At 56.9% G+C, this 48294-nt stretch carries 43 protein-coding genes and 2 pseudogenes; 26 read left to right on the top strand and 19 right to left on the bottom strand.

The genetic code is table 11. The features are described 5' to 3' along the window. Positions 1 to 43 precede the first annotated feature (43 nt). On the top strand, positions 44 to 259 hold the full coding sequence (locus ACZRMH_RS21485; RefSeq protein ID WP_464015181.1) for a DUF4225 domain-containing protein: 216 nt from the start codon (positions 44 to 46) through the stop codon (positions 257 to 259). A gap of 731 nt (positions 260 to 990) precedes the next feature. On the opposite strand, the gene ACZRMH_RS21480 is transcribed toward ACZRMH_RS21485, so the two are convergent. Further along, positions 991 to 2412, bottom strand: coding sequence for an aminotransferase-like domain-containing protein (locus ACZRMH_RS21480; RefSeq protein WP_464015180.1), 1422 nt, complete (start codon positions 2410 to 2412; stop codon positions 991 to 993). A gap of 147 nt (positions 2413 to 2559) precedes the next feature. Here ACZRMH_RS21480 and ACZRMH_RS21475 point away from each other — a divergent pair, with 147 nt between their 5' ends. Next, entirely contained in the window at positions 2560 to 3192 is a 633-nt protein-coding gene (locus tag ACZRMH_RS21475; protein WP_464015179.1) for a LysE family translocator, read from the top strand. A 42-nt stretch (positions 3193 to 3234) separates the two neighbouring features. Here the strand turns inward: ACZRMH_RS21475 and ACZRMH_RS21470 are convergent, their stop codons facing one another. After that, a complete protein-coding gene (locus ACZRMH_RS21470; RefSeq protein ID WP_464015178.1) occupies positions 3235 to 3708 on the bottom strand; it encodes a hemerythrin domain-containing protein in 474 nt (157 codons plus the stop codon). A 359-nt stretch (positions 3709 to 4067) separates the two neighbouring features. On the opposite strand from ACZRMH_RS21470, the gene ACZRMH_RS21465 reads away from it, so the two are divergent. Next, the gene (locus ACZRMH_RS21465) at positions 4068 to 4979 is read left to right on the top strand and encodes a site-specific integrase (protein WP_464015183.1); all 912 of its coding nucleotides are present in this window, start codon (positions 4068 to 4070) and stop codon (positions 4977 to 4979) included. 122 nt (positions 4980 to 5101) lie between these two features. Here ACZRMH_RS21465 and ACZRMH_RS21460 read toward each other — a convergent pair whose 3' ends face one another. Together ACZRMH_RS21460 and ACZRMH_RS21455 are read right to left on the bottom strand one after the other, a co-directional pair. After that, on the bottom strand, positions 5102 to 6190 hold the full coding sequence (locus tag ACZRMH_RS21460) for a polyamine ABC transporter substrate-binding protein (RefSeq protein WP_464015177.1): 1089 nt from the start codon (positions 6188 to 6190) through the stop codon (positions 5102 to 5104). Positions 6191 to 6240: 50 nt separating this feature from the next. Further along, entirely contained in the window at positions 6241 to 7542 is a 1302-nt protein-coding gene (locus ACZRMH_RS21455) for an NAD(P)/FAD-dependent oxidoreductase (protein ID WP_464015176.1), read from the bottom strand. A 139-nt stretch (positions 7543 to 7681) separates the two neighbouring features. Between ACZRMH_RS21455 and ACZRMH_RS21450 the strand changes: the two genes are divergently transcribed. Further along, a complete protein-coding gene (locus tag ACZRMH_RS21450) occupies positions 7682 to 8554 on the top strand; it encodes a LysR substrate-binding domain-containing protein (protein ID WP_464015175.1) in 873 nt (290 codons plus the stop codon). Positions 8555 to 8839: 285 nt separating this feature from the next. Further along, positions 8840 to 10399 (top strand): TerC family protein, encoded by a 1560-nt coding sequence (locus tag ACZRMH_RS21445; protein WP_464015174.1) that lies wholly within the window; start codon positions 8840 to 8842, stop codon positions 10397 to 10399. Between the two features lie 103 nt (positions 10400 to 10502). Here ACZRMH_RS21445 and ACZRMH_RS21440 read toward each other — a convergent pair whose 3' ends face one another. The 5 genes from ACZRMH_RS21440 to ACZRMH_RS21420 all read right to left on the bottom strand — a co-directional run bounded on the left by ACZRMH_RS21440 (position 10503) and on the right by ACZRMH_RS21420 (position 16053). Further along, a complete protein-coding gene (locus ACZRMH_RS21440) occupies positions 10503 to 12923 on the bottom strand; it encodes a glucose/quinate/shikimate family membrane-bound PQQ-dependent dehydrogenase (protein ID WP_464015173.1) in 2421 nt (806 codons plus the stop codon). 251 nt (positions 12924 to 13174) lie between these two features. Beyond that, positions 13175 to 13693, bottom strand: coding sequence for a cysteine hydrolase family protein (locus ACZRMH_RS21435; RefSeq protein WP_464015172.1), 519 nt, complete (start codon positions 13691 to 13693; stop codon positions 13175 to 13177). A 321-nt stretch (positions 13694 to 14014) separates the two neighbouring features. Beyond that, complete coding sequence (locus tag ACZRMH_RS21430; RefSeq protein ID WP_464015171.1) at positions 14015 to 14539, bottom strand: MepB family protein; 525 nt, start codon at positions 14537 to 14539, stop codon at positions 14015 to 14017. Further along, positions 14536 to 14961 (bottom strand): N-acetyltransferase, encoded by a 426-nt coding sequence (locus ACZRMH_RS21425; protein ID WP_464015170.1) that lies wholly within the window; start codon positions 14959 to 14961, stop codon positions 14536 to 14538. Before ACZRMH_RS21425 ends, ACZRMH_RS21430 begins: the two co-directional genes overlap by 4 nt. 207 nt (positions 14962 to 15168) lie before the next feature. Continuing rightward, entirely contained in the window at positions 15169 to 16053 is an 885-nt protein-coding gene (locus tag ACZRMH_RS21420; RefSeq protein WP_464015169.1) for a LysR family transcriptional regulator, read from the bottom strand. A gap of 109 nt (positions 16054 to 16162) precedes the next feature. Between ACZRMH_RS21420 and ACZRMH_RS21415 the strand changes: the two genes are divergently transcribed. Continuing rightward, a complete protein-coding gene (locus tag ACZRMH_RS21415) occupies positions 16163 to 16600 on the top strand; it encodes a PACE efflux transporter (protein WP_464015168.1) in 438 nt (145 codons plus the stop codon). A gap of 118 nt (positions 16601 to 16718) precedes the next feature. On the opposite strand, the gene ACZRMH_RS21410 is transcribed toward ACZRMH_RS21415, so the two are convergent. Together ACZRMH_RS21410 and ACZRMH_RS21405 are read right to left on the bottom strand one after the other, a co-directional pair. Continuing rightward, positions 16719 to 17336 carry a dTMP kinase gene (locus ACZRMH_RS21410; RefSeq protein WP_464015167.1) on the bottom strand — a complete coding sequence of 206 codons (618 nt, stop codon included), beginning with the start codon at positions 17334 to 17336 and terminating at the stop codon, positions 16719 to 16721. Between the two features lie 94 nt (positions 17337 to 17430). Further along, the gene (locus ACZRMH_RS21405; RefSeq protein ID WP_464015166.1) at positions 17431 to 18648 is read right to left on the bottom strand and encodes a M24 family metallopeptidase; all 1218 of its coding nucleotides are present in this window, start codon (positions 18646 to 18648) and stop codon (positions 17431 to 17433) included. 160 nt (positions 18649 to 18808) lie between these two features. Here ACZRMH_RS21405 and ACZRMH_RS21400 point away from each other — a divergent pair, with 160 nt between their 5' ends. The 7 genes from ACZRMH_RS21400 (at position 18809) to ACZRMH_RS21370 (ending at position 29616) form a co-directional block, all read left to right on the top strand. After that, entirely contained in the window at positions 18809 to 19375 is a 567-nt protein-coding gene (locus ACZRMH_RS21400) for a helix-turn-helix domain-containing protein (protein ID WP_464015165.1), read from the top strand. A gap of 258 nt (positions 19376 to 19633) precedes the next feature. After that, positions 19634 to 21244, top strand: a complete 1611-nt coding sequence (locus ACZRMH_RS21395) for an efflux transporter outer membrane subunit (RefSeq protein WP_464015164.1) — start codon at positions 19634 to 19636, stop codon at positions 21242 to 21244. An 88-nt stretch (positions 21245 to 21332) separates the two neighbouring features. Then, on the top strand, positions 21333 to 22445 hold the full coding sequence (locus ACZRMH_RS21390; RefSeq protein WP_464015182.1) for an efflux RND transporter periplasmic adaptor subunit: 1113 nt from the start codon (positions 21333 to 21335) through the stop codon (positions 22443 to 22445). 9 nt (positions 22446 to 22454) lie between these two features. Then, positions 22455 to 25505, top strand: a complete 3051-nt coding sequence (locus ACZRMH_RS21385; RefSeq protein WP_464015163.1) for an efflux RND transporter permease subunit — start codon at positions 22455 to 22457, stop codon at positions 25503 to 25505. Between the two features lie 597 nt (positions 25506 to 26102). Further along, positions 26103 to 27488: a GntP family permease gene (locus ACZRMH_RS21380; RefSeq protein WP_464015162.1), complete on the top strand. Its 1386-nt coding sequence runs from the start codon at positions 26103 to 26105 to the stop codon at positions 27486 to 27488. Between the two features lie 29 nt (positions 27489 to 27517). Next, positions 27518 to 29155 (top strand): AMP-binding protein, encoded by a 1638-nt coding sequence (locus tag ACZRMH_RS21375; RefSeq protein ID WP_464015161.1) that lies wholly within the window; start codon positions 27518 to 27520, stop codon positions 29153 to 29155. After that, positions 29152 to 29616, top strand: a complete 465-nt coding sequence (locus ACZRMH_RS21370) for a MaoC family dehydratase (RefSeq protein WP_464015160.1) — start codon at positions 29152 to 29154, stop codon at positions 29614 to 29616. Before ACZRMH_RS21375 ends, ACZRMH_RS21370 begins: the two co-directional genes overlap by 4 nt. A 204-nt stretch (positions 29617 to 29820) precedes the next feature. Here ACZRMH_RS21370 and ACZRMH_RS21365 read toward each other — a convergent pair whose 3' ends face one another. After that, on the bottom strand, positions 29821 to 30186 hold the full coding sequence (locus tag ACZRMH_RS21365) for a hypothetical protein (protein ID WP_464015159.1): 366 nt from the start codon (positions 30184 to 30186) through the stop codon (positions 29821 to 29823). Between the two features lie 173 nt (positions 30187 to 30359). Here ACZRMH_RS21365 and ACZRMH_RS21360 point away from each other — a divergent pair, with 173 nt between their 5' ends. The 4 genes from ACZRMH_RS21360 to ACZRMH_RS21345 all read left to right on the top strand — a co-directional run bounded on the left by ACZRMH_RS21360 (position 30360) and on the right by ACZRMH_RS21345 (position 34322). Beyond that, positions 30360 to 30656: an ArsR/SmtB family transcription factor gene (locus ACZRMH_RS21360; protein ID WP_016780990.1), complete on the top strand. Its 297-nt coding sequence runs from the start codon at positions 30360 to 30362 to the stop codon at positions 30654 to 30656. A gap of 54 nt (positions 30657 to 30710) precedes the next feature. Then, entirely contained in the window at positions 30711 to 31721 is a 1011-nt protein-coding gene (locus ACZRMH_RS21355) for a zinc-dependent alcohol dehydrogenase family protein (RefSeq protein WP_464015158.1), read from the top strand. Between the two features lie 82 nt (positions 31722 to 31803). Beyond that, on the top strand, positions 31804 to 32277 hold the full coding sequence (locus ACZRMH_RS21350) for a YbaK/EbsC family protein (RefSeq protein WP_095000172.1): 474 nt from the start codon (positions 31804 to 31806) through the stop codon (positions 32275 to 32277). A 173-nt stretch (positions 32278 to 32450) separates the two neighbouring features. Further along, positions 32451 to 34322, top strand: a complete 1872-nt coding sequence (locus ACZRMH_RS21345; RefSeq protein WP_464015157.1) for a DUF3857 domain-containing transglutaminase family protein — start codon at positions 32451 to 32453, stop codon at positions 34320 to 34322. 64 nt (positions 34323 to 34386) lie between these two features. Here the strand turns inward: ACZRMH_RS21345 and pgm are convergent, their stop codons facing one another. After that, on the bottom strand, positions 34387 to 36027 hold the full coding sequence (pgm, locus tag ACZRMH_RS21340; RefSeq protein ID WP_464015156.1) for a phosphoglucomutase (alpha-D-glucose-1,6-bisphosphate-dependent): 1641 nt from the start codon (positions 36025 to 36027) through the stop codon (positions 34387 to 34389). A 196-nt stretch (positions 36028 to 36223) separates the two neighbouring features. Here pgm and eco point away from each other — a divergent pair, with 196 nt between their 5' ends. Next, the gene (gene eco / locus ACZRMH_RS21335) at positions 36224 to 36706 is read left to right on the top strand and encodes a serine protease inhibitor ecotin (RefSeq protein WP_464015155.1); all 483 of its coding nucleotides are present in this window, start codon (positions 36224 to 36226) and stop codon (positions 36704 to 36706) included. Between the two features lie 137 nt (positions 36707 to 36843). On the opposite strand, the gene ACZRMH_RS21330 is transcribed toward eco, so the two are convergent. The 6 genes from ACZRMH_RS21330 to ACZRMH_RS21305 all read right to left on the bottom strand — a co-directional run bounded on the left by ACZRMH_RS21330 (position 36844) and on the right by ACZRMH_RS21305 (position 40932). Beyond that, a complete protein-coding gene (locus ACZRMH_RS21330; protein WP_464015154.1) occupies positions 36844 to 37992 on the bottom strand; it encodes a PQQ-dependent sugar dehydrogenase in 1149 nt (382 codons plus the stop codon). Between the two features lie 18 nt (positions 37993 to 38010). Further along, positions 38011 to 38349, bottom strand: a complete 339-nt coding sequence (locus ACZRMH_RS21325) for a hypothetical protein (RefSeq protein WP_464015153.1) — start codon at positions 38347 to 38349, stop codon at positions 38011 to 38013. 31 nt (positions 38350 to 38380) lie between these two features. Then, positions 38381 to 38839 (bottom strand): hypothetical protein, encoded by a 459-nt coding sequence (locus tag ACZRMH_RS21320; RefSeq protein ID WP_464015152.1) that lies wholly within the window; start codon positions 38837 to 38839, stop codon positions 38381 to 38383. A gap of 247 nt (positions 38840 to 39086) precedes the next feature. Then, on the bottom strand, positions 39087 to 39404 hold the full coding sequence (gene hdeA, locus ACZRMH_RS21315) for an acid-activated periplasmic chaperone HdeA (protein WP_464015151.1): 318 nt from the start codon (positions 39402 to 39404) through the stop codon (positions 39087 to 39089). A gap of 78 nt (positions 39405 to 39482) precedes the next feature. Further along, a complete protein-coding gene (locus ACZRMH_RS21310; protein WP_464015150.1) occupies positions 39483 to 40523 on the bottom strand; it encodes a zinc-dependent alcohol dehydrogenase family protein in 1041 nt (346 codons plus the stop codon). 133 nt (positions 40524 to 40656) lie between these two features. After that, positions 40657 to 40932, bottom strand: a complete 276-nt coding sequence (locus tag ACZRMH_RS21305) for a DUF2798 domain-containing protein (RefSeq protein ID WP_464015149.1) — start codon at positions 40930 to 40932, stop codon at positions 40657 to 40659. 130 nt (positions 40933 to 41062) lie between these two features. Here ACZRMH_RS21305 and ACZRMH_RS21300 point away from each other — a divergent pair, with 130 nt between their 5' ends. From ACZRMH_RS21300 to ACZRMH_RS21265, 8 genes and pseudogenes are all read left to right on the top strand, one after another. Next, positions 41063 to 42010 carry a LysR family transcriptional regulator gene (locus ACZRMH_RS21300; RefSeq protein WP_464015148.1) on the top strand — a complete coding sequence of 316 codons (948 nt, stop codon included), beginning with the start codon at positions 41063 to 41065 and terminating at the stop codon, positions 42008 to 42010. Between the two features lie 200 nt (positions 42011 to 42210). Further along, positions 42211 to 42378 (top strand): hypothetical protein, encoded by a 168-nt coding sequence (locus tag ACZRMH_RS21295; RefSeq protein ID WP_464015147.1) that lies wholly within the window; start codon positions 42211 to 42213, stop codon positions 42376 to 42378. A gap of 968 nt (positions 42379 to 43346) precedes the next feature. Continuing rightward, positions 43347 to 43557, top strand: a pseudogene (locus ACZRMH_RS21290) (hypothetical protein). Positions 43558 to 44059: 502 nt separating this feature from the next. After that, complete coding sequence (locus tag ACZRMH_RS21285; protein WP_464015146.1) at positions 44060 to 44983, top strand: fimbrial protein; 924 nt, start codon at positions 44060 to 44062, stop codon at positions 44981 to 44983. Positions 44984 to 45213: 230 nt separating this feature from the next. Beyond that, positions 45214 to 45372: a hypothetical protein gene (locus ACZRMH_RS21280; RefSeq protein ID WP_464015145.1), complete on the top strand. Its 159-nt coding sequence runs from the start codon at positions 45214 to 45216 to the stop codon at positions 45370 to 45372. Next, positions 45369 to 45575, top strand: a complete 207-nt coding sequence (locus tag ACZRMH_RS21275; protein WP_464015144.1) for a hypothetical protein — start codon at positions 45369 to 45371, stop codon at positions 45573 to 45575. The genes ACZRMH_RS21280 and ACZRMH_RS21275 overlap by 4 nt, the downstream gene beginning before the upstream one ends. A 245-nt stretch (positions 45576 to 45820) precedes the next feature. Beyond that, positions 45821 to 46155, top strand: a pseudogene (locus tag ACZRMH_RS21270) (site-specific integrase); the annotation flags it as partial. A 20-nt stretch (positions 46156 to 46175) separates the two neighbouring features. Beyond that, positions 46176 to 47762, top strand: a complete 1587-nt coding sequence (locus ACZRMH_RS21265; protein WP_464015143.1) for an ABC-F family ATPase — start codon at positions 46176 to 46178, stop codon at positions 47760 to 47762. The last annotated feature ends 532 nt before the right edge of the window (positions 47763 to 48294 follow it).

Raw genomic sequence — 48294 nt, 5'->3', positions numbered from 1 at the left:
GAAGTCATGGGAGAGGTGATGCAGGAAGCCTTGGCTATGCGGCATGATGCTCCGGCTTCAATTCAATAACCGTGTTGCACTCAGCTCCTGCAACCGCCTGGTATTAAAGCCCGATGCCTGGCGCTTGTTTAGGTATGTGAATACGGACTATATGAGGGCGTACCGGAAAGCCTCCATTCACGGCTTTGCTTTCGACAGGTTTATGGATATCAATAACGTAAAAAACATGCACAACTCATGCAGCTTGCCTAATGAATAACTATATATTTTATCCGGCTTTCGCACTGCTCACGGCCTTATTTTATTGGCCTGCCTTGTGGTCAAGTTTTGCGTTTTCAGGCAGCCGTTTTTCCATAATTAAATTTTGGGGAGTAATGATTTACACTGTCATGTGCGCCTCTATTCACGGTTTTTTTGTACAAGACAGTACACTACCATTCATAGGATACGTCGATAACTCCGTAATGGGCTGGCTGTCCCTGGTTATGATATTTGTGCATGTGTGTACCTCTCCAGTTAACTGGGAGAGAAAACGCTGGTTTAAACGAAAGTAAACTCACGCCGAACCAATATTCCAACCTGGAAAGGTCTCGCTGCGAGTGGTTGCTGCTGGGGCTGTACTATCAGGAGCCAAGATAGGTAAAACTGGGAAATGGGAGGGAGAGATACTTTGTGAGGGTACAAAATGAGTAGCTTTATTTTTTATATTGGATTCGTACTGATTACGGCTCTTTTGTACTGGCCTTCCTGCTGGGCATACTTTGCGCTTTCAGGTCGTCGCTTCACCCCCTGGGGATTTTGGGCAGTGGGGACCTATAACGTACTATGTGCCTGTATTCATGGTTTTTTTGTACGAGATAGCACGCTACCGTTCATGGGGCACGTCGATAACTCCGTAATGGGCTGGCTGTCCCTTGTTATGATATTTGTGCATGTGTTTACCTTGCCAACTAATTGGGAACAAAAACGCTGGTTTAAACGAAAGTAAATTCACGCCCTATTTTCCGAATCTTTCGCCCCCCTCAATAACACCTCAACTGCAACCATAACGGCAGGCGTATCGGTGTGAGCCACGTTAAAACGCATGTAGTTACGCAATTCAGGGTCAAAGCCAAACAGAATCCCTGGAGCCAGCACCAGGCCACAGGCAAGACCCTGCTGCGCCAATGTTTCGGCATCCAGCCCGGCGGGCAGTCTGGCCCAGATAAACATGCCGCCGGTATAAGGCGCGCTCAATGTAAAACCCAATCCCTGCAGCCAACCGGCCACTCGCGCACCACTGGCTTGCAGGCCTTGCACCACGCGCTTGCGGTGTTTGTGATAGGTGCCGTCGTTAAGCATTGAACAGGCAATCTGTTCGAGCATTTCCGAGGTGATCCCGCCACACATCAGCTTCATCTGGGTCAGCTCAGCCGCTATCTGCGGCGTGGCCACGACAAAGCTCACCCGCAGATTGGCACTGAGGGTCTTGGAGAAACCACTGAGGTAGGTGACTTGCTCAGTACCCGCCAGCGCCACCAGTCGCGGCGGCGGGTCAGGGTGCAAGTCACCGTAGAGATCGTCTTCGATAATTGCGCAGCCATAACGTTTGGCCAGCTCCAGCAAGCCATAGGCCTGCCCCGGGGTAAAAGAATGGCCGGTCGGGTTATGCAGCAAACCGGTAGTCAGGTAGAGCACCGGCCGGTGCTGGGCAAACAGGCTTTCCAGAGCGTGCAGGTCCAGCCCTTGGGCCGTACGCTCCAGCGTCACCACGCTGACGCCGTGCAGGGCCAGATTGGCGTGAAAATTGAAATAACAGGGCGTATCCAGCAGCACCGTATCACCGGGGCGTAAACGCAGGCGCAGCAGCATGTCCAGAGCCAGTACCGTATTGGCCGTGGTAATGATCTGTTCGATACCTACGTCCAGGCCCTGGGCAAACAGCTTTTGTTGCAAGGCCTGACGCAGTGGCAAATACCCCGCAGGATCGCCATAGCCGGTCAGGCGCAAAGCAGGGGAACGACTGAGCTGGCGCACATTGGCGCGAATGGCGCTGGGCTCCAGCCAGTTTTCCGGTAAATGCCCGCTCCCCGGGCGCAGGGCACCGCTGGCGCCGGTGAGGGAACGGCGCAGCACGCTGTGCAAATCCTGCGGCAACAGGTCAAGGCTGGTGCCGCGTGCTGGCGGAACCGTTTTCGACGCCACAAAGTAACCCAGGCCCTGACTGGAGGTGATCCGGTCTTGCCCGCGCAATCGATCCAGCGCTTCAATCAAGGTGAATTTGCTGACGCCCCAGTGTTCGGTCATCACCCGTGCAGAGGGCAATTTGCTCCCGGGGCTGAGCTGGCCCTTATCGATAGCCAGGTTCAGGGCATCGACAATCTGCTGGACCTTGGAGGTGCCAGCTTGAAACAAAACCGTAGGTAGATACATGCAGGGCCTCGTACTTTGCCGGTCATGCTACCAGTAAAGGTCGGTGAAGTTTGCCTGTGCCTGATCTGCCCATCCAGGTGATGCCCGCCTAGACTGCGGCGTTGCTCGCACAGGGTCGAGCATTGATTCCGGGATGTAACTATCGCAATGGCTACTGAGCTGACACTTGTTTCGTTTTCATATTTTCTGATTTTCTGCGCCACCATGACCTTCAGCCCCGGGCCAATGACCCTGCTACTTATGGGCTTTGGCATGCAGCAAGGCTTGAAACGTTCGATCCCGGTGCAATTGGGAGCCAGTGCGGCGTATCTGCTGTCGATTCTGATTTTTGCCGTGGGTTTTGCCGAGATAGTGAAGGGCAATTCACTTATCAGTCGCGGGATTCAATATATCGGCGTGGCCTACCTGCTGTATCTGGCATACCGGCAATGGACCAGCAGCGGACTCAAGCTGGAACGTTCCGATACTCTGGAAGAAGGCTTCAAGGGACGTTTCGGCAAAGGGCTGTTGACGGGTTTTTCCAACCCGAAAACCATTGTGATGTTCAGTGCCGTATTTCCGCAGTTTGCCGGGCAGGGCAGTGCAACCCGAGCGCAGGATCTGTTGGTGCTGGGGCTGGCATTTTTACTCTTGCAGTTCGCCAGCGGCTGCCTGTATTGCTACTTCGGCCAGCGCATTCGCCGGGTACTGCAAAGCCCGGCGCGCCAGGTGCTGCTGCAGCGCGCCACAGCGATCATGTTGCTGGGGGTCGCACTGCTGCTGGCGCGCGGCTTTGCATAGCGCCACTGCCGGGCTGTCAAGCAGCCCGGCAGTGGGTTGAAATCATGCAGCCAGAGGCTTGTTGAGGGACTTTTTATAGGCCGCTTTCATGGCTTCCATTTGTTCCCCGAGCTCTTCAAGCACCGCTTTGCCCAACAACTTGCGGGCCTGGGGGAACATTTCAGTCTCTTCCTCCTCAATGTGGTGCTCAAGCAACTCCTTGACCACTTTAACCCGGCCGGAAAATTCCAGCGTAGAAGGTGAGGTCGCTTTCAAATCAGGCAGCACCAGCGAGTCAACGGCCCGGTGCTCCTCCTTGGCTTCGTGATACATGATGGCCTGCTCTTTACCGCCGGCTTTTTTAAACGCCGGGTACAAAATCTCTTCTTCCAGGCGGGTATGAATGACGATTTCCATTTCCAGCTTGTTAAGCAACTCACTGCGTTTTTTAACCGCGCGCTCGGTGGAATCACTCAGTTGGCCCAGGATAGCTTTGACACGCTTGTGATCTTCTTTCAACAGGTCAATGGCATTCATGTTCACACACCTCTGTATTCACGGGAGTCAAGTGAGCCTCTTATGCGGTGGCCCTCCCTGGTAGCTAAAGCATCAGTTGTACCAAGTTGATTTAAATACTAAAAACCTTATAAATCAGTTGGTTATATTGATAGCCTGAAATGTCATTCCGGGCAATTTGCATGTTTGAAGCTGTTTGACCATGCAATACGCGAGGATTGAATTATTTTTCAGCGTTTACTATGACTCCCCGAAATATCAGGCGTTATAAGAGGCGGAAATAACGGACTAATGGGTTATATTGAGCCCTGTTTCTGCCCGTAACGAGATTGGTTTTGTCCACTATTGACCCTGCCGTAACGCTGGTTTCAGCCATTCAATTGAATCAGGTGCAAACCCCTGTGGCGCTGTACCTACAGCGTCTTGCGCCGTCCAGCCGGCAGACCATGCGCTATGTGCTGCAAGAGGCGGCTGACCGGCTGGGCGCCGAAGACGTGGCGATTGACGAGTTCCCCTGGCATCAACTGCAACCCGGGCATATCACCGCGCTGGTAGCGGCGTTGCGCGAGGATGGGTACGCGCCCAATACCTCATCGTTGTATGTGAATGCCATTCGCGGGGTGATGAATCAGGCGTGGCAGCAAAGCCTGATTACCCAGGACCATTTGCTTAAGATCCGTGCAGTCAAGGCCGGCGGTGGTTCGCGGCTGGTCAAGGGGCGCAATCTGCGCCGCAACCTGATCCGCGAGTTGATGGACGTATGTGCTGCAGACCCGCGCCCGCAAGGGCTCAGGGATGCGGCGATCATTGCGATCCTGTATGGCTCGGGGATGCGCAAGTCCGAGTCGGTGAATATGGACTTGTGGCAGGTCGATGTAGAACAGCGCAGCCTGCAGGTGTTGGGCAAGGGCAACAAGGAACTGATCAAGTTCGCCCCGGCCTGGGCCTTTGAAAAGCTTGAAGAGTGGCTGGCGTTTCGCCGGGCGAATCTGCCGGATGGGGTCAGTGATGATGCCTTTCTGTTCAACCGCATCCGTCGCGGCAATCACATCACCCGCGACCGCCTGACCAAACATGCGATTTACTACATTGCCAAGCAACGGGGCAGACAGGTAGGGGTCGATATCATGCCCCACGACTTTCGCCGTTCGTTTATCACCCGTGTCATCGAAGAATACGACGTCTCGATCGCCCAGAAACTGGCGCATCACGCCAACATTGCCACCACCGTCAGCTATGACGTGCGTGATGACAACGAGCGGCGCAATGTAACGGACCGGTTCCTGTTGTAAGGCCCCTTCGGGTAGCACAAACCCCCTGTGGGAGCGTGGCTTGCCCGCGATGGCAGCACTGAGGTGCACCTGATACACCGAGTGTGTCCATATCGCGAGCAAGCCCGCTCCCACATAGGCAATCAAGTATTGGTTTTCAGCTTGGTCCACAAGCGAGTACTCAGGCGGGCGATCTTGGCGGGCAGGTCTTCCACGGTGAAGAGCGTGTCCACCACTTCCCGAGACGGATACATCGCCGGATCCTGCTTCACCTCTGGCGACAAGTAGGCATCCGCCGCCTGGTTGGGGTTGGCATAGCGGATATGGTTGCTGATATTGGCGATCACTTCAGGCGTCAGCAGGTAGTTCATATAGCTGTAGGCGCTCTTCTCATGAGGCGCGCCCTTGGGCATCACCACCATATCGAGCCACAGCGTCGAGCCTTCCTTGGGGATCGAATAGGCGATATTAATTCCGTTGTTCGCCTCCCTGGCGCTGGCGGCGGCCTGCACCACATCACCGTTAAAGCCGATCACCGCGCAGATATTGCCGTTGGCCAGATCGCTGATGTATTTGGAGGCGTGAAAGTACTGCACATAGGGGCGGATTTTCAGCAGCGCCTGCTCGGCCTTCTTGTAGTGCGCAGGGTCGTGGCTATGGTGCGGCAAGCCCAGGTAGTTGAGGGTGATCGGCAGCACCTGGGTTGGGTTATCGATAATGGCAACACCACACTGGCTGAGTTTCTTGATGTTGTTTTCATCAAAAAACAGGCTCCAGGACCGGGTCACATCAGTGGTGCCGAAGATGGCCTTGATCTTCTCGACGTTGTAACCGATCCCCGCCGTGCCCCACATATAGGGGTACCCATACTGGTTGCCGGGATCGTTGACTTCCAGCTTTTTCAGCAGCACCGGGTCCAGATTTTTCCAGTTGGGCAACTGGCTACGGTCGAGTTTCTGGATGGCACCGGCCTTGATCAGCCGGGACATAAAGTGGTTCGAAGGGCTGACCACGTCATAACCGGTATTGCCGGTCATCAATTTGGACTCCAGCACTTCGTTGCTGTCGTGAATATCGTAAGTCGCCTTGATCCTGGTTTGTTTAGTGAAACCGGTCAGGGTGTCATCGGCAATATAGCCGTTCCAATTGGAAATATTGACGCTCTCGTCCGCATGGCTGAGGGTCGAGAACGCGGTCAGCAAGACCGCCAGGGAAACTGTAGGGGTGTGCATGTTCATTCACCTTTTCAAGGAGCTTTTATTCTTGTGGGATGCAAGGGCGTTCAGATTTCTGTTTTGGCCCTGACGGCTTCCATGCGCATTCGCAGTACGGCGCCGATATCGAAAAACGGACGGGGAGGGAGCCAACCCGGTCTGGCCCGGGCCATCACTGACTGCAACAGGGGTGAGCTGGCGCCGGATGCCAGTTCAGCAAGCAAGCGGCCCCACAGCGTGCCGCGGGCTACCCCCGAGCCATTGCAGCCAGCCACGGCATAAATACCGTCCTCGACCTTCGCAAAGTAAGGCTGGCCGCTGCGGCTGGCGCTCAGATGGCCGGTCCAGGTGTAGTGGATATCCTGCTCGCCAAGCCCGGGAAAGCGCCGCTGCAAGCCCAGCACATGATGTTTGCGCCGTTGCAGCAGGTCACTGCCGGTTAGATCCCTGGTGCGGTACTCCGCCGTGTTGCGGATCATCACCCGGCGATCCGGGGTCAGGCGCACCGTGGCGCCCAATGGGCGGGTCGACAGCACGCCCCAAGGCTCGACACTGCCAATGGCCGCGTATTCCTTGTCGGTCAGCGGGCGGGTCAAGCTGGCGCTGAGCTCCATCGGGAAGGTCGCGCTGTTGTCGATACCGGCACGCGGGATAAAGGCATTCAGGCACACCAGTACTTGAGCGGCATCGATGCTGCCCTGGGTGCCATTGGCGCGGATGCGTCCACCGGCCAGGCGCTCCAGCCCGGTAATCTCGGTATTTTCAAACAGGCTGACACTGGCCGGCAGTGCATCCAGCAAACCTTCCACATACTTCGCGGGTTGCAGCAGGGCGTTGCCATTGCCACACCAGATCGCGGCCTGGTAGTGGCTGGTGCCGAGTGTCTGTGCCAATTGCGCACCTTGCACAAACTTCGCCGACGCACCCACGGTGCTGAGGGTTTTGAGCCGGGCCTCAACATGGCTCAGCTTGCGCGGATCATTGACTGCAAAGTAGTAGCCCGAGTCGCGGTACTCACAGTCGATGCCGTGGCGGGCAATACGCATGCGTACCTCTTCACCGGCGGCCTGGCCAATCGATGAATCCAGTGCAAAGCCGGCAAAGCCACTGTGACCGATCAGCTCGCTATCGCCCGGATTCTCATGGGCCACGGCATAGCCTGAGTTACGCGCAGATGCACCTTGCGCCGCACGCTGGCGGTCGACGATGACGATACGTGCCTGCGGATGCAACTCAGCCAGCGAATGGGCGGCACTTAACCCGGTGATGCCCGCGCCTATTATCAGCCAGTCGGCCTTTTGCGAACCTTTGAGGTGGTCACGGCTGGTGGAGCTTCCTGCCAGGGCAATCCAGCCACATTCATTTTTCACGTTGCACCTCTTTCGAGCGTTACTGATACATGCATCACTTGCATGGTTGCCATCGGGCGGTAATCTCTATAGCTGGAATTTATGCCGTGCAGAGTGATATAACCAACGCTATAAACTCATTGATTGATGCTTAAAATGCATGGATAAGATTCGCCACGTACCTTCGCTGCAAGGCTTGCAGGCCCTGGTTGAGGTTGCAGGTTCAGGCAGCTTTACCCAGGCTGCGCAAACCCTGTGCCTGACCCAAAGCGCCGTCAGCCGCAAAATTCAGCAACTGGAAGCGCATTTCGGCGTATCGCTGCTGGCCAGAACCAGCCGCAGCGTGCGCCTCACTGCTGAAGGCGAGCAGGTAGTGGCCAGCGCTCGCAGCATTCTTGAGCAATTGCAGGGGCTTGAAGATCGGCTATCGCCGCAAAAGCGCCCGTTTCGTATCCGCATGCATGTGTCACTGGCTGTACGCTGGTTGTTGCCAAAATTGAGCGACTTTTACCTGCAACACCCGGACATCGCCCTGTCTATCGAGACAGTTGCCACCGAAGTGGTCGAACCGGCCAGCGACAGTGACGCCTATATCCTCTATCTACCCGAGCCTGCCAGTGACCCGGCTTGTCTGGCGCTGTTTGAAGAGGCGCTGGTGCCGGTATGCGCACCGGCTATGGGGCCGCTGACGTCGATGGATGATCTTGGGCGCTATGCGCTGCTGCATCGTTCGGCCGACCGCCAGGCCTGGATTTACTGGCTGGCGGCCAATGGGGGCAAACCGCTGGAGGCCTATCGGCATATCCCATTCAACCTCGATGAACTGGCCCTTGATGCGGCGGCACGCGGCCTGGGTGTTGCCGTGACTGACATAACCCTGGCTGCGGAGTCCATACAGCGTGGCGTGCTGATCATCCCGTTCGGCGAGCCGTCGAAAACCGGCGGCAATTACTCACTGTGCCTGCAACCGGGTGCCGCGGCGCATCCAGCATGCTCCCAGGTGCTGCAATGGTTCGCGCTTCAGGCTGAATAGCGCTGGGGGGAGGGGACTTGTTAAATCTTGTAATAAGTCTACTTGCAAGAATTTTGATTAATCACTGTAGGATTACCTCCCCAATTCACCACAGGTTTGTATGAGCGCCCTACAGGAACCACCCAGTCGCAGCTTCGAAACTGCGCTCCTTCCTCGCTTGATCATCGCTATCAAGCCTGCTTCACCCTTTTCCAGCACCCCATTGTTTGCCAGCACCTCTGTTGCTGCGCATGTCTGTGGGCGTTTTTCGTCAACCCTGAACCTGCGTGAGATCAACTGATACCTATGGAATGGATTGCAGATCCCACGGCCTGGCTTGGCCTGTTGACCCTGATTGTGCTGGAACTGGTGCTGGGTATTGATAACCTGGTGTTTATCGCCATCCTCGCAGACAAACTTCCTCCGGAGCAGCGTGACCGCGCCCGGGTGATTGGCCTGACACTGGCATTGGTCATGCGCCTGGGCCTGCTGGCCAGCATCTCGTGGATGGTGACGCTGACTCAGCCCCTGTTTGAAGTCTTCGACAAATCCTTCTCCGGCCGCGACCTGATCATGCTGTTCGGTGGTCTGTTCCTGCTGTTCAAGGCCACCATGGAGTTGCATGAACGGCTAGAGGGCCATGTTGCGGAGCGCTCATCGGCGCTGGGTTACGCGATGTTCTGGCCGATCGTGGCGCAGATTGTGGTGCTCGACGCAGTGTTTTCCCTGGACGCGGTGATTACTGCCGTGGGCATGGTTGAACACCTGTCGGTGATGATGATCGCGGTGGTGTTCTCCATTGGCCTGATGATCATTGCCAGCAAACCGCTGACCCACTTCGTCAATAGCCGTCCGACGGTGATCATGCTCTGCCTGGGCTTCCTGATGATGATCGGTTTCAGCCTGACTGCCGAAGGCCTGGGCTTCCATATCCCTAAAGGCTATCTGTACGCGGCTATCGGCTTCTCGATCCTGATCGAAGTGCTCAACCAGATTGCCCGTGCACGCCGCAAGAAAAGCGTGCAGGGCATGCGCCCGATGCGCGAACGTACCGCCCATGCGGTGCTGCGTTTGCTCGGCGGTCGTGCCTTGGGTGCGGATGAAGTGGGCGAGGAAATTGCCGACATGCTTGAAGGCGGCAATGACCAGGAAGTCTTCCACCGACGTGAGCGCGTAATGATCAGCGGCGTACTGCAACTGGCAGAGCGCCCGATTCGTACAGTGATGACGCCGCGCGCCGAGATCGACCATATCGATCTGGCCGATTCAGCAGAGACCATTCGCACAAAGATGATGCATTCGTCGTACTCGCGCTTGCCGCTGATTCGCGATGGGCGAGTGGATGAGCCGTTGGGCTTTGTCCATAAAAAGGAGCTGCTCAAGGAGTTGCTGGCCGGTCATGAACCTGATCTGGAGGCCATGGCGCGCAAGGCCATCAACCTGCTGGACAGTTTCACGATCCTCAATGCCCTGGAGCAGATGCGTAAGGAGTCGACGCATATTGCGTTTGTGATCAACGAGTTCGGTGATTTTATCGGTCTGTTGACCATGACTGACATTCTGGAATCCATCGCCGGAGAGTTGCCGGACGCCAGCGAGATCGAAGGTCCGAATATCGTTGCCCGGGACGACGGCTATCTGGTCAGTGGTGCCTTGAACCTGAGTCAAATCCGCCAGCACACAGGCTTTGCGGCCAAGGCTACGGATGACTATCAGACATTGGCGGGGATGGTGATGAGTTTACTGGATCGCTTGCCGATGATTGGCGACACGCTGGAGTGGGAAGGCTGGAAGCTGACCGTAGTCGAAGTAGAAGAGCGGCGGGTGACGCGGGTGTTGATCAGTAAAGTCCAAATGGCTGCATAAATCCTTGTTGGAGCGGGCTTGCTCGCGATGCTATCGACCCGGTATGACTGAAACCCCGGGTCGCTTGCATCGCTGGCAGGCCAGCTCCTGCAAGAACTAACGCTTACTGGCTGTCAGGCAGCGCATAAGCGATCACATAATCACCGCGATCAGGCGACTGGCGAGCACCGCCAGCGGTAATAACGATGTACTGCTTACCTGTTTTAGGCGATACAAATGTCATCGGCCCGCCCTGGCTGCCAACTGGCAAACGGGCTTTCCAGGCTTCTTCTCCATTGGCCGAGTTAAAGGCGCGCAGGTAGTAGTCCTGGGTGCCAGCAATAAACACCAGCCCCCCTTGGGTAGACAGCGTACCGCCCAGGGTCGGCATGCCGATTGGCAGTTGCAGGCCCATCTTGATACCCAGCGGACCGGTGTCCTGCACGGTACCGACCGGTACCTGCCAGGCGATTTTCTGAGTCTTCATGTCAATGGCCGTCAGCGTACCGAAAGGTGGCGCCTGGCAAGGAATCCCTGCAATCGACAGGAAGCGGTTTTTATTCACCGCATAAGGCGTGCCTTTAAGCGGTACTGCGCCCATGCCAGTGTTCAGTGCCTCACCACCGGAAGAAGCCTTGGCGTCTTTTTGCTGCGGCACCATCTGCACCCACAGGCCCAGACGCATATCATTGACGAAGATAAAACCGTGTACCGGGTCGGTCGACAGACTGCCCCAGTTCATCCCGCCCAGCGAGCCCGGAAAACTCAACGACACATCAGTGCCCGGCGCGGTGTACAGACCTTCGTAGCGCATTTTCTTGAATGAAATACGGCACAGCATCTGATCAAACGGGGTTGCGCCCCACATATCCGATTCAGTCAGGGTCTGGGCGCCAATCTGCGGCATGCCCACAGATTTTGGCTGAGTCAGCGAGTAAGGTTCATCCGGGATATTCGACGCTTTTACCGGGACCTCTTCAACTTTGGTCAGCGGCTTGCCGGTATGGCGATCCAGGACAAATATCTGCCCGGCCTTGGTGCCAATCACCAGCGCCGACACCTTGCTGCCGTCCGCGATGGTGAAGTCCATCAGGGTTGGCTGCATCGGCAGGTCGAAGTCCCACAGGTCATTGTGGACGGTCTGGTAAACCCATTTTTCTTCGCCGGTAGTGGCATTCAGTGCCAGCACTGATGCGCCGTACTTGTGATTCAGGGCGGTACGTTCTACACCGTAAATGTCGGTAGAGGAGCTGCCCATCGGCAAGAACACGGTGTTCATCAGCGGGTCATAAGACATTGGCGCCCAACTGTTGGGCGTGCTGCGAACATAGGTCTTGCCGTCAGCCGGAGCTTGCTTGTCCTGCGGGTTGCCCGGGTCAAAAGCCCAGCGTATGGCACCTGTGACCACGTCAAAGCCACGGATCACACCACCCGGCATATCGGTTTGCACGTTATCGGCAACCCGGCCGCCAACCACGACGGTAGTGCCTGCCATCAACGGCGCCGACGACAGCTGGTAGTAGGAATCTGGCACATTGCCCAGCCCGGCTTTGAGATCAACCTGGCCATTTTTGCCGAAGTCCTGGCAGAACTTGCCGGTGTCCGCATCGACTGCGATCAGGCGGGCATCGATGGTATTGGTCAGCAAACGACGCTGGCACGCAGCGCCGGGAGCAACGGTTGCTGCTACGGCAGGGGTGCTGCCATCAGTCGGCTGGGCTACGGTATTGGTCGCGTCGAAATAAGCCAGGCCACGGCATCGCTGCCAGACGGCTGCCTGAGCATTGATTGTGTTTTTCCACAGTTCTTTACCGGTGTCGGCATCCAGAGCGATCAGGTTGTTGTGCGGCGTGCAGATAAACACCTTGTCGCCGATTTGCAGCGGGGTCATCTGGTCTTCGGCACCGTTGCCATTGCTGATGGCCACGTCACCGGTCTGGTAGGTCCAGGCCGGAACCAGTTTGGACACGTTGCTGCGATTGATCTGGTCCAGCACAGCGAAGCGGCTGCCACCTTCGTCATTACCGTAGTGCGCCCAGTCTTTCTGGGCCTTGGCCGGGTCAACCCTGGTCAGACCCGGGCCGTTACCGGCGGGCGAGACCGAAGCGTGGGGCTGGAACATTGCCCAGGCGCCACCAGCGATGGCCACAGCCAGTACTGCACTCAGTGCGTAACCAGCGTTACCGCTCAGGCCATTGGCCTTGCGCAGAGTCGGGTAAGCCAGTGCCACCACCAGGCTCAGCACGGCCAGGGCGAACAGGCGTGAAACCAGCGGCCAGAACACCAGCCCGGCATCGACCAGCGCCCAGACAATACTGGCCACCATCACTGCAGCGAATAGCCAGGCACCCGCCAGACGCCGTTTGAACAGCAGCACCGAGGAGACCAGCATCCCGAGCCCTGCAAGCAGAAAGTACAGACTGCCACCCAGAGTGGCGAGATAGCCGCCACCGGCTATAAAAAGCAATCCGAAAACCAGCACGCCGAGCGCGGCGACCCAGATGGGCCAACGGCTTACGGCTGCCGAAGGTTGAGGCTTATTCATGATGCATGACCCTATTGATGGGGGGGAGGGCGTTGCCTTTGACTGTAGCTGCTGGCAGTGCAGACATAGGCGCGGCCGGAGTTTCTGCACTTCGTCCAGACCACATGCAGGCCTGGTCGACAGAGCGGTAAACGTCCGAAAAAGGAATGTACTAAACGGTTAGTTTTATAACTTTAACAAAAACCCCGCCCTGCGACAAATTGTCAGTGCAGGGGAGGCTAATGCCAGTCAGGGATAACTGCGGGGGAGAGCTAAAAGTTCCAGTCCTGTGCCTGAATCAAATGGCAGAAGGGCCCGGCAAGGGTCGCATTATGATGAGCAATAATCTGCTCGGCCTTGAGTTCGGCGTTATCCGAACAGGTATGACCATCGGCGATCAACACGGCATCGAAGCCAAGATCACGGGCCGCCCGGCAAGTACTGTCGACGCAATACTGAGTTTTCATCCCGGCAACCACCACGCCGGTAGCGCCGCAAGCGCGCAACTGATCGGCCAGACTGGTCAGGGTAAAGGCGTTGGGCCGGTGCTTTTCAAACACCACTTCACCGCCCAGCAACTTGAGTTCCGGGGCAAGCAGCGTCAACGGGCTGCCTGGCTCGATAGGGGAGCCAACCGGGCCAATATGGCGAGCCAGAAAGATCCCTGCACCGGCGCTGCGAGCCTTTTCCATCAAGGCGTTCACGGTATCCAGCAACTGCGGGCAGCGCCAGGGCTTGTCTGGCCCGTGAACAAGTCCAACCTGCATATCAAGAACCAATAGGGCATACATGGGTGCATCTCCTTGCGTTAAACCAGCGACACAAGGGCATAAAAAAAGGCCCTGTCCATCGCTGGCGGGCCTTTGAAGTTCGTTTGCTATCGGCTCACGACACCTCGCACGCTCCGCTTTCAGCGGTCGTGGTGGTGGTAGTAGTCGAGGTGAGGCGATAAGCAGTCATGGCTCGACACTAGCAATATCGCAGCAGGCAGGCAAGCAAGTCAGAATGGGGAGGGCGTAGCTATTGTTGAGTTCTACTGTTGAGTTTACGGTCTAAAAAGCAGTTATTTATAACTATACTAAATAGTTCTTTAGTTTAGTTATTCCTTGGAGCTATATAAAACCATGACTTATACCGTGGAAAAGGTCACGAACACACCGGGCAGAGTTCTCATCAGATCCAGCAAAATCAACAAAATACTCGACTTGCCACCGCTGAGTCTGCAAGGCCTGCCTGGCAGAAGGCGTGCTCCAGGGTGGATAGACACGCAGAGCGCGCTTGCCACCGACACCATTACTGGACATTACTCCCCGGGAGATCAAGGTTTCACGATCAAAAACAAACAGGCCAGCATGATCTTCGCTGGCCGCATGGATCACCACAAAATCGATGGCGTCGGCACAGTCCAGGGGTGCAATAACACCGTCTACGCGGGGTCGATACCATAGGGTGACAAATTGACCGACCTTCGTTGGCGTGATTTTGGCTACCCGAAAGACGACCTGACGCCCCTCAAGCGTAAAGCGAAATCCGCCATATTCCCGAGCTTCCACATCCTCTGAAAAATCACCCGTGCATTGCAACCCGGCGAGCTGCAGGGCATTGATTGCGTCCAGCAAAGCCAGCGGGAGGATCAACTGCTGTACGCCATCAGATACTCGCCGCGGCCAGTTTGCTCGTCAACTTGCTCCCTGGTTACCTTAAAACCTTGCGCCAGGTAAAAAGCCAAACTGGAGGTGTTTTCTGTGTAAACCGCCAGGGTCAACTCATCACGAATGCTTTTCGCATACCCGAGCAACCGCTTGCCCAGGCCTTGGCCTTGATAATCGGGATCGACAAACAGAGCCGCCAACTGGTTATCCAGCAACGAACAAAAGCCCAGGACTTTAGAGTCATCTGCAATAACATAAGTCTCTGATGCCGGAATATAAACCTCACGCATCGTCGCCACATGGGCTTGCCAATATGCAGCGTCGATAAAGTCATGGGCCTTGATCGATGCGCGCAGCCAGATGTCGAGTACGGGGTCCATGTCCTGTTGTTCAAATGTTCTTATCATCAGTCATTCCATTGAGCGTGTGCAGGTCAGTAAGCAAAGCCTGCAAGTATGCCGCAAAGCAGTGAATGATCGAAATGAGGAGGATTGGCGCGCAACAGGATTTCCATCCTTGAAATCTGGCCTCCACCGGCCCTGACATGCGTATGCATAATTACGCATAATGTATATTATGTTAAATCGTGTATGTCGTGGTCGACACTCACACATTTACTGTGCCGCTTCAGCAAGCCGCGTCACCAATGCAGAAGCTCCCTTATGCAACGGCTGATTCTTCAACCACACTGCATTCACCACCATCGCCAGCCCGTTCTCAATATTCCTGAACTGCAAGCGCCGCAACCGCCCCTGCGCAAGCAACGGCGCCACCACCGACTGCGGGAAGTTGCCCCAGCCCAACCCGGCTTCCACCATCTCCAGCGCCATGCCCAAGGTGTCGGTGCGCCAACAGGACTGTCCCACCAGGGGCCGCCGATCACTGAGGGGGACATCCCTACCGGCCACCAGAATCTGCCGCACTTGCATCAGGTCTTCTAGAAACGGTTCGCCACCCGCCTGAAACTGCAGATGATGCGGGCTGATACATGCGATCAATCGCTCGCTGCCAACAAACTGAAACCGCTCCAGCACATTCACACTCAACCCTGCATAGGCCAGGCACACCTGCACGCGTTTGCTGTGCAACAACTGCAGCACGTCATCCTGCGGGGCGGTCAGCACTTCGATGTCGAGCAACGGGAATTGCACGCAAATGTCGCCAATGGCGGCCAGCAAGCGGTGCGTATTGATCTCGGCGCCCACGCCAATCGACAGTTTGCTTTCCAGGCCTTGGGACAACTGCAACGCATGCACCTGCAACTGTTTGAGTTGTTCGGCCATCAATCGCGCATGGGGAATCAACGCCAGCGCCAGGTCGGTGGGCACTGGCTCGCGGTGGCTGCGATCAAACAACAGGTAACCCAACTCGGCCTCAAGGTTGCCGATGCCCATGCTCACTGCAGAAGGCACCCTGCCCAGGGTACGCGCCGCTGCGGAAAAGGAGCCACGCTCCACCACCGCAAGGAACAATTGGACACTGTCGCTGGTAAAACTCATTGCACCACCTGTCAATTAAGTTGAAAGCTCCTGACTTTTTATGTCAGCCAGCCTGACGCTATCTTCTGCGCCTTCTGACGCTCCTGTCACGTAAAAAAGAGGAAGTGGTATGCAAGGCGTGAAACGCAAACTGGTGTATGTGTCGCTCTATGAGCTGATCGGCATGACCTTCTCGGCCCTCGGCCTGGCGCTGCTATCAGGTACGCATCCGTCCAGTACCGGCCCCTTGGCCGTGGTGATCACCACCATCGCAGTCACCTGGAACTTCATCTACACCTCGCTGTTCGAGCGATGGGAAAGCCGCCAGGCCGACCGCACACGCACGCTCAAACGGCGGATTGCCCACGCGGTCGGGTTTCAGCTGACGTTGATTGTGTTCCTGATTCCGATGATCGCCTGGTGGATGAATATCACCCTGGCGCAGGCACTCCTGCTGGACCTGGCGCTGATCCTATTTATCCCTTGCTACACCTTTGCCTTCAACTGGCTGTTTGACCGCACCTTCGGCTTGCCCGCCTCGGCGCTCAGTGTTGCACCCGAAATCTGACGCGCAAGCTGGCGAACGCCTGCTTTATAACTGTCGAGGTGAGGCTGATCACAACCGTCTGCCCAGGGCGGCTGTGGCTCATTATTACCCTGCGAAGGGTTGCCCGATCCCAGCAAGGCTAATGGCTCCCAAGAAGCCTATCAATCTCAGCCACCACCCGCATCGTCGCATCTTCAAGCGTTCCTTCATTACGGCATAAAAACCAGCCGTGATCAGCAATCGCTTGCTCGAACGTCCGGGTACAGGCGACTTGTTCTTCCAGCCTATGGATCACCGTACTACTCAGCCCGCGCCGGCGTGCCGCTGCCCTCGCCCATGAAATATCCGCGCTGGTGACCACGCCGACATGCAGGTCTGGCACTCGCACGTTTCGATCAATGTTGAGCTGCAGAATCTCTGCAAATGGGACCTTCTGGCGAAATGCAGCATCCGACGGATACCAGCGATCCATCAGGATGATGCTGTCAGCGGGCTGTTTAGCCAGCACCTGCCGGGACATCCAGGCTCGGCTATCAGCAAAGCGTTCACATACTTCCCACTCCAGATCCCGACCGGGATTTCTGGCGAGCTGGTTAACCAGGGCCATTGTCTGCGCCCTGTTGGGATCACTTTTTTTCTCGCTAAGGCGGATAACCTTTTTGTTGTTTGCCCTCAGCGCTAGCGTTACGGCTTCCAACAGTGTGGTTTTACCGGTGCCCTTGGGCCCATCCAGTGATACAAACAGCGGAAGATTCATTTTTCACATAACAATGACAGACATTGATGAACACTCTAACCGGGTTTCTGGTTAACAGGTCTCACTATCGAGTGCATATGGCTAACGCCTTCCCTCAGACCTCCAACCCGAACGGGTCATCTACGGAGTGACTCGGCTGGGTAAACCAGCGCGGGCCCGTGGCGGTCATGTAGAAGTGATCCTCCAGGCGAATGCCAAACTCACCCGGCACGCAAATCATCGGCTCATTGGAGAAGCACATGCCCTCGGCCAGTGGCGTCTGGTCACCACGTACCAGGTAGGGCCCTTCGTGAATGTCCAGGCCGATGCCGTGCCCGGTGCGGTGCGGCAAGCCGGGCAATTGGTAGTCCGGGCCGAGACCGGCGGCTTCCAGGCTAAGCCGCGCGGCGGCATCCACCACCGCACAGGGTTCGCCCAGCCGCGCTGCATCGAAGGCGGCCTGCTGGGCGGTCTTTTCCAGGTTCCACAGGGCGCGCTGGCGCTCGCTCGGGGTGCCGAACACGTAACTGCGTGTGATATCCGACTGGTAGCCGTGAAGCAGGCAGCCCGTGTCGATCAGTACCATGTCGCCGTCTTTGAGCACTTGTGCGTGCTTCACCCCATGGGGGAAGGCGCTGGCCTCGCCGAACAGCACGATGCAGAAAGTCGAACCCGGCGCGCCCACCTTGCGGTGCGCCTCACGGATAAACTCGGCAACCTCGGTGGTGCTGATGCCTGCGCGCAGGATGCTGGCGGCCGCCTTTTGCACTTCGATGGTCATGTCTTTGGCGCGCTGCATCAGCGCCAATTCGGTAGCGGATTTGTGATAGCGGCACGGGTTAGTCACGCAGGAAGCGTCTACAAACTCGAAGCCCGATTCGAAGCGGCGGATTGCGTCGAACATAAAGAACGCCAGGGACGGGCACAGGCCTACGACAGCGTCGGCGGCGATGCCCATGCCAGCGAGTATGTCGAGCAGCAGGCGGTAGGGACTCTCGTGCTCCTGCCAACCATGGATAACCCCGTCTACCTCGCGGAAGTCGCGAATCGTGCCCTCTTCGAATGCCGGGGCGATATAGGCCAGCGGGCCAGCGGCAGGCAGCACGGCACCCACCATGCGTTCGCTCAGGTTCCACTTCACTCCGGTGAAATAGCGAAGGTTGCTGCCAGCATTCAGGTAGAGGGCGGCGATGCCCTGCTCGCGCATCAAGCCCTGGGCCTTGGCAATGCGTGACTGGTATTCGTCGAGGCCGATGGGCTTCATGCCTGCGGTCATATTCGCCAGGCGGGCAAGCGCCTGCTGCGGAGTTTTGCCACCTACACCTACTGTCATTGCGCTCTCCCGAATGATATTGCAGTGCTCGGAATTTAAGTATGACTTAAATAATCGTCAACGCATATTTTCAGTACCACTTAATTTCAGTCATGCAAAAAGCCTTTTCTGCAATCTACCGCCCGCTATACTGGCGCCTTCCAGAGCATGAGTCAGGCCAATGACCGTAGAGCAGATCGGGGAACGGCTGCGCCGCTACCGCCGCGCCTCCCACAAGACCCTGAACCAGGTCGCAGCTGAATCAGGCCTCACCGCCAGCTTCTTGTCCCAAGCTGAGCGCAACCTCACTGGCGTGTCCATTTCTTCGCTGGCGAGAATCGCAAAATCCCTGGGCATTCCACTCAATACCCTGTTCGACCAGCCTGCCCAGCCACAGCCCGACTCTCATCAGGGCCAGCGTGTGCGCTATAGCGTTGGCAGCCAGCCGCTGGTTTATGAGCGCCTGTCCAGCAACTTCCCCGGCAACCTGGTGAATGCGATGAAGATGACCATGGCAGTGGGCTATCAGTCGGAACTTATCTCCCACGAAGGCGCTGAGTTTACCTATGTGCTCTGCGGGCAAATCGTCTACGTCATTGAAGGCCATAACTACCCGCTCGGCCCCGGGGGCTCGGTACATTTCGACTCCACCAAGCCACATTCCATCGCCAACGTTGGCGACGATGTTGCCGAAGTGCTGGTGGTCACCACCATGGGCGGGCTACTCGACGATCACCCCGCAGCCTGATCAGGTGCCCCTCAAAAAGTAAGCCGGACTTAATTTACGATATAAAGCACCTGGCACGATTTTCCCGTTATTCAGGATAGCCCAGACCTCCAGCCAGACAGGTCGCTAAAGGTTTTCTCTATTGGCGCTCTCCTCACTCTTGAATTAATGTGCAATCCGCTTGTTCAACGTCTGATCAATCCTGCCGCCGTGCCTTTTCAGCGCACCGGCTTGATGCTCCAGCGCTCACTGCTCAATAACAACGTTAATCGAGTGAATATGAAAGAGCTGCCTCGCCAGCGAGCACCGGGACCGCAACGGGTGACGCTCATCTGCGGCCTTTTACGTCCTTCACTGGGGCTGCTGTGCCTGGCCCTCGCGGCCTGCACGGTGGGGCCCGACTTTGTGCGCCCCGATGTACCCGTCAATGCTGGCTACACACAAGATCAACTGTCCAGCACCGCCCAGGCCGATATTGCCAGCGGCGGCGCGGCACAGCGGTTGATTAACGGGATGGATATCCCCGGGCAATGGTGGACGCTGTTTCGCTCTGCGGCACTCAACGCGCTGGTCGAAGAAGCCTTGCGCGCCAACCCGAATGTCAGCGCCGCCCAGGCCGCCTTGCGTCAGGCCAATGAGCTGGTCTATGCCGATCAGGCGTCGCTGTTTCCCTCGGTGGGGGCCAATCTGTCGAAAAGCCGTGAAAAAGTATCAGGGGCTACGACCGGGGCTTCGTCTTCGCCGATTTTGACCCTGAGTTCGGCATCACTCAGTGTGTCCTACGCACCTGACGTGTTCGGCGGCACCCGACGGCAGATCGAATCGTCCACGGCGCAAGCCGAGTACCAGCGCTTTCAGCTGGAGGCTACCTATCTCACCTTGACCGCCAATGTGGTCAATAGCGCGATAAGTCTGGCGTCGATACGCGATCAAGTCGCCGCCACAGAAGAGATTATCCGCCTGCAGAGCGGCCAGCTTGATCTTTTGCACGCTCAGCGACGCCTGGGTGCCATCGCGGATACGGATGTGCTGGCGCAGCAGACCGCACTGGCGCAAACCCGTGCCACTCTGGCGCCCTTGCAAAAGCAACTGGCGCAAACCGGAAACCAGCTGATGGTCTATCTGGGCCGTTTCCCCAATCAGGATCGGGATGAGCGTTTCAATCTGGCTTCACTGCATCTGCCAGAGCAACTGCCGGTCAGCCTGCCTTCGGCCATCGTCGGCCAGCGCCCCGATGTTCGCGCAGCTCAGGCGCAACTGCATCAGGCCAGCGCCGATATTGGCGTGGCGGTTGCCAATCAGTTGCCTCAATTCAGTATTACCGGGGCCTTGGGCTCCACGGCGGCCAGCGGCACCCGGTTGTTCTCCGCGGGCACGGGTATCTGGAGCCTCGCTGGATCAATCGCCCAACCGATTTTCGATGCCGGCGCACTCGAACACCGCAAGCGCGCCGCCGTGGCCGCCTATGACGAGTCCGCGGGCCTGTATCGTGGCACGCTGTTGATCGCCTTCCAGGATGTGGCCAATGCATTGCGGGCGCTTGAGTTCGACGCCGAGGCACTCAATCAGCAAGTTATCGCTGAACGCTCGGCGCAAACCAGCCTGGACCTGGTGCAAGCGCAGTTCCGCCTTGGCGCCGTGGCTTATATCAATCTGCTGACGGCACAACAAAGCTACCAGGACACCGTGCTGGCTCGGGTCAAGGCGCAGGCCGCGCGATACAGCGACACCACCGCCCTGTTCCAGGCACTGGGTGGCGGCTGGTGGAATCGCCAGGATGTAGATCCCGCCACAACGGGAAAGCCTGACCGCTTCGGTTTGCCGTCGTGGCAAGAGGTGATGCCGACCCACCCAGAAACTGCCCCCGGCTCGACTCAATTGCAGGAATGAAATAGCGAGAACACCCATGGCTGACATCAACCCGGCATCTCCCCTTTCACCCGCCCCCGGCCCGCGCAAACGCAGGCTGTGGCGGCCGATGCTGATTATGCTCGGGGTGGTGCTGGTGATTGTGGCGATTATTGCCGGGGTCAAGTTTGCGCAGATTTCAGCGCTGATCGCCCAGTCGAAGGCGCCCTTGCCCGCTTCCGTGGTCACGGCCCTGCAAGTACCGTTCGATGACTGGCAACCCAGCGTTACTGCCGTAGGCTCGATCAAGGCCGTCAGAGGGGTTGATGTGACCACGGAAGTGGGCGGCATTGTGCGCAGTATCGGTTTCAAACCCGGGCAAGAAGTGGCGGACCAAGCCCTGCTGGTGCAGTTGAATGCTGACGCGGATATCGCCCTGCTCCACTCGCTGGAAGCCACCGCCGACCTGGCGGTTATCGTACTCAAGCGTGACAAGGCGCAACTGGCGGTGAACGCCGTGTCGCAAGCCCTGGTTGACGCCGATACTGCGGATCTGAAGGCCAAGCTCGCCGCCGCCGAACAACAGCGGGCGCTGGTGGCGAAAAAAACCATCCGCGCAGCGTTTGCCGGGCGCATCGGGATTACCGCCGTCAACCCCGGTCAATACCTCAACCCCGGTGACAAAATCGCCACATTGCAAACCTTCGATCCCATCTATATCGACTTCACGGTGCCACAAACCCAGCTGGGGGCCATCGCCATCGGGCAAAAGGTCGTGGTCACGGCTGACGGGCTTGCCAATCAAAGCTTCACGGGCAGGGTCAGCACCATCGACACAGGGTTTGACCCGAGCACACGCAACATTACGGTGGAAGCAACGGTTGAAAACCCGAAAAAAAGCCTGGTGCCCGGCATGTTTGCCCGCGCTCTGGTCGACTCTGGTACGCCGCAACGCTACCTCACCGTTCCACAGACGGCAGTCACCTATAACCCTTACGGGACCACAGTGTTTATTGCGACAGCGCAAAAGAATGACAAGGGCGAAGAGGTACTGACTGCGCAACAGACTTTTATCCAGACCGGGCCAAGCCGGGGTGATCAGGTCGCTGTCCTGTCCGGTGTGAAGGAAGGCGATCTGTTGATCACCAGTGGCCAGATGAAGCTGAAAAACGGCTCGCCCGTACAGGTCAATAACAGCGCCGCGCCGCTGAACGACCCGGCTCCGACTCCCCAAGAACACTAAGGGTGGCCCATGAAACTCACCGATACCTTTATCCAGCGACCGGTCTGGGCCGTGGTGGTCTCGCTGTTTATCCTGATCCTGGGGCTGCGTTCGATCTTTGAATTGCCGGTCAACCAGTGGCCACGCACTGAAAATACCGTGGTCACCATCAGCACCGCCTACTACGGTGCGGATGCGGCCACGGTGGCCGGTTTTATTACCCAGCCACTTGAGGCCGCCATCGCCCAGGCCCAGGGCATTGACTATTTGTCTTCATCGAGCATCACCGGGGTCTCGACCATCACCGCAACCCTGCGCCTGAACTACGACGCCAGCAAGGCACTTACCGAGATCAACACCCAGGTCAACTCGGTGAAGAACCAGCTGCCGGCGCAAGCCCAGGAGCCGGTGCTGTCAGTCGCCGTCGGGCAGACCACGGATGCCATGTACCTGGGTTTCTACAGCGACACACTGCCCACCAATAACATCACCGATTATCTGGTGCGGGTGGTCAAGCCCAAGCTGGATTCGATCCAGGGCGTGCAAACCGCCGAGATTCTTGGCGGGCGCCAGTTCGCCCTGCGCGCCTGGCTGGACCCGGACAAACTGGCGGCGCATAACGTCACCGCCCAGGATGTATCCAGCGCCCTGGCCAACAACAACTACCTGTCTGCCATCGGCTCGACCCGCGGGCAAACGGTGACGGTCGACCTGACTGCCGGGACCGATCTGCATAGCGTGGATGAGTTCAAGCGCCTGGTGATCAAGCAAAATGGCGATGCGCTGGTGTACCTGGAGGATGTCGCAACCGTCACCCTGGGTGCCGAAAGCTACGACAGCAGCGTGGCGTTTTCCGGCAAGCGCTCGGTGTTTATCGGCATCAAGGCGGCGCCCACGGCGAATATCCTGACCGTGGCCAAACTGGTGCGCGAGGCCTTCCCCGAGCTGCAATCGCAACTGCCCGCTGGGGTGCGCGGCGAGATCGTGTATGACTCCACCGAGTTCATCAATACCTCGATTGTCGAGGTGGTCAAGACCTTGGCCGAAGCCATGGTGATTGTCTCGGTGGTGATCTACCTGTTCCTCGGTTCGTTCCGCGCGGTGATTGTGCCGCTGGTGGCGATACCGCTGTCGCTGGTGGGCACATTCTTTGTCATGTACCTGCTGGGCTACTCCATCAACCTGCTCACCCTTCTCGCCCTGGTACTGGCGATTGGTCTGGTGGTTGACGATGCGATTATCGTGGTCGAGAACGTCGACCGGCATATCAAGGAGGAAGGTAAACCGGTGCTGGGGGCCGCGCTGGTGGCAGCGCGGGAACTGGGAGGGCCGATTATCGCGATGACCGTGGTGCTGATTGCCGCGTATGTGCCCATCGGCTTGCGCAGTGGCCTGACCGGGGCGCTGTTCAAGGAGTTCTGTTTCTCGTTGGCCGGAGCCGTGACTGTGTCGGCTGTGGTGGCGTTGACACTGTCGCCGATGATGACCTCGCGATTGTTCAAGCCCGGGCAGGAAGAGGGTCGCTTTGCCCGCCGCCTCGATCAGTATTTTGACTGGCTGCGGCGTCGTTACCACCGCGTGCTGTCAGGGGGGCTGGATATCTGGCCGGTGCTGGTGACTTTTGGCTTTGTGCTGTTTGTGCTGGTCGCCGCCAGTGGCATGACCGCCAAGAGCGAACTGTCGCCAACCGAGGATCAGGGGCTGGTGTTTATGCAGATCCAGGGCCCGCCCACTGCCTCACCGCAACAGATGGAGCGCATTGCTGACCAGGCCTTCCAGATTGCCAATAAAGAGCCTGAATACGCGCAGATGTTCCAGCTCACCGGGTTGCCCGCCCTCAACCAGGGCCTGGGTGGCGTGCTGCTCAAGTCGTGGGATCAGCGCACGCGCTCGCAGGCCGAAGTGATTCTGGACCTGCAACAGAAATGGAATCAGGTACCGGGGGCAACCATTGCGGCCTTTCCATTACCGTCGCTACCGGGGGCTCAGGGGTTACCGGTGCAATTTGTGATCACCACCACCGACTCGGTGGAAAACCTCAATGAAGTCGCCCAGGCGGTACTGGCCGAGGCCCGCAAGCAACAGCTGTTCTGGTTTGCCGATATGGATCTGAAGCTGGACAAACCCCAGGCCAGGCTGGTGGTGGACCGGGAAAAAATTGCCGCACTGGGCATGACCCAGGCCGATGTCGGTGCCGCGCTGTCAGCCGCGCTGGGGGGCAACTATGTGAACTATTTCTCGACTGCCGGGCGCTCGTACAAGGTCATCCCCCAGGTGCTGCAGGTTGACCGCCTCAACCCGGAGCAAATTCTCGATTACTACATTCGTACACCCGCCGGGGCGATGATCCCGGCGCGTACGGTGGCGCATATCGAAACCTCGACCCAGCCGGAATCGATCAACCACTTCCAGCAACTCAACTCGGCAACTCTGAGCGGCGTTAGTGGCGTGGCCCAGGGTGAATTGCTGAGCAAACTGAACACGATTTTGCAAAGCGTTGCGCCCTCGGGCTACACCTCGGACTTTGCGGGCGAGTCGCGCCAGTTTATGCAGGAGTCCGGCGGGTTTGTCGGGCTGTTGCTGTTCTCGATCCTTATCGTTTACCTGGCCCTGGCCTTTCAGTTCGAGAGCTTTCGCGACCCGGTGGTGATCCTGTTCTCCGTGCCCCCTGCTCTCTTTGGCGCCCTGGCCTTTATCACCATGGGCTTCGCTTCCATCAACGTCTACACCCAGGTGGGTCTGGTGACGTTGCTGGGGTTGATCACCAAGCACGGGATTCTGATCGTGCAGTTTGCCAATCAGTTGCAGCGTGCAGGTCGCAGCAAGCGCGAGGCCATTGAGGAGGCAGCCGCCGTGCGCTTGCGGCCTATCCTGATGACCACGGCGGCGATGGTGCTGGGCGTGGTGCCCTTGGTGTGGGCGTCGGGGGCAGGTGCTGCGGGTCGGCATGATATGGGCCTGGTGATTTTTGCCGGGCTGTCCATAGGGACCCTGCTGACGCTGTTTATGGTGCCTGCGATGTATATGTTTATTGGTAGCGCGCATTATCACAAGGCCGCACAGACGCAACCGGACTTGTAGCTGCTGAGGAGTGTAGCGAGGCTGCGATCTGGCGTGTACTCGGTGGTTCTAACTGGAATTGCGAGTACATATCCAGCGCTCGCGGTTAACTGAAATTAAGGTTTCGCTTTTACAGCGAGGCACTTTTGTCAAACAGCCACAAAAGTACCCAAAAAGGCCTTGCCCCATCGTACGGCCCTCGCTTCGCTCAGGTTCCCTCACTCCGGTCCTGCTCCGTGGGCACGCCGTCACGGGCCATCACGGCTCTCCCGGCATCCATGCCGGTCGACCCACTACGCAGAACCTCCATTCGGCCTCCCGGAGGGCGAGTAGATCAAAATCAAAAACCAGGTCCAAAGCCAGGTCCAAAGCCAGGTCCAAAGCCAGGTCCAAAGCCAGGTCCAAAACTCTCGGGCATTCTGGGCCTTTAAGGTTTACGGCTGTATTCCCGCCGCTAACAAGAAACGAACGCTACGATCCTCGCCGGCTGAGGTTTTACCAAACACTCGCCCATTGCAGTTGACATGCCTCAATACCTGCTCTAGGTTGACGCGAACGTAAACGTAATGAGCGCAAGCAACACCGTATACCAAAACAATAATTATAAGAGAGCCACCCATGAGCACGATGGCGATACTGATATCCCTTCTGTTGTTGATGTTTCTCGCCTATCGGGGCGTGACGGTATTGATACTGGCGCCGCTGATGGCCGCCCTGGCGGTTCTGCTCAGCGGCGCCGCCGCAGATATCATGCCCACCTATACCCAGCTGTTTATGAAGGAGCTGGGGCTCTATGTGATCAAGTTTTTCCCCTTGTTTATCCTGGGTGCGCTGTTCGGCAAGCTGGTCGCGGACTCGGGGGCTGCACATACCATCGCTGACTGGTTTATGCGCAAGCTGGGCCATCGCCATGCCATTCTTACTGTGGTACTGGCCTGTGCGCTGCTAACCTATGGTGGCGTGTCGCTGTTTGTGGTGGCCTTTGCCGTGTACCCGATCGGCGCGGCGATTTTTCGTGAGTCCGGTACGCCAAAGCGCTATATGCCCGCCGCCATCGCACTGGGTGCCTTTACCTTCACCATGACCGCACTCCCCGGCGCACCATCGATTCAGAACTCGATTCCTACGGCCTACCTCGGTACCACCACCTTCGCCGCTCCGGGCCTGGGTATCATCGCCTCGATCGTCATGCTGTGGATGGGCAGCTGGATCCTGCAGTCCCGGGCCCGCAAGGCCATGGCCAACGGTGAAGGCTACGGCCCCCATGACGACGAATTGCCGTCGACTGACGGCGTAAAAAGGCCCGGGCTGCTCGTCGCCCTGCTCCCCATTATCGTGGTGATCGGCCTCAATGCCGCGTTCAGCTACTGGATCCTGCCTGCGCTGGACCTCAGCGTTTTGCGTGAAGAACGCTTTGGCAAGGTTGACCCGCTCAGCGTCATAGGCCTGTGGTCCGTGCTGTTGGCGCTGATGTGCGCGATTGTTTTTGTGATCCTGCTTAACTGGCGTCGCTGGGAGAATCTGACGGCCACCATCAACAAAGGCACCATCGGCGCGCTGTTGCCGATCTTCAACACCGCCTCGGAAGTGGCCTATGGTGCGGTGATCGCCGGCATGGCCGGGTTTGCGGTGATCAAGGACACCATTCTCAATGTCTCGCCGGATCACCCGCTGATCTCGGCGGTGCTTAGCATGAACGTGCTGGCGGGTATTACCGGCTCCTCGTCCGGCGGGCTGAGTATCGCCTTCCGAACCCTAGGCAGTGACTACCTGCGCATGATCGAGGCCGCGGGTATCAGCCCGGACCTGTTCCACCGGGTCGCCACCATTGCTGCCGGAGGCCTGGACACCCTGCCCCACTCCGGCGCGGTGATCACCTTGCTGGCGATCTGTAATCTCACGCACCGCCAGTCCTACCCGCAAATTTTCATGATGACGACCGTTGTGCCCATGACCGCTCTGCTGGTGGTGATGGTGCTGGGTTCAACGTTCGGTAGCTTCTGACCATGGTGCATAACAACAAGGATTCGACCATGAACACAGCGCATACTTCTGCCAGCTACCCGCAATGGGATGCCCCACAGCGTTTCAATATTGCCCAGGCCTGCTGCGACCGCTGGGCCGAGGACCCCGAGCGCATTGCGATCATTCAGAAAAACGCGGATGGCTCGGTGCAGCAGCACAGTTTTTTGACCTTGCAACAACAGGCCAACCGCCTGGCCAACAGCTTGCGTGAGCAAGGTGTGCAGGCCGGCGACCGGGTCGGGATCATGCTGCCACAGGGGCTGGAGGCCGGTACCGCACATATTGCGCTGTACAAGCTGGGGGCCATTGCGGTGCCGTTGTTCAAGCTGTTCGGTAGTGACGCTATCGAACATCGCGCTTCGAACTGCGGCATGCGTGCCTTGATCACCGACGCCAGCGGCCTGCAGAAGATCGACGGGGTGCGCGCCAACCTCCCCGAATTGCAGCTGTGCTATGTCATCGATGCCCCGGCAGAGCGCGCCGATGTGCTGGATTATCATGCTCAGCTCAAGCGCCAAAGCGACCGTTTCGAGACCCTCGACACCGCCGCACAAGACCCGGCCCTGATCATTTATACCTCCGGCACCACGGGCCACCCCAAGGGCGCGCTGCATGCCCACCGGGTATTGCTCGGGCACTTGCCGGGCGTATGCAGCTCCCACGATGACTTTCCCCAGCCCGGCGACCGCATGTGGACTCCGGCGGATTGGGCGTGGATTGGCGGCTTGCTCGACGTACTGTTGCCCGCCTGGTACCACGGGGTGCCAGTGGTGGCCCACCGGGCTGACAAGTTCGTCGCCGAAGAGGTGTTCGCCCTGATCGAGGAGTTGCAGATCAAGAACGTGTTTTTCCCGCCCACCGCGCTCAAGCTGCTGCGCCCCGTGGAAAACCCGCGCCAGCGCTGGCAACTGGCACTGCGCTCAGTGGCCAGCGGTGGCGAGTCACTGGGCGACGAATTGCTGGCCTGGGGCGATCATGCCCTGGGCGTGCGCATCAACGAGTTCTACGGCCAGACCGAATGCAACCTGCTGGTGTCCTCCTGCGCCAGCCAGGGCATCTACCGTGCCCATGCCATAGGTCGGGCGGTCGAGGGATTCAACGTGGCCATTGTCGACGACTATGGCGTGGTAGTGCCCACCGGTGGCTCAGGGCATATTGCCGTAGCCACACCCAACGGCAGTGAGATGCTGGGCTATTGGGAAAACACCCGGGCTACCGAGGAGAAATACCTCAACGGCTGGCTGGTCACCGGTGACAAGGGCTCAATGGATGAAGACGGCTATATCTTCTTCCTTGGGCGCAATGATGACGTCATCACCAGCGCCGGCTATCGCATCGGCCCCACCCCGATCGAAGACTGCCTGATCAAGCATCCTGCGGTAAAACTGGCGGCAGCCATCGGCAAGAAAGACCCGATCCGCACCGAAGTAGTCAAAGCGTTTGTCGTGCTCAACGACGGCTTCGCCGCCAGCGACGACACCGTGCGCCAACTGCAGGCACACGTACGTGCCCAGCTCGCCGCCCATGAATACCCGCGGGAGATTGAATTTCTTGATGAACTGCCGATGACCACCACCGGCAAGATCATCCGCAAGGCCCTGCGAGAGCTTGAAGAACAACGCACAGCAATGGAGCTTGATATATGAATTTTCTAGGCAAGGCATTCGACGAAATCAGCGAAGGCGAGACCTTCGGCCAGACCCTGACCATCGACGCATCCCATATCAGCCGTGCCTGCGGCATGTTTGGCGACTTCAACCCGCTGCACAGCGATGCCGAGTTCTGCGCCAACAGCCGTTTTGGCCGCCCGATCCTGCACGGCCCGATGACCAGCGCCTTTATGTCGGCGTCCATCGGCATGTACTTCTACGGTACCGCTGTGGCCTACCTTGAGCACAATTGCCGGTTTGTCGCACCGGTATTTGCCGGCGACACCCTGAGTGTGCAATGGACCATCACCCAGACCCTCGACAAACCCCGCAGCAATGGCGGCATAGCCGTGCTACGCGGTGAATGCAAAAACCAGCGCGGCGAACAGATCGCCGAGGCCAGCGGCAAGATCCTGCTGAGTAACCGGGCATTGCTCGATGTGGTGCAGGCGGGCTGATAAACCGCATCGCGAGCAAGCCCGCTCCCACAATGAAACCTGCAAGCATCAGATTTGTGAACACCACATAACCTGTGGGAGCTGGCTTGCCTGCGATGGCATCCCTGCGGTTTGCCTGACAAACCGCAGTCTGATTGCAGGCTCTGGCCCTCAGCCGTTAACCGTGACGAGAGATATGACCTGGCGAAAGGCGAGAAACCCGGCTTATGCGCCAAACTCCACATAACTCGATTCACCCCCACCCGTAGCACCCGACAACCAACCCCAGACAAAACTCAGGGTGGTAAGCCCTGCGTCATCCACACCTACGGTGCCACGGGACCAACCAGACAGCAGCTCACCGTCTGTGGTCAAACACTGGAACAGCAGCTCGATGGTATCCGCGCCGGTCACGCGCCCGACCTGATTGCCGGTGCGAATCCGGCCGCCCTGGTAAGTACCCGAGATGGCGTTTTCCTCGACAAGATAATGAAACAGCGTGCCTGTACCCGATAGCCCGTGGGTGTTGCCCGCGACGATAAAGCGACGATTGTGCAAACGTTCGCTGACGTGGGAATTGGGAGTTGGCATTTAAAGTAGCGTCCTGTGGTGATGAGTGCCGTAAACGATAGCCCGTATCTAACGGATGATCGCAATGTTCTTGAGATATTCGCGAGCAGGCTCGCTCCCACCGAGAAGGACTGGCACATGCCTTTCTCTCCCCAAGCCCTTGAACATTTCGTAAAAAAACGTAATATCCTCCCATGATTCTCGAACAGCTCAAAGCCCTGGGCAATGACACTCGCATGCAAATGATGGAGTGGCTCAAAGACCCGCTCAGCAATTTCCCGCCCCAGGACCATGGTGATCCTGCGATAGGGGTATGCGTCACCCATTTGCAGCACAAGGCCGGGCTGTCGCCTTCTACCGCATCGGCACATCTGGCCATCCTGCAACGCGCCGGATTTGTCCTGACCACGCGTATCGGCAAGTGGACCTACTACCGACGCAATGAACAGGCGATAAATGACTTTGCGGCCAGGCTGAAAATCGAGTTGTAATTTTTACTTATTCATTTCGTTATTTCGCGCAATGTAAAAACATGAGGAAGCCCCATGAGCACTAAAGCAATCTTCGTCAAACCCGGTGGCGGTTATCAGAATGTAGTGGTTGGCAACAGCGAAGCACACGCACCCGGTACCGGTGAAATCACTGTACGTTTGCACGCCAACTCACTGAACTATCATGACTTTGCTGTGGTAAGCGGCATGTGGGGCCCGAGCGAAGACCGCATCCCCATGGCCGATGGCGCAGGTGAAGTGATTGCCGTTGGCGCTGATGTCAGTGAATTCAAGGTCGGCGATGCGGTGGTCAGCACCTTCTTTCCGCAATGGATTGACGGCACCCCGCTGGTAGAAGGTTTTGTTACCGTGCCTGGCGACGGCATTGACGGCTATGCCCGTGAGCAAGTCACCGCCATCGCCACTTCGTTCACCCACGCCCCTGCTGGCTGGAGCCATGCCGAGGCATCAACCCTGACCACCGCCGGCCTGACTGCCTGGCGTGCTCTGATGGCCGACGACTCGCTCAAGCCTGGTGACACGGTACTGGTTCAAGGCACCGGCGGCGTGTCGATCTTTGCCCTGCAATTCGCCAAGATGGCCGGGGCCACAGTGATTGCTACCTCCTCCAGCGACGAGAAACTGGAACGCCTCAAGGCCATGGGCGCCGATCATGTGATCAACTACCGCAAAGACCCGCAGTGGGGCGAAACCGCCCTGGCCCTGACCGGCGGGCGCGGTGTCGATCACATCATTGAAGTCGGCGGCCCTGCGACCCTGGAGCAGTCGATGATTGCCATCCGCGTGGGCGGGCATATCTCGATCATCGGCATCCTCAGCGGCGTCACCGGGGCGATGAACTTTGTACCGATGCTGATCAAGCAGGTGCGCCTGCAAGGCGTGCTGGTCGGCAGCCGCAGCCAGCAGCAGGACATGGTTCGCGCCATCAATGCCAACGGCATGCGCCCGGTGATCGACCGTCACTTCCCGCTCAACGATATTGTCGAAGCGTTCAAGTACCAGGAAACTAACCAGCACTTCGGCAAGATCATTCTGGACATCTAAACGCAACATCGCCGATGGCGCATTGACAGTGCGTCATCGGCTTCTCTAGATTCAGGCTTTTGCCCAAAGAGAGCCGAGCCTGATGAGTCTTGAATCCGTACGCGCCTTTTTTCACGCCAACGCACCCGATCTGCACATCATCGAATTGGCCACCAGCACCGCAACGGTCGCTCTGGCCGCCGAAGCCCATGGTGTCGAGCCCGGTCAAATTGCCAAAACCCTGGCCTTTCGAGTCGGCGAGCGCAACGTTTTGCTGGTGGCCCGGGGTGACGCGCGTATCGACAACAAAAAAATCAAGGACGCCCTGGGCAGCAAAGCCAAGATGCTGGATGCCGAAACGGTCGTTGCCTTGACCAGTCACCCGGTGGGGGGTGTTTGCCCATTCGGGTTGGCCACCGATCTTGCGGTTTACTGCGATATTTCCCTGCAAAGCTTTAGCGAAGTCATGCCTGCAGCAGGGGCTACGCATACCGCGGTGAAGATTTGCCCGACGCGTATGGCCGACCTGGTCAACGCGCAATGGGTGGATGTGTGTCAGCCCTTGCCCGCCGCCTGAATCCGCCACAAAGGCTCTAGATCGGGTATCTGCGCGAGATTGATTGTCTGAGAATGTAGAAAATGCAGTTGCGATCGATTATCATCCGCCGTTCGCGCAGCACCCTGCAGCCCTACTTCAAGATAACTAAAACGTCGCAGGGTGCTGTTTAAAGGGAACGACCTGAGGCGCTCATGCACCGCTTTACTTTCAGCAAATCATTGATTTGCGCAACATTGGGGATCGTCAGCCTGCCGTCTTTCGCGGCATTGCAACCAGCGTCAGAGGCTGCTCTGGCTGGCGAAACAGCAAAAACCTGCCATTTCAACAAAGACACCAGCAGCGATTGCACCACCACTTACCGCTACACCATCCTCACCAACAATGGCCGCGAGATGCTGTCGCGTATCGACTTCAGCTTCCCCGAAACGGATCGGCTGGAGATCGTTGACGCCCAATCGACTCAACCTGGCAGCAAACCAGTCGCCCTGGCCCCCTCGCAAATCGACACGCGCATGGCGCCCAATCCAGACCAGGGTTTTCTGCGCGCCAGGCAAACGTCTATCGCCTTCCCCAACCTGCGCATCGGTACCCGCATTACCTACACCGTACGTGAGCATACGGTGGCCAAGCCGCTGCTGGAGCACTTCCACTACCCGATGATGTTTGGCCCTGCCCCGGTTCGTTCGGATAGCTTCAAAAGCACTTTTACCGCCGAGCAACCGATTGTCTGGCGCAGTGAATTGATGGAGGACTTTACCTTCACGCCATCTGCCGACAACAAGACCCTGGTGATCGAGCAGAAAAAGCCACGTTTCGTGAACTACATCAACGAAGCCGGCAACGCCTTTATCCGCCAGATACCACGGGTTGAAATTGCCAGTTCCAGCCAGGTGCAAGACCACTTCGGCAAACTGGCCGTGCGCTATAACCAAATCCTCGCCGCCAGTCTGCCAGCGAGCGCCGCCAAAACCGTTGCCGGGTTGAAGGGCTTGCCGCCCGCCGAGCGAGCGGCTGGCGTGATGCAATATATCCACGATCAATACCGCTATATGGGTGACTGGCGCGCCACGAATCGCGGCTATGTGCCATTTACCCTGAAGGAAATCGAAGAACGCGGTTATGGTGATTGCAAAGACCTGTCGGTACTGCTGACGGCCATGTTGCAGGCCAGCGGCATAGAGGCACAAACGGCCTGGGTGAGCCGCGGCAGCAACCCGCAGGATCTGTTGCTGCCAGGCACCGGCGCGGCCAATCACGCCATCGTCAAGGCGCACGTCAACAGCCAGGTCTGGTGGCTGGACCCGACCAACCCGGTGTTCATGCCCGGGCGGAGCATGCCGGATATCCAGAATCGCTGGGCGCTGGTCATCGATGCCGATGGCAAAGTGCGCCAGGAGCATATCCCGGAAGAACAGCCGAGCCTGAGCATGGGCGTGAAGAAGTTCGAACATTTCAATCGCGATGGCCAGGCACGCACCACTGCTGAAGTGGAAATGGGGCAAATGACCCTGATGCAGCTCAGTTACGCCGACACCGACTCGGGGGTGAGCGCTACGGACCTGAACCTGTGCAACCACTTCGGCAAGGAAATCAGCGACTGCAAGATCAACCGCGACAAAACCGGTTTTGTGGTACCTGAACGTTACAAGGTACAGGCCACCCTGACCAACTTGCGCGCAGTAGAAAACCTGTCCGGGCAGCACGTCTACAAGCCGGCCTTTATCAGCGAGCGCTGGGACAGCCTGATGAACTATCGCCGTACCGGGCAACTGGCTGATTTGTATATGGCCGATCCGGAAACAGTGACCTATGACATCACCCTGTCGGGTGCCAAAGTCGGCAACGAGATCAAAACCTGCAAGGTCAACTCGCCGTGGTTCGATATGGAGCTGAGCAGCAAACGCAACAAGGATGAGTACCGCTACCTGTACTCCATGACGCAAAAACACAGCTGGCTGAGCCATGATGAGATCATGAGCGCACCGTTCGAGGCGATGCTCCAGCAAGCCCGGGCCTGCAACGAAAACATGCAGCAAGTGGTGCAACTCAACGCCAAGGGCTGAGCGCTTTCAGGGCAGCCATAAAAAAGCCCGACCCCATTACAGGGCCGGGCTTTTTTTGTCGGCGTTACGCGATCGCGGTGTCTACCAGCACTTGCGCTTCCTCTACCAGACGGCTGAGGTGCTCATCGCCGATAAAGCTTTCAGCGTAGATTTTGTAGATATCTTCGGTGCCCGAAGGGCGAGCCGCAAACCAGCCGTTTTCAGTCATCACCTTCAACCCGCCAATGGCCTGGTTGTTGCCCGGCGCATGGCTAAGAATCTGGGTGATGGCTTCACCGGCCAGGCTGGTGGACTTGACCTGCTCGGGCGACAGTTTACCCAGCAGGGCTTTTTGCTGCGGGGTGGCCTTGGCATCGACACGAGTGGAGAACGGCAGACCGAGGTCCTCGGTCATTTTCTGGTACAGCTGCGAAGGATCGCGACCGGTACGGGCGGTCATCTCTGCGGCCAGCAGCGACGGGATCAGGCCGTCCTTGTCAGTGGACCAGACACTGCCGTCCAGACGCAGGAATGAGGCTCCGGCGCTTTCTTCGCCGCCAAAACCCAGCGAGCCTTCGAACAGGCCATCGGCAAACCACTTGAAGCCCACTGGCACTTCATACAGGCGACGCTCCAGACGTGCAGCCACACGGTCAATCAGGCCGCTGCTGACCACGGTCTTGCCGACGGCGGCATCGGCGCGCCATTGCGGGCGGTTGCGGAACAGGTAGTCGATGGACACGGCCAGGTAGTTGTTGGGTGCCAGCAGCCCACCTGATGGCGTAACAATGCCGTGGCGGTCGTGGTCCGGGTCACAGGCAAAGGCCACGTCGAAACGCTCTTTAAGGCCGATCAGGCCTTGCATGGCATAGCTGGATGACGGGTCCATGCGAATGCGACCATCCCAGTCCACGCACATAAAGCGGAACGTCGGGTCTACCGAGGTGTTCACCACTTCCAGGTTCAGGCCATAGTGCTCACCGATCGCCGACCAGTAGCGCACACCGGCACCACCCAGCGGATCAACACCCAGACGCAGATTGGCACCGCGCAGGGTGTCCATGTCGATCACGTTCTTCAGGTCGGCAACATAGGTGTTCAGGTAGTCATGACGGTGAGTGGTGCCGGCTTTCAGGGCCTGCTCGTAACCCATGCGCTTGACCCCCGCCAGTTTGGCCGCAAGCAATTCGTTGGCCTTGGCCTCGATCCATTTGGTGACATCGGTATCGGCCGGGCCACCGTTAGGCGGGTTGTACTTGAAACCACCACTTTCAGGAGGATTGTGCGACGGCGTAATTACCACGCCATCCGCCAGCCCGCTGGTACGCCCACGGTTGTAGCAGATGATGGCGTGGGAAATCGCCGGCGTCGGGGTGTACTCGTCGTCAGCGGCAATCATGGTTTCGACGCCGTTGGCGGCAAACACTTCCAGGGCACTGGCGCCAGCGGGCGTCGACAGTGCGTGGGTATCGATGCCCACAAATAGCGGGCCATTGATGCCCTTCATCTGACGGTACAGGCAAATGGCCTGGCTGATGGCCAACACATGCCACTCATTGAAGCTCAGCTCGAACGAACTGCCGCGGTGCCCGGAAGTACCAAAGGCGACACGCTGGGTGGCGATCGCGGCATCGGGTTGACCGGTGTAATAAGCGGTCACCAGTCGCGGAATATCGACCAGCAAGTTAGCCGGAGCCGGTTTGCCCGCAAAAGGACTGAGTGTCATGCAAAAACCTCGGGAAATTAATGATTCGGAGGAAAAAAGGCAGTTTACTGGCAGTTCGACACTGACGCGAAGCAATCTATCCACGCCGAGTGATCTGTTTTGCACTTTAATGCACTATTGCTTGTCTTAGATGGATCCAATCAGGTTGTTCAATTCACCTGAATGCCTATTTTTAGCTCAGATATAAGGAAGTCGCATGAAACCACTGTTGATCAGCGCAGCCGTATTACTCTCCATGAGTACGCTGTGCAGCGTGGCCAACGCTGCCAAGCTGGAAGACGTCGCCCCCTACCCTAAAGCCGAAGCGGGCTTTAGCCGCCAGGTCATTCACTTACCAAAGCAGAAGAATGAAGACGATTACAAAGTACAAATCATTGCGGGCAAGACGCTGCAGGTCGACTGCAATCAGCAGCGCCTTGGCGGTAAGCTGGAAGAAAAAACCCTCAAGGGTTGGGGTTACCCGATGTACCGCCTGAACAAGGTGAGCGGACCTATGAGCACGATGATGGCCTGCCCCGAAGGCAAGGCTCACCCCGAATTTGTCCCGGTAGTCGGTGAAGGCTTTATGCTGCGTTACAACAGCAAATTGCCTATCGTAGTGTACGTGCCCAAGGATATCGAAGTGCGCTACCGGATCTGGTCTGCCTCCAAGCAGGTCAAGCAGGCCGTTAGCGAATAAAAACGTATTTTCCGTAAGCTATCTGTGGGAGCGGGCTTGCTCGCGATACAGGCAACTGGGTACATCAGACACATCGCGCTGATGCCATCGCAGGCAAGCCAGCTCCCACAAAGGCAACAGCAAGATGTGATCTGGACTTACTGCAACCCCACGCGATATAGCACGCCATTGTCCTCATCGGTCAATACATACAAATAACCATCAGGGCCCTGGCGCACATCGCGGATACGGGCCTTGAGATCGCCAAGCAAGCGTTCTTCGTGCACTACCTTGTCGTCGTTCAACTGCAGCCGGATCAAGTCTTTATCCGCCAGGGCACCAATAAACAGGTTGTGCTGCCAGGGCTTGAAGCGATCTGCATCGTAGAAGGCCATGCCGCTGATAGCCGGGGATTTCTCCCAGACATGGTGCGGTACCACAGTGCCTTCAACGGTTTTGCCCTGGGCTTCGGAAATCGGCTTCGAAGAGTAGTCAACACCGTGAGTCGCCATCGGCCAGCCGTAGTTTTTACCACGCTCGATCAGGTTGATTTCGTCCCCACCTTTCGGCCCGTGCTCATGGGTCCACAAAGTACCCGTCCAGGGATTCAGCGCGGCACCCTGCTGATTACGATGGCCGTATGACCAGATTTCCGGCCTTACCCCCTGCTGACCGACAAAAGGGTTGTCCTTGGGCACACGCCCGTCAGGATAGATGCGTGCAATCTTGCCCTGCAGCTTGTCCAGATCCTGTGAGGTTGGACGCTGGTTGTTCTCGCCAAGGGCAATAAACAGGTAGCCGTCGCGGTCGAATACCAGGCGCGAACCAAAGTGATTGCCGGTTGACAGCTTTGGCTCCTGGCGAAAGATCACCTCAAAGTTACTCAGTCGGGTCAAATCATCTGACAGGCGGCCACGGCCAACGGCGGTACCGGCCTTGCCATCATCACCACCTTCGGCGTACGACAGATACACCAGTCGATCCTCGGCAAAACTGGGCGACAACACCACATCGAGCAAACCGCCCTGCCCCTTGGCCCAGACCTGCGGTACGCCAGAAAGTGGCGCCGACAGTTTGCCAGCCGGGCTGACCACCCGCAGATTGCCCGCGCGCTCGGTTATCAGGATGCCCTGTTTATCAGGCAAAAATGCCAGTGCCCAGGGATGATCAAGTCCTTCAACCACAGGTGTGGCCGTGACGGTTCCGGACTCGGAAGCAAAGGTCTTCGGTGTATCAGCATGGGCCGTGAAGGCAATATTGAGCAGCGAAGTGGCACACAAGGTGGCCAGCAGGGTTTTTCTCAACATATGCAGTTCCTTGTTCTATTAGGGTTTGTCTCGCGGCTGTAGCGACGGTGCTGTCGGTTTGAGGGTGGGCGGCGGCGCCGTAGGGCGTGGGTAGCCGTTACCGATTTCGCCATTTTCGATGGAAGGGGTACGCGGCACAGGAGCAGTCGACGGACCTCGTGCGCCCGGTACAGAGGCCCCCGTGCCCTGGCGACTATTGGGATTTATACGACGGATTGGATTGTTGGCAGGCTGGGTATTGGTAATCGGGGTATTTTGAGCCAGCAGCGTGTCGGCTGCGGGCATTTGCGCCTGCGCGTGGGCAGCCAGTGCGCCACCCAACAGCAGAAGTACAAGACTGCAACTGATACTGTTCATCACGCCCTCCGTCAGGGTTATTGAGCAATCATCAACTGTCGATTTCAGGCCCGATCTCGATCACCGTGGACTCCCTTGCCTGAGCCAGAAGCGCTTCACGGCAAACCTGGTAACAGTCTTCGATATGCCCGTTGCCGACCACTTTCATCACGCCAAAGCTGATGGTTGCCGCCACGGCCTGCCCCACAAAAGGAACAAAGCGAATCACTGACTTGGTCGCCACCTTGGCGCCCATTTTGCGCAGCAGCGACATGACCAGGGTTCGGCTGATGAATTTGCCGATCACTTCGCTGCCAATACCCGTGACCGCCACGACAATCAGGCGTTTTGAGCGCGAGTCCATCTGCGCAATCTGCTGTGGGGTCAAGCCGAATTTACTGTTGATGGCCGGCAGCATCTCAACCAGAAGCGCCACATCGGTGCCGATATCCAGCCCCGGGATTGGCAGCGCAGCCGCACCTGCCGAAACGGCCGAGCGTTTGGTGACCATGGATCTGCACTCGTCACGAATACGATCAAGCTCGGCTAATGATCTGATTAACATAGGACTCCCGACACATAGAGATATAACCAGCGTAGTTTACTACGCCCTTGCGAGCAGCAAGGCGGGTCTGTCTTTATGTAGAGGGGTTACAGCGCAGGAAATTCACAAAAGCGAGGGATGTTTTTGCCCACAAGGGGCAACGTTACTCGGAGGGGGTAGCCTGTACTCTTGTGAAGTACAGGCCTGGCGCGGGTTACACGTCTTTTTTGACTTTTTCCCACTCAGCCTTGAGCTTGGAGACGAAGGATTCTTTCGGCGTTTCCTTGCAAGCAGTGACAACTATGGGCGTAATTTTTGCGATACCGTCCACATCCAGCACTGCGTCTTCGACTTTGCCCTTCTTGTTGATCGCTTCACCCAAGCCAACAGCGGTCGGCTGGAAGCTTTCATCAACAGCCAGGAAGTCCGCGCAGGTCCATTTTGCGACGGGCTGCTTGGTGGTTTCCGCCTGTGCCAAGCTGGAAAGTGCCATCAAACCTGCAGCGCCGATTAACAGAATGTGCTTTTTCATATGCCAATATCCCTATTTTCAACGATTAAGTAACATTAGTTCTGCCGCAAACAACATAGTAGTGGATAGGATATCTGTCTATTTTTGCGACAGGATCACCTTCATTGCCTTCTCCTTGGCCGCATTGCCGAACACCTCATAAGCCTTGAGAATATCTGCCAGTGCAAAGCGGTGGGTAATCAACTTGCCAGCGTCGACTTTCCCCGATTGCACGGTTTTCATCAGCAGCGGCGTAGTATTGGTATTGACCAGCCCGGTGGTAATAGTGACGTTCTGGATCCATAACTTTTCCAGATGCAATTCCACGCTTTTACCATGTACGCCGACGTTGGCAATGGTCCCGCCCGGAGCTATCACCGACTGGCAGGTGTCGAAAGAAGCAGGAATGCCTACCGCTTCAATCGCCACATCCACACCGACCCCATCCGTCAACTCGAAAATACGCTCGACTGCATTTTGTGTATTGATATCGATAACATCGGTGGCGCCGAAGCGTTTTGCCACTTCAAGCCGATTGGTATCGCCGTCGACCATGATCAATTGAGCCGGAGAGTAAAACTGTGCCGTCAGCAGCGCCGCCATACCCACAGGTCCGGCACCGACGATCACAACGCTGTCACCCGGCTTGACCTTGCCCGCAAGCACACCGATTTCAAAGCCGGTGGGCAAAATATCGCTGAGCATCACCAGGGCCTCCTCATCCGCTCCGGCAGGCACCGGGTAGAGGCTGTTGTCAGCATGGGGGATACGCACATATTCGGCCTGGGTGCCGTCAATCGTATGGCCCAGGATCCAGCCGCCGTCAGCACAGTGGGAATACATCTGCCGCCGACAGTTGGCACAACTGCCGCATGAGGTAATGCAGGAAATCAGTACATGATCACCCGGCTTGAAGTTACGGATGGCCGAACCAACAGACTCGATCACTCCCACCCCTTCGTGGCCCAGCACAGTACCAGGGGTCACCTCGGGCACATCACCCTTGAGGATATGCAGGTCTGTCCCGCAGATAGTGGTATGCAGGATCCTTACAATCGCATCGGTCGGTTTGTCGATGACCGGATTAGGGATCTCGGCCCAGGCTTTTTCGCCGGGGCCCTGATAGGTGAGCGCTTTCATGATGGCCTTCCTTTACCTGATCAAAAATCATCAGCGGCTGCCACAGAGCTGGCAGCCCCGCAAAATCATTGATGCAGTTAAGCAGCCTTTGGCGATCGCGCTCTTGCCACAGGTCACAAAAGCCCGTTTCGGACTAACGGTGCGGATGCACCGTAACAGCCACCAGCTTCACCACAATGGGCCGCACCACCAGAATGCACAGGAAGGCGACGGGCATTGCCAACTGATAGGCGTGCAGTGCATTGCTCAGGTATTCGCCCTCAATACCGGAATTTGCCGCAGTGATCACCAGCGACATCAGAAAGGCCATGATCGTTGACATGTAAAACGCGAACACATACGGCGTCACACGGGCCGAGAGCTTGAAACGTCGGGCGTTCAGGGCGTTGGCATTGTTTTCTGATGTCATATACAGAACCTTTTTCAGCTTGGATTTCAGGAAAGACGCACCTTAACAAGATCAAAAACAGGCAACTAGACGCCCATCGGCAGTTACTTTATAAATAAAAACTTACGAATAGCTTTGGAGTGGGTTTACAGTGAACCTGTTAGCGGCGATTGCCAGTTTTATCAAAGTGGTCGAAACGGGTTCCATTGTGGGGGCAGCCAGAAATCTGGGGCTCAGTGCCGCAGCTGTCAGCCAGACCATCAATCGCCTGGAGGAACATCTGGGCACCCGGCTGCTGCAACGCACCACCCGCAGCATGGCCATGACCGAAAACGGTGCGCTGTATTACGCAAAAGTACGGCGCATCGCCTCGGACCTCGAAGCGGCACAAATGGCTATCAGCACGGACGATAGCGAACTTCAGGGCAGGTTATGCATTGCTTCGACATCCGCGTTCGGCCGCCATGTACTCGCGCCCTTGATTGCCGGTTTTGCAGCGCGTTACCCGCGCCTGTCACTGGAACTGTGCACCACCGACGGCAAAATCAATCATATCCAGGACAACATTGACCTGAGCCTGCGGATCAAACCGCAACTGGAAGAAGGCATCGTCGCGCGCAAGCTCGCCTCAGTGCCCTTTATCGTCTGCGCTTCACCGGCTTATCTGGAGCGGGCCGGTATCCCCCGCGCCCCCGAAGACCTCCAGCAGCACGCCTGCCTGGGCTTTCGCTATCCGCTGGACGGACGCCTGTTGCGCTGGGGGTTTATTCGCAGGGGCCAACACTCTTACGCAACCCTGAATTTCAATGCCATCAGCGATGACATTGATGCACTGACCCAGATGGCCGTCCACGGCGCCGGGATCGCGCGCCTGGCGGAGTTCGTGGCAGCTCCCTATATAGAGTCGGGCCAGCTTATTGCCCTGCTCAAGCACAGCCATGAATCGAGCGAGTCCTGCGCAGAACCACTGGATATTTATGCGTGTGTCCAGGACCGCTCGGCCATGACCCTTAAGGTCAAAGCCTTTATCGATTATTTGTCCGAACATTTGGAAAAGCGCTGGCCAAAAGACAATATTGTGACAATGCACGACAATTAAGCTTTTATCTTAAGTGCGCACTCAATTAGTGCAATATCCTTTTGGATTACATCTATAATTTTAAGTACTCAAAACAATCCATATAGATGAAGTAGTACGTACTTATACTTTTCCGCTATTAAAAAAAAACACCTCAGATGAGTTCTATTCCCAGGTCTGCTGATACACTCAAGTCAAAACGCCATTCAGGGATGAAGACTATGAGCGCGACAAGCAAGCGTGGATGGAAATGGGCCTACCGTAAAATGCGCGACCTGCATTGCGACCGCCCCTCGGCCTTCTACAGGGCCACCCTGTATGTCCTTCGCGGCGACACGGGGACCTTTATGTGCGAACTGACCCGCAAGAAAATTCGCATCAGTCGCTGATAAGGCTTCCTATACGCTCATACACTGCAACGTCAGAATAATCTCACAATTTAAAGTTCGTGATACCTACGAGCTTGTAAGATTAAGGCTATAGGAGCGATCAATACATACAGGCCTACTTAACCTCATTGCAACCTCCTGACAGAGAAAATCGATGAGTTTTAGTATTGGCCTGATCATTTCGGCCTTGCCCGACAGCGCGGTGGGGCACTCAGTACTATACGCTTACAAAGGTAGAGCCTAATGAGTGCTCCAGCAAAACATGACTGGAAGTGGGCGTTTCGCAAAATGCGCAAAATGCGCTGTTCATTTATTTCTGCTTTCTACAGGGCAACCTTGTACGCCTTACGCGGCGATACCGGCAGATTTGTCTGCAGAAAAGCCCATATGAAAATTCGCATTAGCCGCTGACCGCCCCTTGTTAGCCCCCTTGAACCGGCACATCTCATTGGCAGCAATTGCTCTGCGTCTCAAGGTCGCACCACCAGGTCAAACCGTGGACTGCTTGTGCCTATAAAAGGGGGCCGCGTGTGCCAGGCCCGGTTTTTGCTCAGCGCAGAGGCGCGAAACCGGCAAACACCCTGAATCATATGCGCGCTGGATCAACTCAAGCTCAGGTTGGAGCGAGCTGGAAAAGCTCCAAATTGGTCCCCGATGGGTACCGGCTGAAACCAGCGAACTCTAAGCTATTGATAGGTAAAGTAATTGATCTCCACAGCAAATATCACCATGCGGTCTGAAACGCATTCTGGTGATTAGCGGTGATCAGTGTTTATTGGGCGAAGTCGTCGTGAGTAATCACTCGTAACGCACCGAAATGCACCCGTTGGTTCCAGAAGTGGTCCCAACGGGGGGAATTTCGGCCCATGCCGAAACTGCATAACCCTCCCCTTCGGCATCCTGCCGACCTATATCAAATCCCAAGCTTCCGCCGGCTGCTAAGCTCTTCACTCATAAGAGGAACAAGCATGCCGAATTCAGACCTTCTTACCTTCACTGCTCTCCAAGCTTTATGAGAATCAACTGGCCCTTGAGGCATCCATCATGGAGTTAACAAACTGGGTGGAGCAGAGCGGCTCCACTGAAGTCGCCGAGAACATCCGGGGGGCTCTGCACGCCATCGACCAGAACGAAGAGTTCATCAAGCTGACCCTAGCCGTCCTGATAGTGCCTGACTGATCATCGGGCAAACCTGCACTTTCTAGCGGGCGCTATAAAGACAGGCCAAGCTGGCCGATGTGAGTTGCGGAACTACATTTATGCACCTCGTTGATTTCCCACCACCTCTAGATGCATGTTTAAGGGCAGATCGATCTGCCTAATAAAAAGACGTGGCCACCCTATGGACGCAGCCGCATCCGCCGCTTTTCAAGACCGATAGTCAAATTCAGGCGGGGGTAGCCTCATAGGCTATCGGCTTTCCACAATTCAGATAAAACAGCAGGCCTGCAGCCCGCATTCTTTAAGGGGTTCGGCCTTAGTTATGGTCCCGCCCCCCCTCTGGCGTTCTGCCGGCCAATTCGATCAACGCAACGAAGGCTGTCATCGCAGGCAATAATCTCAGGACTGTCTTATTTTCTCAGGCGCACGCAATCGATAGGGTATCTCGTCAACCGTCACACACACCCTGGTTATCAAAAAAATGTGCATTTCAAAAAAACACCATTGGCAACCCTCTATAATGGCCGCGCTAGCCACGATCTTTTTTGGCTATTCATCAGATACATTGGCAGCGAACTGCCTGTTCACTCAAGGCGGCGAATTTACGGCTAACTTCGCTGTCGCGCCAATCGCATTGACAGTCCCTCGAGATACACCTGTAGGCACGGTAGTTTATGAAGAGTCCATAACAGCACCACAACAAGGTTTTTACTGCCCTTCTCCGTCGCCCTTTATCTTCGCACTCAACCCTACGCTAGGTAGCGTCACTACCGGTAACGTCTTTCCTTTGGGTAAAACCGGGCTATCACTCAAAGTCAAAAACACACAAAATGGATATCTAAATGCCGACAGAATTATCAGTAGCCAGAATTACCTAGACCCCATCAGAACCTACACCATTGAAATTATTAAGTCGGGTGAACTATCATTGAAAAATGAGGTTCCTGCAGGCAATTTGGGGGCGCATCGATTCGGTGACCTTGACCTTGTGAAGATCAATCTGGCCAACCCAATCATTTTAAACGCTGCATCCTGCGTGACCCCGGATATATCTGTCCAAATGGGTGATGATTATTACCTTAATGAATTCAGCAATATCGGTGTTACGTCACAAGCCGTTAAATTCAATATTGGCCTTCACCAGTGCCAGACAGGCATCCAGAAGGTCACGTACTCCCTTAAAGCTACCACTCAAGTCATTGATCAGAAGCAGGGCATCGTTGCGTTGAATGCCAGTTCGACCGCCAAAGGCATCGGTCTGAAACTAATGGACGACGCAGGCCAGCCTGTTGCTTTGGATACCACTTATCAATTCAACGGCTTCAGTACCACAGGCACAGACTTCAACATCCCTCTTTCTGCTTCTTATTACCGCCTAGCCGATAGCGAACTCAAAGCTGGCACTGCAAACACATCAGTAACTTTTATAATGAGTTATCTGTAAAAACACGATGAGCTTCTCACTAGAATAGAGTTGATTGCTGCCCTGTTCACCTCACAGAGGAACAGCCATGCCTAACTCAGAAATGAAGCCATGATCGCCACCCTCTGGTTCGCCTACGTTTTCATCTACAAGGGGCCAAGGCCACGAACATCTACCGACACACCTTTGCAGCCGTCTGCCCGTCCGACGGCGAGACCATCATTTACCGGCTGGAACTGAAGTCGACGGCCATGATCCACGTCGAGCACATCCGCGCCTCGACAGCCCTGATCAAAAAGGGTTGGCACGAACAGATCGCTGACCGCCTGGCCGAAGACTTGGGCGGTCATCAAACCATCATCGCCACGCACCAGGGCGTCGAGATCGAAACAGTGAGGCTTAGCGGATGATCCATTACCACGGCACGCCTGCTGGCGGTAAGCGCGAGGACGCAGCTAAGTTCCTGGCCGGCAGGCACGCGCTGGTGCCGTTCCCGCGCAAGGACGATCTCGGGATTGTCGCCGACGTGTGCAAATCGTTTGTTTTCGATAACGGCGCGTTCACTGTATGGAAAAAGGGTGGACAGGTAGACGTCGAAGGCTACACACGTTGAGTCGAAGACTGGCATCGGCACCCTGGATTCACTTGGGCGCTCATTCCGGACGTTATCGACGGCGATGAAGAGGCCAACGACGACCTTGTTCGGCAGTGGCCGGAGGAGCTTCGCGGCGTGCCTGTCTGGCACTTACACGAATCGCTTGAGCGGTTGCAACGGCTGGCAAGGTGTTGGCGTACGGTCGCCCTGGGCAGTTCTGGGCAATGGTCTTCACCGGGCACCGGAGTTTGGTGGAAGCGGATGGGCATCGCAAGGTGTTGGAAACGCCTTTCATCTTCCCCCGTAGAAGAGCGCAGCATACGTCCGGCAGACGTCCGACCTGCACAAGCAATGGGTTCCTACACTGAAAGCGTTGAATATCCGTCGTCGCCCGCCATACAACTGTCGTCACACCTATGCGACAATATGCATTATGTCTGGCATGAACCCCGCCTTCATCTCCCAGCAGCTCGGCCATAGTGTGCAGATGCTGCTCTCGACTTATGCGCGTTGGATCAACTCAAGCTCGGACTGGAGCGAAATGCAAAAGCTCCAGATTGGTCCCAAATTGGTCCCAGTTCAAATAAGCGCACCCTAAGCTATTGATAGGTAAAGTAATTGATCTCCACAGCAAATATCACGATGCAGTTCGGCGCAAAGCCGCTATTCGAGAACGTTTCAGTAAAATTTGGCGCAGGTAACCGCTACGGTTTGATCGGTGCCAACGGTTGCGGCAAGTCCACTTTCATGAAAATCCTCGGTGATGACCTTGAGCCGTCCGGCGGTCAGGTCATGCTGGAGCCGAACGTGCGTCTGGGTAAATTGCGCCAGGACCAGTTCGCCTACGAAGAATTCACCGTGATCGATACCGTGATCATGGGTCACGAAGAGCTGTGGAAGGTCAAGGCCGAGCGCGATCGCATCTACTCGCTGCCGGAAATGACTGAAGCTGACGGCATGGCCGTGGCTGAACTTGAAACCGAGTTCGCCGAAATGGACGGTTACACCGCAGAATCCCGTGCCGGTGAGCTGCTGCTGGGCCTGGGTATTGGTATCGAGCAACACAACGGCCCGATGAGCGAAGTGTCGCCAGGCTGGAAGTTGCGCGTGTTACTGGCTCAGGCACTGTTCTCCGATCCTGAAGTGCTGCTGCTCGACGAACCCACCAACCACCTGGATATCAACACCATCCGCTGGCTGGAAAACATTCTGACCCAGCGCAACAGCCTGATGATCATCATCTCTCACGATAGACACTTCCTGAACAGTGTCTGCACCCACATGGCTGACCTGGACTACGGCGAGCTGCGTCTGTTCCCGGGCAACTATGACGAATACATGACCGTTGCTACTCAGTCGCGCGAGCAACTGCTGTCGGAAAACGCCAAGAAGAAAGCCCAGATCAACGAACTGCAAGCATTCGTCAGCCGCTTCTCGGCCAACGCCTCGAAATCCAAGCAGGCCAGCTCCCGCGCCAAGGCGATCGACAAGATCACCCTGGCCGAGGTCAAGCCTTCGAGCCGTGTCAGCCCGTTCATTCGTTTCGAACAGAACAAGAAGCTGCACCGCCAGGCTGTGATTGTCGAGCAAATGGCCAAAGGCTTTGATGGCAAGACCCTGTTCAAGGACTTCAGCTTCACCGTTGAAGCCGGCGAGCGTGTCGCGATCATTGGCCCCAACGGTATCGGTAAAACCACCCTGCTGCGTACCCTGGTCAACGAACTGACCCCGGATGCCGGTACTGTGAAGTGGACTGAAGCCGCCGAACTGGGCTACTACGCCCAGGACCACGCTCATGACTTCGAAGACGATATGACCCTGTTCGACTGGATGGGTCAGTGGACTCAGGGCGAGCAAATGGTGCGTGGCACCCTGGGCCGCATGCTGTTCTCCAACGACGACATCCTCAAGTCGGTCAAAGTGATTTCCGGTGGTGAGCAAGGTCGCATGCTGTTCGGCAAGCTGATCCTGCAAAAAGCCAACGTACTGGTCATGGATGAACCGACCAACCACTTGGACATGGAGTCCATCGAGGCGCTGAACCTGGCGCTCGAAAACTACCCGGGCACCCTGGTATTCGTCAGTCATGACCGTGAGTTCGTATCCTCGCTGGCCACTCGTATTATCGAGCTGAGCCCAAGCGGTGTGATCGACTTCAGCGGCACTTACGATGACTACCTGCGTAGCCAGGGCGTGACGTTCTGATTTAGACGCTGCCCTACAGGCTGTAACGAAAACCCCGTCCTGGTGACGGGGTTTTTCGTTTTGCGGGGGTTCATTGTGGGAGCGAGCCTGCTCGCGAAACACACGACGCGGCCTTTAAGACAAACCCTCGTGTTGACCATCGCGGGCAAGCCCGCTCCCACATTTGACCCAGCATGCACCACAAAACCCTGTGAGAGCAGGCTTGCCTGCGATGCAAACGCTGCGATCCGCCAGGTAAATCGCAGTGATGTTATCGCGAGCAGGCTCGCTCCCACATTTGACCCAGCATGCACCACAAAACCTGTGGGAGCAGGCTTGCCTGCGATGCAAGCGCCGAGATTCGCCAGGTAAATCGCAGTGATGTTATCGCGAGCAGGCTCGCTCCCACATTTGAGCCAGCATGGCACCACAAAACCTGTGGGAGCAGGCTTGTCTGCGATGCAAGCGCCGAGATTCGCCAGGTAAATCGCAGTGATGTTATCGCGAGCAGGCTCGCTCCCACATTTGAGCCAGCATGGCACCACAAAACCTG

The sequence above is a fragment of the Pseudomonas sp. B414 genome, from assembly GCF_055408445.1.
This window is presented reverse-complemented; position numbering and strand designations above follow the sequence as displayed.

Coding starts and splice junctions, on each gene's coding strand:
- ACZRMH_RS21370 (WP_464015160.1), top strand. CDS start 29,152: ATGAATTTTCTAGGCAAGGCATTCGACGAAATCAGCGAAGGCGAGACC.
- ACZRMH_RS21440 (WP_464015173.1), bottom strand. CDS start 12,923: ATGAATAAGCCTCAACCTTCGGCAGCCGTAAGCCGTTGGCCCATCTGG.
- ACZRMH_RS21420 (WP_464015169.1), bottom strand. CDS start 16,053: ATGAGTTTTACCAGCGACAGTGTCCAATTGTTCCTTGCGGTGGTGGAG.
- ACZRMH_RS21395 (WP_464015164.1), top strand. CDS start 19,634: ATGAAAGAGCTGCCTCGCCAGCGAGCACCGGGACCGCAACGGGTGACG.
- ACZRMH_RS21400 (WP_464015165.1), top strand. CDS start 18,809: ATGACCGTAGAGCAGATCGGGGAACGGCTGCGCCGCTACCGCCGCGCC.
- ACZRMH_RS21280 (WP_464015145.1), top strand. CDS start 45,214: ATGATCCACGTCGAGCACATCCGCGCCTCGACAGCCCTGATCAAAAAG.
- ACZRMH_RS21460 (WP_464015177.1), bottom strand. CDS start 6,190: ATGCACACCCCTACAGTTTCCCTGGCGGTCTTGCTGACCGCGTTCTCG.
- ACZRMH_RS21275 (WP_464015144.1), top strand. CDS start 45,369: ATGATCCATTACCACGGCACGCCTGCTGGCGGTAAGCGCGAGGACGCA.
- ACZRMH_RS21295 (WP_464015147.1), top strand. CDS start 42,211: ATGAGCGCGACAAGCAAGCGTGGATGGAAATGGGCCTACCGTAAAATG.
- ACZRMH_RS21470 (WP_464015178.1), bottom strand. CDS start 3,708: ATGAATGCCATTGACCTGTTGAAAGAAGATCACAAGCGTGTCAAAGCT.
- ACZRMH_RS21405 (WP_464015166.1), bottom strand. CDS start 18,648: ATGACAGTAGGTGTAGGTGGCAAAACTCCGCAGCAGGCGCTTGCCCGC.
- ACZRMH_RS21435 (WP_464015172.1), bottom strand. CDS start 13,693: ATGTATGCCCTATTGGTTCTTGATATGCAGGTTGGACTTGTTCACGGG.
- ACZRMH_RS21310 (WP_464015150.1), bottom strand. CDS start 40,523: ATGAAAGCGCTCACCTATCAGGGCCCCGGCGAAAAAGCCTGGGCCGAG.
- pgm (WP_464015156.1), bottom strand. CDS start 36,027: ATGACACTCAGTCCTTTTGCGGGCAAACCGGCTCCGGCTAACTTGCTG.
- ACZRMH_RS21385 (WP_464015163.1), top strand. CDS start 22,455: ATGAAACTCACCGATACCTTTATCCAGCGACCGGTCTGGGCCGTGGTG.
- ACZRMH_RS21305 (WP_464015149.1), bottom strand. CDS start 40,932: ATGACATCAGAAAACAATGCCAACGCCCTGAACGCCCGACGTTTCAAG.
- ACZRMH_RS21360 (WP_016780990.1), top strand. CDS start 30,360: ATGATTCTCGAACAGCTCAAAGCCCTGGGCAATGACACTCGCATGCAA.
- ACZRMH_RS21325 (WP_464015153.1), bottom strand. CDS start 38,349: ATGAACAGTATCAGTTGCAGTCTTGTACTTCTGCTGTTGGGTGGCGCA.
- ACZRMH_RS21345 (WP_464015157.1), top strand. CDS start 32,451: ATGCACCGCTTTACTTTCAGCAAATCATTGATTTGCGCAACATTGGGG.
- ACZRMH_RS21450 (WP_464015175.1), top strand. CDS start 7,682: ATGGATAAGATTCGCCACGTACCTTCGCTGCAAGGCTTGCAGGCCCTG.
- ACZRMH_RS21365 (WP_464015159.1), bottom strand. CDS start 30,186: ATGCCAACTCCCAATTCCCACGTCAGCGAACGTTTGCACAATCGTCGC.
- ACZRMH_RS21380 (WP_464015162.1), top strand. CDS start 26,103: ATGAGCACGATGGCGATACTGATATCCCTTCTGTTGTTGATGTTTCTC.
- ACZRMH_RS21390 (WP_464015182.1), top strand. CDS start 21,333: ATGCTGATTATGCTCGGGGTGGTGCTGGTGATTGTGGCGATTATTGCC.
- ACZRMH_RS21285 (WP_464015146.1), top strand. CDS start 44,060: ATGGCCGCGCTAGCCACGATCTTTTTTGGCTATTCATCAGATACATTG.
- ACZRMH_RS21425 (WP_464015170.1), bottom strand. CDS start 14,961: ATGATAAGAACATTTGAACAACAGGACATGGACCCCGTACTCGACATC.
- ACZRMH_RS21415 (WP_464015168.1), top strand. CDS start 16,163: ATGCAAGGCGTGAAACGCAAACTGGTGTATGTGTCGCTCTATGAGCTG.
- ACZRMH_RS21330 (WP_464015154.1), bottom strand. CDS start 37,992: ATGTTGAGAAAAACCCTGCTGGCCACCTTGTGTGCCACTTCGCTGCTC.
- ACZRMH_RS21375 (WP_464015161.1), top strand. CDS start 27,518: ATGAACACAGCGCATACTTCTGCCAGCTACCCGCAATGGGATGCCCCA.
- ACZRMH_RS21485 (WP_464015181.1), top strand. CDS start 44: ATGATGCTCCGGCTTCAATTCAATAACCGTGTTGCACTCAGCTCCTGC.
- hdeA (WP_464015151.1), bottom strand. CDS start 39,404: ATGAAAAAGCACATTCTGTTAATCGGCGCTGCAGGTTTGATGGCACTT.
- ACZRMH_RS21480 (WP_464015180.1), bottom strand. CDS start 2,412: ATGTATCTACCTACGGTTTTGTTTCAAGCTGGCACCTCCAAGGTCCAG.
- ACZRMH_RS21355 (WP_464015158.1), top strand. CDS start 30,711: ATGAGCACTAAAGCAATCTTCGTCAAACCCGGTGGCGGTTATCAGAAT.
- ACZRMH_RS21475 (WP_464015179.1), top strand. CDS start 2,560: ATGGCTACTGAGCTGACACTTGTTTCGTTTTCATATTTTCTGATTTTC.
- ACZRMH_RS21320 (WP_464015152.1), bottom strand. CDS start 38,839: ATGGTCACCAAACGCTCGGCCGTTTCGGCAGGTGCGGCTGCGCTGCCA.
- ACZRMH_RS21410 (WP_464015167.1), bottom strand. CDS start 17,336: ATGAATCTTCCGCTGTTTGTATCACTGGATGGGCCCAAGGGCACCGGT.
- ACZRMH_RS21445 (WP_464015174.1), top strand. CDS start 8,840: ATGGAATGGATTGCAGATCCCACGGCCTGGCTTGGCCTGTTGACCCTG.
- ACZRMH_RS21350 (WP_095000172.1), top strand. CDS start 31,804: ATGAGTCTTGAATCCGTACGCGCCTTTTTTCACGCCAACGCACCCGAT.
- eco (WP_464015155.1), top strand. CDS start 36,224: ATGAAACCACTGTTGATCAGCGCAGCCGTATTACTCTCCATGAGTACG.